This is a genomic window from Nostoc mirabile CHAB5784, assembly GCF_020829645.1.
GTDB classification, from domain to species: Bacteria; Cyanobacteriota; Cyanobacteriia; order Cyanobacteriales; family Nostocaceae; genus Nostoc; species Nostoc mirabile.
Window position 1 is genome coordinate 1 of sequence record NZ_JAIVFS010000043.1, and the last position, 57671, is coordinate 57671.

A 57671-nucleotide genomic window follows, 5' to 3' on the forward strand; every position below is an offset into this window, starting at 1 on the left:
AGATGAGGACAAGCGTTGGACACTTGCTTGCAACTATCCTTCGGCTTCGGTGCATTAGTAATGCTTTGGTAAATAACCTTATCCAGTCAGGATATTTGACTCATTACGTGCGCCATCGAATCGCACACGGAGATCAATATTATGACTTACGAAACACTAACACAGCAAGCAATTCCTAGTTCTTCTGTTGACGAACAAACCTTAGCCCAAGCAGAACTGTACAGCCACCTGGAAACCCAAGTCGAAGCTGTAGCACCAACCCAAGACCCTCTCACCAGCAGAGATCGCCGCATTATTGGCGAGATTATCGAAGTCCAACCCGAATCAGTCCGCACCATTTGGATCGAAGGCGGAATCACAGTATGGGTGCAGTTAGTCGGTGGCGGACGGCTACCCTTCGACCGCAACTGGTTCGCTACAAGAGTTGCAGAAGTCAAAGCAACGCTACCAGAAACACCACGGGAACGGAACGAACGCCTGAGCGATGAACTGGAAAAAGCCTGCACTGTTTTTGGTCTGTACCACGGGGAAATTGACTGGTTATCTTTCAGCACCAAACTCTACCAGGACGGGCGTTTAGTCGGCTTCGTCGGGTGCAATCAAGAAGAGTGGTACGCAAGACCAAGACAGTACGGGGTGAATCGTGTGGCTCCGAGTGCAGAACAAGTGATTGCCTCGTTAGGAGTCCGAACGGCAGTAGCGGCTTAGTTCTGGAAGTAAGAAAGGCGGTTGCACACCAAAAGAATTGCAATCGCCAACGAGTTTAGTCTCGAATAAACACAATCATGACACGAAGTACAGCAAGTAACCTCTCACTTCAAGATTCGGATTTCAATAACCATCAACTGAAAATTATGCGCCCTCCAGCAGATCCGAATGCACAGGTGTAAGAAATCCCTAGTTCTGGAAGTGAAAAAGGCGATTGCAGCCCAAGGGAAATGCTATCGCCTGGATAACAAATTTAAACAATCGAAATCATCATGGCATATTGCAATATGATTAGCCCATTTTCTCTTCAAACAGCCCAGTTGGATGAGCCAACAGAGAAAATACTCCTGCCTCCAACCGACCCCAACGCAGAGGTCATGGAAATCTCTGGTTACAAACTGGTTTACGTTGGCGGAGCTTGTCCCAGAAATTATCGAGTATACAAGGCTCATTCAATGATTGGGGTGATATTTCAGCATATCAACCACTGGTCTAACGGAGTAGATTCTCTTCGATATGCCAAGCCGGTTGATGCAGCAGTTGGGTTGGATGAATTTTTGAACGTGGCAAGGATAGTAACAACGGCTACAGAACAGCCACTTACAGAAGATGAATTACTCGATAAAGAATTTGATGCACTGACAAGTGACGAATGGGAGCGGTTAAAAAGGTACGTTCCACAAGCGAAACATTTGGTTGCAGTGTAATAAACGGGGTGGGCGTTCCTGCCCACTTCCTCAATAAGACTGTTTTACTTACATTCACAAATATAGCAATGGAAGCAATAGAAATCCTACAAGAATTCAACTCGTGTTACGTAAATATTCAGACGATCGCTCAAGATGAAAATTGGCTTTTGTTGATTGCGGATAAAAAGATTGACCCAGAGGCAGCGACTCACTTGGGCGATACATTGCATTATTTGGGCGAGGTAATGGGTTGTGTAGAACAAATCGTTGAAGTCAAGTTTAATCAGGAGGCAGAATAATGCAAGCAACAATATCAATTCCACACGGCTGGAAATACCCGCATTTTACATTAGGTCAACGTACACAACAAGGAATAATTATCGGCATCAAGTATTATCCAAGCGACAGTTTTTTAGCCCGTGAATCCGATGAAGGTTGGCATTATGTAGTCATGCCTGACATCAATTCTGAATCCGAAGAAAATCGATTAGAGAACGAGCTTGAACCACTGACACCATAGGAATTGAAAACACTTTTAGAAGCAGAGATAGCAAAACATTTACACCAAACTGAACTGCTCACTTATGAGTTAGAGGCAATTCCTGGCACTGTCATAAATAGCTAAGTCGAACACTATCCAGTATCAACGCAATTTTCAACAACAACAACGCAATTATGGAAACCATCAAAATCAACAACAGCGTCTTTTTCATTCCACCATCACAACCCAAACTGCAAGCAAACTGTGCGAAGGAATATGGACAATTCCTTCTCGATTGTCCTCCAAAACTCACGATTCTAGAAGCACAAGCAGGAGGATATCTCAAAGGTAATAAGGCTGACTTTGCAATCGCAATCTCTCGCCCTGACCGTGCATTGACTATCAACGAGAACTTCACCAACGAGCCATTTACTGAACTGTGGGTAATTCCAGTGGCAGGCGGACTCAAAGACCAGTTTAAGGGGCCAGCTTCGATGTTGCTTAGTTTTCTGATGCACCGTCGCAGTAAAGACAATTTTGCTGGATTGTACAATCACTTCGCCCATCGTGCCTTCCAGCAGTGGTGCGAAGAAGGGATGCCGGGAGATCCAAAAGAATTTTGCTATACGGCGATCGCTTCGGTACTGAAAAACTACATTTTCTGCTCCGAGTTTCAGAAAGTGGAAGGGACGCTTGGAACGTACTGGTTTATTCAGTGGAGCTATCGCAATCCCCAATCTGATTTTGAAAAAGATGCACTCGTTGCAGCAGAGATGATTCGCTCTGGTGCGGAATCTGGGGCAACACTTCATTGGGTAACGAATGATACTTACGAGCGCTGGGCTAGTAATGCTGTCACTGCACCAGCATTATCCCCGGTTTCGGAAACTGAGGCGAGGGCATCATTGCAAGGACAGAATCAGACAGCAATGCCGCAAGGTAACAAGCGGTAATTAGACATCACAACGGCGATTCACCTTTGAATCGCCACTACATAAATTAGCGGTTCAAACAAGTCAATGAAAATCAGTACTGTCTCAGTTAGTTATTCCAGAAAGTTCAATTTGGGTAATTACGAATCTCTTGAAGTAGGCTGTTCTTTATGGGCGCAAGTCGAGGATGAAGAAGATGCCGACGGTGTAGTTCAATTTCTTTATTATCAGGCAAAAACAGCAGTCAAAGAGGCTGCAATGCCTGTGATTAAAGCGAACGAATTCCAAATTAATAAAGCCAAATCTCAAAAGAAGGCAACAACTGATGAGGGTATTATGGAGGATTTATGAAACAGCTAACAGGTTTTATTCCCATCACAGCATTACCACCATCTACTGCGGCTTCTGCTAAACAACAACTGCTGGAAACAATTGAATGGCTACAATCTCAGGGAGCGGCAACTGAAACCAATCTCAATCTACTAACTGCAATTGTTGAGTCTATTCTTTGGTCTGAAGAATCATATACCCGATTTTTACAGTATGGGTTTGATGCAGCAATTGAGTTATTTGATATCAGTTCTCAGAACTGGGAGTTTGAAGAATCAACGTCATCACGTCATAATCCCAGGAATTGGGATGAGTACAAGCAGCTACAACATTAGTTGAGCCAGATTAAATCAACAAACTCATATCATAAAACTGTACGCAGTGAATTACAAAGCAGAGGAAATAAACAGATGAACCTTTGGTCAAGAATCGATTTAATTGCATTAACAAATGAACGCTTTTTAAGAGAGTATTACGATTTTATTTCTGATTACGATGGCGGATGGATGATTAAGTTCTTCTATCTGATTAAAGTAAATGTTGCCCTCTGGTTTGGATGGGAGTTACAGCCGGAATATGACGGTTGGCATTGGGGACTGGGGTATTTTGGAGAGGAATACCGATATGACTGGAATGCCCCAATAGGATCTTGTGATTGGCAGGAAATCTGTACTCCCGTCAGTTTTCTAAGATGGCAATATGGTATCGGAGAAAACTCTAATTACTAATCAAAAGGAATTTTTTTCAATTCTCATCATTTAAAAACCGTAGAGTCATAGCCAAGATTATGCCGAGAAAATCCACTCATCCCGCCCCTGCTGATCATTCCTCATTGTGCATACAATACCTCCGTCGTTGTCAGCACCCCGCACTGAAGTGACGGGGCTTCATGCCTCAACTTCAGTTAGCTGACCAGCCTTAGTTTCACTAACTACGTTTTTAAGGTTATGACACCGACGAATACTTTCCAGTTTGTCGCTCTGTCGTCAGTCGTTAAACAGCTTTACGAGGGGTAAGGCAGTGCGGCTGACCTAACAAGCCTTGAAAACATTGGCGAGGAACACGTTACCCGTTTTACGGAGATTTCCAATGTCCAACTTTGTCTTTGTTCTTGATACCGACAAACGACCGCTAAACCTAACTCATCCGGGTGCAGCGCGTCATCTGCTCAATACTGGAAAGGCTGCGGTATTTCGTCGTTATCCGTTTACCATCATCCTGAAAGAAGCCTGTCCCGACGTGCCCGTACAAGATTTAGAACTCAAACTAGATCCAGGCTCAAAGGTTACGGGCATCGCAATTAAGCAAGGCAACAAAGTCATCTTTGGAGCCGAACTGCAACATCGGGGACAACAAATTAAGAATGCGCTGCTATCTCGTCGCCAATTGCGACAAAGTAGACGGAATCGCAAAACTCGCTATCGGCAGGCGAGGTTTCTCAATCGCATCCGTCCTGATGGCTGGCTGGCTCCGAGTCTTCAGCATCGGGTTGATACCATTCTCACCTGGGTTAACCGACTCCGTAGGCTTGCACCAATTAGCAGTATTACTCAAGAGTTGGTGCGGTTTGACCCGCAACTGATGCAGAACCCTGAGATTTCAGGCGTTCAATATCAGCAGGGAGAGTTGCAAGGATACGAAGTGAGAGAGTACCTTCTGGAAAAATGGAATCGGAGATGTGCTTATTGCTCAATCGAGAACGTCCCTTTTGAGATTGAACATATTCAACCCAAATCAAGGGGCGGTTCTGATCGAGTTTCTAACCTTACGATTGCTTGCCATGCCTGCAATCAAAGCAAAGGGAATCAAGATATACGAGATTTTCTATCGGACAAACCTGATTTACTCAATCGTATTCTCAAGCAGGCAAAATCCCCACTCAAAGACGCTGCCGCCGTTAATTCAACCCGTTGGGCATTGTTTCACGCGTTGAAAGAAACAGGCTTGCTAGTCACAACTGGGACAGGCGGACAAACCAAGTTCAATCGCACTCGATTAGATATGCCTAAATCTCATTGGCTAGATGCGGCTTGTGTCGGTCAAGTCGAATCGCTTGAAGTGTTGACCTCAAATCCGTTGCTGATTACGGCAAAAGGACACGGAACGCGGCAGATGTGCGGCACTGACAAGTTTGGATTTCCCAATAGACATCGCACTAATCAGAAAAGCTGGTTTGGCTTTCAGACGGGCGACTTAGTACGTGCTGTTGTTGCGTCAGGTAAATTTGCAGGGCGATGGGTAGGGCGAATCAGTGTTCGTTCTCGACCGAGTTTTAAGCTAGCGTCCAGCAAGATTTTCGATGTTCATCCAAGATATCTACAGGTGATTCACCGTGCTGATGGTTATAGCTATACAGCTTAGGCGACTAAAGTCGCTGTTCGTTTTTCCTCCTTGCTCTAAAGAGACAAGGCTCCTAAACTTATCAGGAGTTTTATGCGGTGGCAGCGCTCGATTATGCACTATAAATTTTAGTCTGGGGGTGATTCAAACGTTAGTCAATCGCAAGCTGGTGAAAGTGACAAATACTGGTGCAGGTTTTTTTGTGGAGTTAGACGAAGCGAAATGAAAACCCAGAAAGTAACTCATCAATCATCCTTACCTTCAAACACCCGTAATAAATTAGTTCTTCGTCGGACTCGAAAAAGATTTAACCCCAGGATTTTTATCGACCGCACGATTGAAACAACTGCAATCGCCTCTCTGCTCTTGACTGGCTTTTCAGGAGTAGGGGCAATAGGGTCTTGGGGAATAGAGATTATCGAGACAAATGCTAACCCCAAGATAATCATCTCTGATTGGCAGCAACAGAAAAATATTTGCCTGGGTGGAATGCTGGTAAGTTTTTCCGCCTTCTTAGGCAGTTCTCTAGTCGGAGTAAGTTTCAGTATTCAACGAGATAAATTTTAGGTAGAGAAACAACGATGGAAATCAAATTAACCACATCACAGATCCGGACTATATTGCAAGGCTGCCAAAACAATTCGCAATTTTCAATTCGCAATTCGCAATTATGTCCCCACAACTAAAGGTACTTGCTTTAAATAATGATACTGGATGTTTTGATTTTTACATAATTAAAATTAGTTGCTCTGTCCTTAAAGGGATCAACTATTTAATTATGTCCTTCAAAAACGAATTGCGAATTGCGAATTGCGAATTGGAGATGATGTGGTGCTAAATGATGCGTTCAATGTTTTAGGGGAAGTAGTCAATGCAATTGATGACGTGGAACAAGCCACTCAACAGTAAACAGAAAGAATCTAAATTTAGAGGAGAAAAAAATGACATTAACTCTAGATAACCAGTCTCAAATCAGAGAATCTTCCTTAACTCAAGCATTACGGCAAATACAGGAGTTAAACTCCAAGATTCAGGAGCTAGAGCAGCACCATCAAGACTATGTGCGTTCGCAACAGAATTTGATTCGGGCGATCGCCGAAATCTGTATTTCTCCGATACAGGAAGTACAGGCGCTTCGTATTCTGATTTATAGGGGAGAAGCAGCTTGTCGGCAGTACTTGCGTTCACTGCTAATCAAACAGAGTCAGACTCCTGTTTAACGGCAGTGAACGCGGTTGTGAACAGATGGTGCAAAGTCCTTTTCCTGGAACTTTGCACCATTGAAGATATTTTGGAAAAAGAAATCAGAATTCATTCACAATTGTGAAAAAAGTTGTTCATCACTCTTAATTGTCGTGTTTTTCTCTGAGGGATTTGTTGATGAGGCGCTTGTTGCTACCTTCTGCATGAACAGCAAACCCTTTTTCCCAAAAAATCCGATGCAGTTCTGCTGGTTTCCATCCTTCAGCAGCAGCCATTGCTTCGGCTTCAGCTAGTAATGCAGTCGGAACCGCAAATTCAATCCGTGTCATTTTGGGCGCATTTGTTTCTGGCATTGTCTCAACAATCATAAATTTCTCCTCAATTATCAGGTTTCTTGTGGGATTATTAACCACTTGTCTTCAAAACTAGTTTATCATTAATAGAATTCTAATACCTTACTAGAGGGACAAGAAGCAAATAATGTCAATGGAGGGCATTCCGATCATGATCCGGCGCAAGTTAACAAAGATAGATAAATTTGCACAGACCCTGATAAATGAAAATGGTTGTTCAATTTGTCCAGGGGAATACGAGTATGTGTCCAGGGGATCTGTATTAATTAGACAGCATCTTGAAAGTTTTTTTGATGGCACTGGTGTACAACCACCATCACTCAAAACGGTAAAGAACTGGTTTTATAGCGATTGTCCTGATTGGGTAATCGCAGTTCTTTCTCGCGTCCTAGTTTCCCGAAATCAGGAAACTCCCCGATAATCCAAACTTCTATTGCTTACCTAGCGTGTGTACTTTACTCTTTAAACAGTTCAACAGTTCGACCCCAGAATGGAGCATTTAAGTGTTAAGCAATGCCGAACTTTATTAAGGATTCAATCAAAGGACACGATAAATAAATATCTGAAAACTCTGAACTTATTTGGACAAAAACGCTTGAGTTGGTCGGAGTTGCAACAAATTTTAGAACTCCAGATTTTCTTGGGACTAAAACATGGAAGAAATAGCAGGGAAAAATTCATCAAAATATCTCGTCAGGAGTTAGAACAGACATTTCAGACATACGGAGTTGATGTCAAGGCTAGATTAGCAGCATTACAAAAAATACATAGAGAGTCAGTACAGCAAAAACAGCATTGTGTCTCAATGTGATAAAAAAATGCCCTACTGACTTATTGTAGACTACAGGCTCCTACACCTGATTATATAAGTCTCTAAGTGCTTTTTGCCCTTGATGACACACTACACTCGTCTTGCCGAACTTGCCATAAATAACCTAAAAAAATCATTGCTGAAACCATAGATCAAAGTGTTACCTTAATACTACAAAGCTGAACTCCTTGTTATACATGGATTAAGCAGAACGTTAGCGAGTGAAGTGTACCTAATTCGATTCTGAAACCCCCGAAATTGGGTATATTTTTTTTAAAAAGCCGGGAGTTTAGTATTGCTGAAACAAGTACAAGTATCCATAAACACGGAGAAATCGGAATGTGTACAGAAAGGAAAAATATACAAAAACATCTCTTGATGGAGAGGTTGAGATAATAGAGAAAGAGTCAAGAAGTTCGTCAGGTTTGTTAGAATTTTGTGTAGCTATTCTGACGATTACTCTCTCGATTTTGACGGTGACTTTAATTTTGCAAAACTATGCCAGTAGTAATAGAGGATTGGATCGCCCAATCAACCAATTTGATCAGAGAATGTGAAAAGATTCGGGGAGCGAGAATCAGCTCACGCACATGGTATGAATGGGAGCGATTGGCGGGTGCAAGTTATGCACAAGGCAAGAAAGTAGCGAATAGGCAGTACACACAAGAGCAGACAGAATTGCTCTTGTGTTTGGCATGGTTACGTAGGCATTATCCAAAGAAAAAAGTGAGTTATCGGAGTTTGAGAGAGTTTTCTAAAAGTAATGAATGGAAATACGATGAAGTCTTGGAGAAATTCTGTAAACAAGAGCCATTTGTAGCAGATGAGGTCAAGGAGCCACCCCAAAAAATAGCCTTAAGTGAGGTGAAGAAATGCTGCGATCGGATTATGAACCGTGAGCTTTCCAGAAATTGTTGGGCGAGTTGGAAACAGTATTTGGGCATAGAGAAATACGAACGGTTCGTAGATGAAGGTATTGCCTCGTTGTTAACGTACATGGCGTGTTGGAGGCATGATTTTCCGACAAAAAAGTTTCCATTAGTGCGTCAATTGGTAGTGATGATGACAAGTTCATCACGTCGGGCGATGACGATGGAAACAGCCTCTAGTGCCAAGATGTGGCTGACTTGGCGGATGAGGGGGTGTAAAGGTAAAGACTTGCATAGGTATCTGGCAATGTGCGGATATAGAGTGTCGCTGCGTACTTTATATAAGTGGGGAGACTTTAGTCAGCGAAGGCATTACTCCCCATCCGAATTAGCAGAGTGGAAAAAAATAGCATCCAAAAAGAGGTGTGCATGATTCGATTACTGGACAAAATGAACAATGGTCTAGCCTTCACAATCAATTTTGTGTTGTGCGGAGAATATTGTAACTACTGTAACTAAGGAGAAAATATGGTACGCAAAGGTGAATTGACAGTACAAGGAGCAGAGGTAGAGACATCAATCGAACCGCAATCCAAAAAGATGGTCAAAGGCAGAGGGCAACAGATTGCGCCAGTGCCAAGTGCTTTTGCGCTGGTCATTGAACAGTTAGAAAATGCTTTTGACGACGACTTGCGCCTAGCAATTTTTGAGCGATTACTACGAGAGCAACAACAGATTGCTCAACAGGTGACAGAAGAAGAGAAGCTAACTAAAGCTGTGGAAATCGCTAGGTTAGAAGCAATTGAACAGGCAAGAGAAAAAGGGAAGCAATCAGCCAGAAAAGAGATAGCACAAAGAAAAAGAGAACAATTAGCAGGAGTGCAGAAACAGTTCATTGATGTAGACCTCGAAAAACTGATTGATAGTTGCGACTATTTACCCTATGAAACGATGAAACAAACTATTGATGGCTTTGCAGCCCGTGTCGGTGTGAAATTGGAATGGAAGGAACTATCCGATGGACAATTTGAATGCTTCGCTTGTGTCGCCTGAAGTACAGGACTTCATTGACACGGTAAAACAGGGGCGAGGGTTTAGCGATATCACCCAAATCGTCAGTGAAGAAGTACAACGACAAATTGAAACCCAATTGATGGAATTTCAAGCAGCGATCGCGGATTCCAATTTGGCTGCGATAGATGCAATGTCCCTTGAGTTGCAAAGGATTAAGGAAGAGTCGGCCACATTGAGCGGTGTGATGGAGAGATTAAGTGCTGCGGTTGCTCCTGACCTTCCACCAACAGAAGATGAGGTAGTGAGTTTTAGGCAGGCGATTGATAACCTCGAAAGATATGGCAGTATCATCCCCTCTCAATCAGACATTCTAGCTGCTCAATTGAGGATGCGGAATGGGCGTGCTTGGTCGCTGGTTTGGCAAGCTCTAGCCAAGATGTTGATTAAAAAATTGGAGAAAAAGTTTTGCAAACAGCCTACTTCCATAGAGCCTATTGGTGTTACGAAAAAAATCTCGGAATAGCCAAAATTCATTACGAGCCACTAGGGATTTTTGCGATTTTGTTTGAAGGTGGTGTGCCACAAGTTAATGTCAATTTCTTGGATAAGAATGAGTTCTCTTATTATTGGCAGAAATATAGAAAAGCCGGAGTGAACTTGCTTTTAGGAGTGCAGATTGACCGCGATGTTGAGTTAACCAGGGTGATTGAGCAGGATAACATTTTTAAGTTCCCTGAAATTAACTTAGAGGTCAAGTTAGAAAACAACGTCCGTTCTTTGCAAACTTTAGGGACAGCAGAATGGATTGAGTTTCAAGATGACGTGTTCGTAGAGTACCAGCCTTGTAAATCATTGATTCACGTTAGTTAAGCAAAAGCAAATGGCAAGAACAACACCGAAAACTGAACTGCCTAAAGATAGAGGATTAAATTTATCCGATTTAAACGGAGATATTAGCAATGCTTTAGTCTTTCCAGATTCTCATTTTGGCTTGGAGTCGGCTGTGTGGGAGAATGCCCAACGCATTGCCGATATGCTACCTGTGAATGTCAGAGCTTCTGGTGATCTCACAGATGAAGATATAGCCAATGCTGCGGAAAACGCTAAGGGCGCAGAAATTCAACTCAAAAATTGGACTGAGTACGATGCACTCACGTCTCGTTATTTGAAAGGTTTGATTAAAACCAGAGAGAAGCAAGCCTCTGTTGCTGAAAACGTTGGTGAGGCAAGGGTTACTCTTGCTGAATTAGAAAAGAATTTAGGAGTGTCTCTTGCCAATTTAGAATCCAAATTCCGGCAAATAGTTGGTGGTTCTCGTTCAGCCATAGCTGGTGTCCAGGATGATTTAGGAATCAGCTTGGGTAAAATTGCTGACCAATATTCAGAAAGTAAGACTAAGAAACAAGAAAAGCTCTACGCTGAAACCACCAAAAAAGAACCGACTCCCTACGAAGAACAAACCAGCAATTTAGTGACTCGGTTCCAGGAAATTAGAAATGCCCGATACTCTGGAACACCCGGCATTACACAACGAATTCAAAGGATAGCGAAATGACACCCAAGCAAATAACTATTTCATCAACACAGGAGAAAAATGTCACTTCTTTGTAGATTGTTAATTTGGATGTGTGGATTTATTATTGCCAGTGCAGTTGCTCAGTTAATTAGTCTACTCCCCTACAATACCTTGGTCGTAGGAGTAGGTGTAGTAATTACTTACTCTCAAGGGAAAAATAGTAACTCAATGTTGTTACAAATCATCGCTATTGGATTAGCTTTTGGGTGGGGTAAATGTTTCTTCCTTGGTTAAAAATTGGGGCGAGTGGGTTAGTTGCTCTGACGCTAACGTTAGGGGCCAACCCCAAAGATTTGAAATTATTCCTTCCCGGAAATATATTAGCGATCGCCCTAGCTAGTTATGCGGGTCTAGAATTACGAAAGTTACAAAAACATTACGAGGACAAGGAGCGAGAAGAAGATATGCTTGCCGCCATGAAGGATACCCAGGCTACTGAGCAGTTGCAGTATCTTTCATCAGCCTCCGAGCGCAAACGCTTAAATGTAGATGCAGACAAGGAGACAGAAAGACAACTGAAATTACTCCAACAAACAGCACCTTTGTTCAGTGAAGTGTTAACGGTAACTGGACAGAATGGAGCAGTTAGTCGTATGGCTTTGGGCATGATTCAGAATGGTGAAAGCCTGGGCAATGTACTGCTGGCGACATCAGAAGCAGAAATGCAACTAGAACAAGCGAAACTGCAAGCCCAAATTCATCACCGACAGTTGGAATTGCAGGCGCAGCAAGTACTCAAGAGTGCTAATGGTGAAGTGGTGACTGTAACGAATAGCGTCAAAGGAGTATCCGATGTTGCACCCCAATCACCCAAGATTCAGGGATTAACAAAAGCGGCGAAAGTTGTCGGACTTCAAACCCAATGTCTACGGGTTGATAAAGCACCAAGCTATGAAAGGTTAATTTTTTCAGTCAAAACAGAAGATTTCAACTCAATACCGAAATTTAAGGCTGCTTCTAAACTGGCACTGGGAATCGGTGATAAAGAGGATTTGCCCTTTTATATTTATGCCCCTGAACAAATGGCGGTAGAAGTTGCTCTGTTAGCAAAAGACCGCACTTACTACGACTTTCCCCAAAGGCAGTGGCAGCATGGCTCACGCTTAATAATTTTGGGTCAATCCCTTGATGGGGAAGTGATTATTGATTTGGCAAGTGAGGACACCCCACAAGTGTTGGTCGTTGGCACTACCGGCTCTGGTAAATCCAATTTCTTCCGTGCTGCTGCTTACTGTCTACTCATGCAAGGTGCAAGAGTCGATGTCTGCGGCGGCAAGGTCAGTGATTATGAGGATTTTGCTGATCGATTCCCCACTATTACCATGAACGATATGGCTAAAACATTTGAGTTTGTGGGCGAATATTATCTGGAGTGCGTGAGCCGGAACTCAATGACCAAAGCACAATTAGAGCAGCAGCAACCTTGGGTTTTGTTTATTGATGAATACAAAGGTACTGTCCCACTGGATGACAGTTTACGAAAAACTTATGATCAACAGTTGTGTGAAGTCGGTCGTCGGGGACGGGGGCTAAAAATTCATGTTGTTGTGGGCTTGCAACGTGAAGCCAAGCGCGGTAAAGAAGACCCCCAAGGTTTACCCCCTGATTTACGTGACAACTTACCTTGTCGAATTGCTTTTCGTTGTGTGGATGCTACTTCGGGTCGCATGATTTTGATGCGTCGGGGAGAGGCGGTCACATCCTTGCAAGGTCGTGGCGATGGCATTGTCCAGTCTGGTTTGTTGGATCAAAGGTTTCAAGCTTATCGATTTGATACAATCCCTTAATATGTTACCAAGTCAATTCATTGATGCTGCTGGTTTCCCGGAACGCTGGCAAGAGCGCGATTTGCAAGAATATCTTGCCAAACGTCTAACAGAACGTGGTTTTCATACCCAAACTGAAGCTCCTGCTAACGGAGGACGAGCCGATATTGTCACCAATTGGCAAGGTGGAGCGATCGTTGAGGTAAAAAAATACCTTGACCGCGACACCATTTATCAAGCTGTTGGTCAACTCAACCTTTACGGTCTGAACAACACGCATAAACTTGTGGTGATGGGTTTTCTCACACCTGATGCTTCGTCCCAACCATCAGCACTCAAGACGGCCTCAATGGTTGAACAAAATCCCCGCATACAAATCGTTTTCGTCAATACTGAAAAAGAATGGTTGCCGGGGAATAGAATTGCTCCCTCAAGGTTGGTGCAGTTCTTCTGGGAGCCAAAACTCTCATTACCAAACCTCGATTTGGGCAGTTTTATATGGTGGTTTCGAGTTGCCAAAGCTAATCCAATGCTTATGGTTATTGCAGCCACCTTGCTTTCTGTCATGGTATCCCAAATGAAGCGAGAGCTTAATTACTGTCAACAGACTAATCAGGTGTGGAGTTGTCTATTTTCTCCACCGATAAATTAATCCACTGAGAGGAAAAGTATGAATGGTACTGTTTTTAATATCGGAGTTACTACTTGTGGTTTTACAATGGCAACAATAGTAGAACATCATCCTCAAAATGTAATTGGAACATTTTGGTTGCCATCTACACAGAAGGATTACAACAAACTAACTTGTAAATGGGTAGATTATGTTCTAGAAGAGAATCAAGCACAAGCCCTTCTAGACGATATTGATATTTTAAGAAGTGAACCCCACTTGTACACTCACATGGTAATCCTTTTAACAGGAAATCCTCACCATCCAGGCGATTACTCTTTTATGGCTGGCATCACACGTTTTCTTGAGAGTACATCATTGCTTCAAGCGCTAGCCCTGCATAATATTCCAGCCCACACTGAAATCTCATATCCTGATTTATTTGACGATAAAAGTGCAGAAAATGCAGATTACAATATTTGGAGCAGACTCGAATGGCACTAAGAAAAGCTGAAATAGTTGCCTGATAAGAGGTTTAGAAAATTAATAGTTTTAAGGTCGGGAATCAGAATAATCTGGAACTCTCAGTTTGTGATCGCTGCTTCATTAGCCTACACTTTTCCAAAGTGATGAAACCTTTGTAAATAATACATTTGCGCTTTTCTTAGTGCCATTCGGAGCAGACTCAACCTAAATGACTGGAATGAATATATTCGCCTTTCTTTAGTTTCTGTTCATGGACAAGATATGTTGCAGCAATGGTGGAAACGATTAGCAAAATCTTCCTAATCATCCATAAGCTACTGCGCCGAAATGCCCAACTGTTGCAGCAATAGTTGGAGCTTGAAGCCGAACTATTAGAAGAGAATCCAGAATTAGCCCAAACTATTCACGCTCTCAATATGCGAGAGATTCAGAGTAATCAGCGAGGGCTAGAGAATGTTTTAGGTTCAGAAGAATCAGCGTCAAAGGAGCAAAGTATTTGGAGTTTTTTCCGGGATTGGGTGGGAGATAAATATAGCGGGACGCTAATATCTCTTTTTAAAAGCTGCTCTTAAAAGAGATAAGATATTAGTTAAAATCAATAACTTTCATAGTAATTTAAATGACTCGTTTTATTCACGATCAATTTGCTAAAGATTATTTGGAAGAGTTACTAAAACCTTATGGAGAAGTAAAAGCTTCTAGCCGTATAGCTGGTGAAGTTAGAGAGATTGATGTTTTATTTTCTCCTGTCCAAGAAGCTAATAATTTAGAGATGCTAGGACTTCTGGGAATATTTGCAGCTACACCTGCTATTTTTGAACCATTTCGGAATCCTGCCTCTGAAGAAGAAATCTGTGATTGTTTGCTGAAGTTATTGGAAGTAAGAGGTGCTTTACAACGCGAAGCTAACCGCAATAAAATCTCTATTAAAGAATTAGAAATTCCGAAATTGTGGATACTTTCTCCAACTGTATCTGTGAGAATACTTTCAGGTTTTAGTGCAATTCAGGCATCTAATTGGGTGTCTGGAGTATACTTGATGGGGGAGTATTTGCGAACAGCTATCGTTGTAATTCATCAACTGCCACGTACTCAAGAAACTTTGTGGCTAAGAATTCTCGGTCGAGGGAAAGTACAAAGGCAGGCTATTGATGAATTAGAAGCGCTATCATCTAATCACCCGTTTCGGAGAGCCACGCTAGAATTACTGTACAATTTACAGCAGAACTTGGTAATGTCTCAAACTGAAGAATCAGATGACAGGGAGTTAGTTATGCGATTAGCACCACTTTATCAGCAAGACCGAGAACAAGCTAGACAGGAAGGACAAGTAGAGGGAATTAAGCAAGGTGAAGAACGCTTAATTATACGTCAACTAAATCATCGTTTTGGTGAGATTGACTCTTCAGTACTTGAGCGAATTCGAGGTTTATCTACTGACCAGTTGGAGACTTTAGGAGAAGCATTTTTAGATTTTTCATCCCTCACTGATTTAGAAACTTGGTTAGACCAAAATCTCTAAATAGAAAATTTGTGCAATTATCCATGAAAGTAGCTGAAGAACCTTATTTTTTACCTGCTTGCAAACGCCCTTTTCTACCTTGTGTCACCTTCGGTTCTTCTTCCTTACTGGAGTTGACCATTTGTATCAAGTGCTGATTTAGATAACTTTGCGCCGAGATATACAAACTTTCCCAAATCTCTTGATTGCGGCTGATTTTTGTGCCAACTGTATTTCCTGCTGTTTTTTCCGACACCAAGTACTTACGGAAGTAGTTATTCCACAGGTGTTGGAGGAAATCTTCTGCGAATTCGTTAAACGGCAGAATCCATTTATAGTCTTTATCCAAAAATACCCGATAGGACGCAATTATCGGTAGTGCCAAGTCGGTTGGCGCACCAAACCCGAAAGAGTATTTGCTATCAGGCAATAACGTAGTTTTACGTATATCTATTGAAGCTAAATCGTTACTACCCTTCCTTCTGGGATTGCTGATATGGTCTTGAATTATTTCATAGAGTCTTTGCTCTATCCACAAAGCTTGAGAAAGCAGAGGCAGTAAAGCAGTTAATCTTTCCCTTTCTGCGTCTGTGATGTTACTTGGAAGACTCATCCCTGCTGGGTGTTTGGTTCGTTTATTGCCGTCGGGATTGTATTTATTTCTGTCGAGGCAGTAAAGCAGCTTCAGCAAATGGGTGACATTGCACTGAGCGTTTCTGGGAGCGCCGCTTTGGTTTTGGTAGTAGGCGATGCGGAATTTTCTATCTTCTTTCTGTTCTAAGTCAGCTAAATACTGCTTGAGAAATTTGTAATCACCTCTGGCGTTAACTTTGGAGCGAGAATCTACTGGCGTTGTGGTATTTGAAGCCAGGGCTATATCTTTGGCTGATTCTTCAGTTAGTCCAATGTGAATCGTAACTTTTACTCTGGCTTGGGTTAAATTGTAGTTGTAATTTTTTGCTTGCTCAAATGCTAAAACTGTATGCCCACCGTTGATAATTCCATCACTACCGCCCTCCGAGGCTTCTAAAATTTCCAGTTCGAGTTCAGTTTTGTTTTTGCTCTTGTTAGCTTTATTGGCTGACAGAACGATTCCACTGTGGCGAGAGAAGAATTTTGCAGGTTCGGTCGTCAGCGAGTCGAAGATTTGTCTGTAGGTTGCGCTTTTGCGGTTTGGTTCCCGAATGTTGGGTTCTAAGGGGAGGTCTATAGGGAAGCTGTCTACATGGGCTGTGGCGATAATGCAATTGGGATTGGCTTGAAAATAATTATCTATTTTTAGGTTCCAGGTCTTGGGCATACTTTGTTTGCAAGGAAAGGGGAATTTCTATGTTAACCAGAGGAAAATTTTTCGGGACACTTTTTGGAGCCGCACTGTCACTTATGACTGCGTTTCGGTTTCTGACCGGATTATTCGACGCAATTCTTCGATTGTCGTGGCTGTTTTTATCTGTTCTTTTATTGCCCGTAATTGTTCTATATCGTAAATCTGAGAAACTTCTTCCATGATAAACAGTTCAGAAGCACCAAACTTGAGTTCTAAACCTAATTCAATCCCTTCTAATAGTCCTAACCGGATACCACTGCGTTCAAAAGAAGTAACATACTGCATACGTTGCTCTGCCTCTATTTGTTCTACTTCAAAAAGAAACTCTCGCTCTAAATCTTGGGGGAGTGTCAACACCCAGTCTACAAAAGCCAACAAGTTTAGAACATCCTCACGTTCAAATCCCTGCTGGTACAATCTCCGCACTAAACTTAGTTTCTGCTGCTTACGTTGTAACCTGTCGCTCTTGGTTTGTACTGCTGCTAAATGTGCCATCACCACAGTCGCCAAAGGGTTACGGCTGGCTTCTAGCTCAGACTGTCTTTGTTGATAGTCTAACAATTTGACAACTGGAAACTGGAAATTTATCGTACAGCCAAAAAGACTGTAACCAAATTGATTCGGTCGCCAGTTAATACGCTCATCACCCAGGACTGCCAACGATGCAACAGATCGCTTATATCTATCGTAGATGCGGTAGTTGTAGATAAACATCCTTTCGCTAAAATCAGATTCTGACTGGGATTGGATTTCTAGATGTATCAGTATCCAGGATTCTTCGCCACCAGTGCGGTATATTTTTATCAGCTTATCTGCTAGTCGCTTCCCCAGTTCGGCATCGCGCACCACCTGCTCTAATTCTTTGTCCAAGAACTCAGGCTGTTGAGTCCAATCTATTTCCCCATGTGCTTGGGGAAAGAAAAACAGCATGAAGTCTTCAAAATACAGTTGTAGTATCTGTTTCCACGGCGAATCATATTCCGTTTGGGGGCTGGCATCGGTCATACTTGTTCCAGGGCGAACTCACGCCCTTGATTGTATTACTACTTGTGAGCCAGTGTATGATTTTAGGCTCTTGAATTAAACCCCTAAACGAAGAGTTAAACTATGATTTCAGACTCCAAAACACTCAATGTTTTCTCTTCCAAATCCGTCAAATAAGCCCGCTTCAGCTGACCCAGCGACTCCAAAAACTTCTGCACCGACTCCTCCAACGCACCCGAATACACCCGATTGATGCGTAGGCGTAGCCCGCCGTAGGCATCGCATATCTCCCGCGTCTGCTCACACTCGGCAGGGAGGTAATTGTAAGATTTGAGGTGCTGCAAGCCAACGGTGTACTCCCCATCCCAGGTTTTGACAGTGCAACTGAACTCATTTACTTGGCTGACAATCCCCCAACACCCACCCCTGCCTCTGAGTTCCGGGTTGTCTTTGACTATGATTTGGCAGACTTCGCCGATTTGGTAGGTGTTTGGTACTTTCGTCCTTTCCATTATGCGCTGCACCACATCTTTGACGATTCTACCAGTCGGTACTTTCCCGCCTGCAAGTTCTACTGCGGTTTGCCATACCTCCCACTGTTCTTGAGGTTCTAGCTTTGTTATGGGTCGGACTTGCCCTTCGCCATCGGTGACAGGTTAAGGTCATGAACAATTTGTCAATAAGCAATAGTGCTTAAAATTATGGGATAAATTGGGGTAGAAAACACAATTTTTAAGCTAGCGATCGCGTTAAATTTAAAAGCATCATTTATTCTTACCCTCAAAACCCAGTACAAAGCTTAATTTGTTACTTTATTAAGCGGCTGATTTATAGCGTAATTACTATTGACAAAACTAATTTTGCCTTAACCTGTCACCAATGGCCCTTCGCTAGTGGGCAAAATTTGTGATCCATTTGTTGTCAAATCTTCAGGCGGCGAATTTTGACAACAAATTGTTGTCAAATTTTCATAGACATCAGCTGCTGCAATCAAATAATTCGATTTTTGACGGCTATTGTCACTGGAACGATAACTTGGCAGAAAAGGACATCTTTTGCTTCCAATCAGCTATTGGACAAATTATGGTTCCAACAAAACAATTTTATAAATCAAAAAATTAATTTCTGCAAGATGGTTTTGTCCATCTCTAGTTTTTTGAGGACTTTTCCAAAGCTACTCTAGATGATAGCTTCCAGAAATCTTCAATAGTATGTTCTATATGGCTCATGCATTTATGTATTCGTTTTTGAGAAATTTGATGGTTTGATAATTCTAGGCTTGATAATTCTTTCAGTTGAAAATATGCAATAATTTGTCTGTAAAATCTTGTAGTTTCCGACTCAAATACTTTAGTGTTAAAAGCGATTAATGAACCAAGAATCTTAATTAGCTCTGATTGTAATGCGATTTCTGAGTGATATAATCCATCTGATTTGATATGATATTTCTCTAAATTTCCTAACCATTCTCCACAATGATTACAATATCCAGTCCGCGAGTTAGGAGCTATGATAGGTAATTTATGATTGCAATGAGGACATTGTGTAATTAGAGGATAATGATGTTGGGGGCATACTGCAACTGGCTCAAAAGACCAAAGTAATGGTTCGTATATAGGTAATTTATTTTGATGCCAATAGCTGTAGCATAAAGGGCACCAAGCTTTGCAATCACGAAGTAAATAAACATAAGTTATTAATTCATGCCAATGCATCATAGTTAGACAGGTTAAATCACTACGTAAAGTGAGAATTTCTAGAGATTCAACTAATTTAGATGTATACCAACCACTAAAGTTTAGTAACTTGATATGAGAACGATTTGTAAAAGTCCTACCAACAATTCCCTTACAAGATCCCGATAAGTCATCATGCCCCCAAAAAAATGGGTAGATTTTATGCTTGATTAATTTATCCGGGGTAACGCAATGAACCTCAGCTAAACGAATGAGATAACTAATTAAACTTTCACATTCAATAGCTCCAATATTAATTGGCTCTAAAAAATATAAAACACTACGTTCTGGGATATCTGGAGTATGCAAATCATAACTTCGATATAAGGTTAATTTGTCAAACTGCATTTTCGCTCCCTATTGAATCTCGTCTTGGCTTACGAATTTCCAGTAATTTTCTTCGTTTTTTCGGCTCAATATCTTGAGATTTTATTTCAGGTTGTGAGGTTGTTTGATGTTTGGATATAGGTGGACAGCGTAAACCTAAGTCTTGATATAACTCTTCTATCTTTCCTTCAATTTCTGCATATCTAGCTTCTCCTTGTTTAATATGTTTGAGAATATTTCGACATTGACCAACTGATAAAGCCCTTTTCTCTAAATGTTTGAGCGTAACAGTAGGAGCATCTTCATTTAATGCTTCTCCAAGGGCATTTCTTGACCAATTTTTGAGGATACCAACACATCCTAAGCTGCGTGAATACAAATATTCCCAATGCGATAGAAAATCTGGTGGCTCTTTTGTTGGTATTTGACACTGAAAATTCCAAATTACTGAGTGCCAAATTTCTCTATCTTCTATAAATTCGGCATTGTAACGAGGCAGATGAACATAAATACTACGTCTACTTAATTGGTCGCCTATATCATGAAGGGTTAGTAAATCATAAGTTCCAATTAATCCATGCAAAACTTGAGTGAGAGAAGCTAATGATTTAATTGCTTCAGGTACGTCTGTTAGTTTTCTTCCACTAGCTACAGCTAATAAATGATGCGCTTCATCAATAAAAAATATTTTCGGTCTTCTCTGTTTCAAAGCTTGCTCTAGTGCCCATCCTAATTCAGTCTCTAAAATTGCTGGTTTAATTATTAATTGACCATCAGAATTATGATATACGCCCGAAGTTCCATAATTTATCTTATTTTCAATTAGCTCTGGTGCTTCTGCCAGTGCATATAAGCAACGTTGTCGATTAAATTGGCCAAAAATAGTGGTGAATTTCCCAATAATTCTTCAGTTATAACTAGTAAGCCTCAGTCATAAATTAGACAATTAATTTTTGTTAAAGTTGCCCCATTATTTTGTTGATAATCTATTCTTAACCTTCACACTTAAAGCATTACTTGTTTGACGATTGTCGTTGAAGTAAGCACTACGTAAAATTGTTCGACTCTAATTGTTGAAAGTATTGATATATCTTGTTTTTATGCCCAACTATTATTAAGCATGAAAAGCTACACAAGTATTACTTAACTAAGAAAAAATATCTGCACTTACGGAACGGTTTATGCTTCCATTTTGCGTACTAGGACAAGTTATGCTTCCGTTAGTTTGGACTTGCTGACAATTAATTAACGCAACAATAAGGTTTCAGACCCTAAAATCCTCGCTTATGCTTCCAGACCCTGACAATTTTTGGGTCTGGTTACACTCTAACGCGACTTGTAATTGCGCGGCTAACACCTGTACGTGCGGCTTTTGCATCATGGTCATATGGTTCCCCAGAACAACATGAACATCTACAGTGCTAGAAATCTCCTTCCAACCCAAGGTCGGCTCTTTTAGCATCTCACTTTGAACTGCATCAGTATCCTCAACGACATCAACATCTTGGGCACGGAAAAGGGCAATACGAGTTGGAAGCACTCCCGAAGGCAAATAAGTACGATGGGCTTTCAGGGACGCCATGTATACTTGCACTAGCCCCCGAACTAATGTTATTCCTGCATCAGGTGGTAACAAGTTGACCCGTATTAACCGTTCTTTGAGATAGTGCCATCGCTCCTCAGTAGTCAAGTTAGCAAGAGTTTCTTTGGATACCTCTAAGTTCAAGGAGAACATGTATTCAATGTAGCTGGCAAAATCAAAGAGATTTGCTGCCTCCTCTTCATCGGAACAATTCGGCTTATTACTAACAATTGGCGCAAGAACATCGATAATCGCAACTAGAGCTACTTCATGTCCCATTTTTCGTAGCTGTTGTGCCATCTCAAAGGCAACTACACCTCCAAAGGAATGCCCTCCCAGCAGGTAGGGACCATTTGGCTGAAGAGTCTGCATTGCTTCAATATAGTAGGCGGCTATGTCTTCCACCCGTGTGAAAGGCTCTGATTCGCCATCCAGACCTTTTGCAGTGAAACCGTAGAAGGGTTGGTCAAGGCCAAGATGACGCGCTAGCTCATACAAGTAAATCACATTTCCACCAACTCCAGGCACGCAGAAAAATGGTCTTTTGTCACCCCTAGACTGAATCGCTACTAAGGGAGACCACGAGAAGGAATCTGCTGATGCTCGAAGACAACTCGCAAGCTGTTCGATAGTCGGGCTAGCCAAAAGTGTCGCTAAAGGAAGATTTAGACCAAAGTGCTGCGGAATCTGAGCCATTAGGCGTACAGCTAAAAGCGAATGACCGCCTAATTCAAAAAAGTTATCGTGAACTCCAATAGTGGAAAGCTGCAAAACTTCTGACCAAATGCGCTGTAGTTGCTGTTCAACTGTGTCGCGGGGAGGGATAAAGCTGGTTGAGTCAGAAGGTGAGCTATCTGGTGCTGGTAAGGCGCGACGGTCTACCTTGCCGTTGGGGGTTAGTGACAGGGCATCCAACATCACAAAAGTGTTTGGCATCATGTATTCGGGTAGCTTCTTTTGCAGGAAGCGGCGAACCTCGCTGAGTAATAAACTCGAACTGCTCCAAGTCGGTTTTACAGAATCACAGACTAACTTGCTACCACGCTCTTCTGGCAGGTACTGGTTTATGGATGGTCGTCTCGCATAGATATTATAGAGTCCAGTATCTTCCAGTAAAGTATCCTGCTCAATAGTTAGGTCGTATCCATGTTTTTTGAGCAGTGCTGCAATCTCCTCCAACCTGCCGTCGATGTTATGAACCTCTACAACTATCTGCTGGATCTTTTGCCAATCCTCTTGCTGGATGCCAGAAAGCACGTCCTGCTCACTTTTCTCCACGTCGATTTTCAGCAAATCGATCCTCTCAACGCCATGCTCACCAATCACATCAGAAATTGTCCTTAAGTGGCAAGTGAATTGCTGACTCTGCAATCGTTCTGCTAGCAGTTCATCAATTGCCTGACTTGATAGTGCTGTCTCATTTGCTACAATATTTTGTTGTTTGAGCAAAAAAGATTTGATCACCTCTCGCTCTTGATCAGCATCAGCAAAGCGTCCAGAAATTACGGAAACTTGGGGATAATACGTAAAAGTGTCACTCTTTGTCTCGTTGGAAAGACCAAGATTAAATAGCTTGACATTTAAGCCATAGCCTTCAGTATTTATGCGTAGTAGGTCAAAAACAGGCGGAATTGGCTCAAATGCGTAAATAGAAACATCTTTACAGATTTGACCCACGAAGAGTGTGAACAGACCGATATTGGCACCCACATCAAAAATACAATCCCCTTTATTGATAGTGATGCCATGTTTTAAATAAGCCTGTTCCTCCCAAAGTTCTTTGTAGACGAATTCTGTCTCGTTTTTATTCAGATGGGCAATCACCATGCCATTCGGCAACTCATGGAGTAATCTTTCATTAAGCAGACCTTTGTTTTTAAAACGAAGTAGTTGTAAAATTGGAAAAGCATAGTTTTGGTCAGGGACAATATATGCTACCAGACGCTTATTGTCAGGATCGTCCTCTCGGAGGATTACCACAGTTTCCCCCACAGCCAGATGTTGTGTTAGCGCTGCCTCAATTTCGCCAAGTTCAATACGGAAGCCGCGAATCTTGACCTGATTGTCAATGCGACCTAGAAATTCGATGTTACCATCGGGTAAATAACGGGCTAAGTCACTTGTTTTGTAGAGGCGAGAAGAGGGTTCATTGCTAAAGAGATTGGGGATAAATTTCTCAGTCGTCAAATCGCAACGGTTGAGGTAGCCTCGCGCCACGCCATCACCACCGATGTATAGTTCGCCAGCAACTCCCACAGGAACAGGTTGGAGATAGTGATCTAAAATGTAAATCTGCGTGTTGGCAATCGGGCGACCAATAGGCACCGTCCTTAAATTACTCTCTGGTTGGCATTGCCAGAAGGTGACATCGATTGCCGCTTCTGTTGGACCGTAGAGATTGTGCAATTCGCAGTTCAGGCGAGCAAAAAAGCGTTCAAGGAGTTTTTTTGGCAGTGCTTCGCCACTACAGAACGTTCGCTTTAAGCAACTGCACCTTTCCAGACCCTGTTCTTCTAAGAAAACCTGGAGCATGGAAGGGACAAAATGCAGTGTGGTAATCTGCTGCTCTAGCGTCAAGTTGACTAAGTAAGCACTATCAGTATGTCCACCCGGTTTTGCTACAACTAAACGCGCTCCAGTCAATAATGGCCAAAAGAATTCCCAAACTGACACATCGAAGCTGAAAGGAGTCTTCTGTAAAACGCAATCTGCCGCCGTTAATTGATAGGTTTGTTGCATCCAAAGCAGGCGATTGCAAACCCCTTGGTGGGTGTTCATCGCTCCTTTAGGCTTTCCGGTAGACCCGGAAGTGTAGATGACGTAAGCAAGGTTATCGGGTGTCACTCCGCTAATTGGGTTTGATTCGCTCAATAGAGCGATCGCTCGCTCCGAGGTGTCTAAGCAGACGACACGTGCGTTATTTTTGGGAAGAGACTCTACTAACTGAGCTTGAGTTAGCAGCACTTGCACACCGGAGTCTTCTAGCATATAGTGCAAGCGCTCAGTTGGATAAGTTGGGTCTAAGGGCACATAAGCACCACCAGCCTTGAGGATGCCAAGCAATCCCACTACCATCTCCAGCGATCGCTCTACACAAATTCCCACTAAAACTTCTGGTCCCACACCTAAAGTTTTCAAGTGATGTGCTATTCTGTTCGCCCGTTGGTTCAGCTCTCGGTAGGTCAACTGTTTATCTTCAAAGACCACAGCAATGGTATCAGGCGATCGCTCCACTTGTTCCTCAAACAACTGGTGGATACACTTATCTATGGGATACTCTCTTGTGGTGTTGTTCCACTCCCACAGTAGCTGGTGCCGCTCTTGCTCTGTGAGGAGAGGCAAAGAGGAAACCTTCTGTTGAGGATTAGCTACAATTCCCTCAAGTAAGATCTGGAAATGTCCGGCCATACGAGCGATCGTACTGGCATCAAACAGGTCAGTATTGTATTCCCATGTCCCGATTAGTCCAGAGGGAGTGTTCTCTAAATATAAAGTTAAATCAAACTTTGCCGTAGCGGTTTCTATTGGTAAAGGACTCACCGTTAAGCCTGCCATCTGTATCTGGGGCATCGGCACATTAAGTACCAACATCACCTGCACCAGTGGTGTGTAGCTTAAGTCACGTTCTAGCTTTAATTCCTCTACTAGCTTCTCAAAGGGTAAGTCTTGATGGGCATGGGCTAAAAGCGTTACGTCCCGGACTCTTGAGAGTACATCCTCAAAACTCGGGTTGCCCGACAAACCAGTGCGTAGCACTAAAATATTGACAAAAAATCCAATCAATGAACCAATTTCGGAGCGTGAGCGGTTAGCGTGCGGCGTGCCTACACAGATATCAGTCTGCCCTGTATAATGGTAAAGCAATGTTTGAAACGCTGCCAATAACGTCATAAACAAGGTGACTTTTTGCCGCTGACTTAAACTCACTAGCGCCAGAGTAAGCTCCGTAGAGAGTGCCATTCGTTGATGCGCCCCCCTATATGTTTGAATTGAAGGTCGCACTCGGTCAGTTGGCAGTTCTAATAAAGCTGGCGCACCCTCAAGTTGTTGCTTCCAATAAGCTAGTTGAGACGAAAGTACCTCTAGTGTTAACCACTGCCGCTGCCAAACCGCAAAGTCTTTGTACTGAATCGATAGCTCTGGTAGCTCTGGGGATAAATCATTGCACAAGGCTGAGTAAATAGTTGCCAACTCTCGTACAATTATGTCCCATGACCAACCATCGGATACAATGTGGTGTATTGTTAGCAGCAATACGTGTTCTATCTCTGTGAGTTTAAGCAAAGTAACTCGAATTAAAGGAACACTTGCGAGGTCAAAGGGTCGCTGAGCTTCTGCCGTTGCGAATCGTTGGACAGAGATTTCTCTTTCACTTGATGGTAGATATTGCAAATCTACTAATGGCATGATCAAGGTCAAGCTTTCAGCAATTACCTGAATGGGCTGTCCGTCAACTGTTGCGAAGTAGGTACGTAAAATTTCGTGGCGTTGGATAATCTTATTGAGGCTTTTTTCTAAAGCGACAACGTTCAGAGAACCATGAAGTCGCCGAGCTACTGCTTCGTTATAGAAGGGGTTAGTTGGCTCTAACTGGCTCAAGAACCATAGTCCTTCCTGGGCAAAAGAGAGAGGCAAGTTCCTCTGGAGCGAAACAGGCACCTGGGGTATAAAAGTATCAATTGCATTGCTCTTTTTTTGCAGCAACTTTACAAGCTCTGCCTTATCAATGAATTCAGCCAGTGCAGCAATGGTAAGGGCATTCAAGAAGCTATTGAGAGAAATTTTCTCCTGTAAAGTTTCGCTTAACTTGAAAGTCAGCTGAATCCCTAAGAGGGAGTCTCCACCTAACTCAAAGAAGTTATCATAAATTCCTATCAACTCAATCCCCAGAAAATCTTGCCAAATTTGAGCAATTGTTTGCTCCAATTCGTTTCTAGGAGCCACATAAGCATTTGTCAATGCTGGTCGTGGACTTCTTGATTGGGAGTCCACAGCAGACTCCTCTAAATCCTGACGTTGCTTAAGTTTGGTTTCCCCCTTGGCTTGCTTTATTGCAATCTCTAAATCCCGTGTTGAAACGAGAACCTGAGGTATTGAATTACACAAAATCCTGTGGAAAACCTCTACGCCCTCTGCGGGCAATAACCCATGCTCAAGGAGTTGTTCAAATAAGGGTGTTGGCGTGGTTGTCCCAGAAGACTTCTCCGAAAAAGAAACTGTTTTTTCTGTTAACCGAGTGGGGGAAAACTTTGTGCCAGAAGCCCAGAGCTTCGCTGCTTCTACTGCCATGCCCACTTCCTGCCAAGCATCCCAGTTTATAGAGACGGTGAATGTACCATCTCGGTTGGTCTTATAATGAGCAAAAGAGTCTAAAAAAGCGTTGGCTGCACAATAGTCTACTTGTCCAAATGCTCCCAGGACAGAGGTCAGTGATGAACACAGGACAAACCAATCCAACTCCATGTTCTTCAAGATACTATCGAGAACCAATGTGCCCTTGACTTTTGCGGCAAGAGTGCCTGACGCCATTTCGAGTGTTTTTAGCTGAATGACTCCACCAGCCGGAACACCAGCCGTGTGGATAACGCCATTGATTTTGCCGAAGCTATCTGTTGCTTTGGCAATCTCCTGTTGCATTTGTAACTGATCGGCTAAATCAGCGCAAACAATGAACACCTCGCTTCCTTTGGCTTCGAGTTCCTGTATTTTCCGAATTTTACGGTTGATTTCATCTTGCTCATCATGAGTAGCTAGCCATTGTTCCCAGTCGGAACGGTTAGGAAAAGCCGAACGCCCTGTTAGAATGAGTTTGGCTCTTACGGTATTAGCTAGATGTTCTGCCAGTACTAATCCAATACCTCCGAGTCCCCCTGTAATCAGATAGACCCCTCCTTCCCGCAAGCGCGATATTTCGTTGCCAGACTGTTTTAATCGTACTGGATCGTAGGTTTGCACAAAACGATGATTTCCCCGGTAGGCGATAACCGAATCCTCTGATTTTGCTTTTAGTTCATGCAGTAACTGGTCGAGCAGTACTTCTTGTTTCCAGGTTAATTGGGGAATAACAATATCAACGCTACGACAGGTTATATTAGAGTACTCTTGCGGAATTACCTTAACAGGTCCAATTAAGGTTACTTTTTCCGGGCATAGCCATTCTTCTCCCGCCACTTCCTGCATATTATTGGAAACGATGGTGAGTTGACATTCGTCAGTAAAGTTCTGTTTTCCTAGGGCTTGTGCAAGATACAGCAAACTGTAGAATCCACAGTCTTGAGCTTTGTCAACCGATTCCAAATTGAATTCGGCGCAATTGTTCTGAGTGACACTCCACAAATGAATGATGTTGTTTGGGAGCAAATTCAAGGCATGAAGTCCCGAAAGCAAGGTGTCGTAGTCATTGCTTTGTTCAGGATTTAGGATATAAAGGTAATCGCTTTGCTTAATAAACGATTCCCCAACTTTGACAACAACTACCGGATGACCTTCTTGTGCCAGTCGTTGCACAAGTTTTTCCCCTAACCCACACTCATCAGTAAACACCAGTACGTTGCCGAGAATTGATGTCTCGTCTAGTTGATGGGCTAGTAGCGGGGAGCGCTTCCACGATGGAATGTAAAACCAGTCAGCTATGTCTGGCTTTTTGCCTGGTGCAGACGCAACATCTAATTTCTCTTGCTCTACGCCGATAGAATCTACCTGTTTTTGGGGTGAAATCCAGTAACGCTGGCGCTCAAAGGGATATGTCGGCAAGGGGACGCGATAACGCTGCTCTTGGGCATAGAATCCCGACCAATCTATGTTGACGCCAGCCAACCACAGTTGTCCCAAGGTATTCAGCAAGAACGCTACATCTGAGCCGATTTGTTGCGGATGGCGCATTGAATTGAGCACCACCTGTGAGGCTACTTTACTGGGGTGTCGTTTGACCAGTGTACTCAACGTCTGTCCCGGACCAACTTCCAGGAGAATTTGGTCGGGTTCTTTCAACAACTCTTCCAGCGAGAGTGCAAATTGCACTGTATGGCGCAAGTGCTTTGCCCAGTAGTCGGGATCTGTTGCTTGAGCTTCCGTAATCCAATTTCCTGTGACATTGGACAGGTAAGGAATTTGTGGAGGATTTAAGTTGACTTGTTTGACTCGTTCTGCAAACGGCTTCAAGATAGGTTCCATCATCTGGGAATGGAAGGCACCAGATGTATGTAAACGGCGGCACTCTAAACCTTGTTGAGTTAATTGATTTTCTAAAACCTCAACTGCTTCTTTTAAGCCGGAAACCACGCAAAGGGATGGTCCGTTAATTGCAGCTATTGAGAGTTCTTTGCCTAAGAGGGGTTGTACCTCTTGTTCTGGAAGTGGAATGGCGAGCATGGCTCCACCAGATACTTGCTGCATCATTCGCCCTCGTGCTGCCACTAAGGATAGCCCATCCTCAAGGGAGAAGACGCCAGCTAAACAGGCGGCGACGTATTCGCCGATACTGTGACCAATGAAGCTTTGGGGACGAACTCCCCAGGATTCAATGAGTTTTGCCAGCGCGTACTCAATGGTAAACAGAGCCGGTTGAGCAATCGCTGTCTGTTGCAATTGTTGGGCAGCCTCGTCCGTGAAGTCAGAATCGGGGTAAAGAATATCGCGCAAATCCAGTCCTAATTCTGGTCGCAGTAGTTCTGCACAATAATCGACTTGTTCCCGAAAGACGGCTTCATTCTGGTAAATGTCTCGCGCCATGTTGACATATTGAGCACCTTGACCGGAAAACATGAATATGACCGGGCACTCTGAGGATGGGGCATAATCTGTGACAACCTGTTCGCCTGCTTGGGAACTCAGAGCCGTAACGGCTTCTCCCAATTGATCACACACCAAAATACGCCGATGAGCAAAAGCTCGACGACCAACACTGAGAGTGTATGCTACATCTGCCAAATCGAGGTTGGGATGTTGCGTGAGGTGTTCGATAAGATTGCTGGTTGCTGTTTCCAGAGCCGAACTTGTTTTAGCAGATAGCACTAATAACTGATATGGTCTTGTGCTGTGTGTTTCGTCAAATGTTCTCTTCTCTAAAACTGGAGCTTCTTCCAGCACAACATGAGCATTTGTACCTCCAATGCCAAAAGAACTAACTCCAGCCCGACGAGGAGTGCCATCAGTTTTCCATTCGGACAGCTTAGTGTTGACGTAAAAGGGACTGTTAGCGAAATCAATTTTTGGGTTGGGGGTTTCAAAGTGTAAACTTGGAGGAATTTGTTTGTGCTTAAGAGCCAAAACTGTCTTAATTAGACCCGCCATACCGGATGCCGTATCGAGGTGCCCTATATTTGTCTTCACCGAGCCAATAGCGCAGAAGTGTTTTTTCTGGGTACTGTTGTGGAAAGCTTTGGTGAGGGCAGCAATTTCAATCGGGTCGCCAAGTTCTGTTCCTGTACCGTGGGCTTCTATATAGGTGATTGTCTCAGGATCTATACCCGCGATCGCCTGTGCTTCTCCAATAACTGCTGCTTGGCCTTCAACACTGGGCGCTGTAAACCCTATCTTGTTCGTGCCATCGTTATTAATGGCGGAACCTTTAATGATGGTGTGGATATAGTCTCCGTCTGCGATCGCATCTGTGGCACGCTTGAGCATGACAATACCCACACCGTCGCCACCAATAGTTCCTTGTGCTTTGGCATCAAAGGCGCGACAGTGACCATCAGGGGATAAAATCATACCCTCTTGATATAAATAACCCTCCTTTTGGGGAATGGTGATAGTAACAGCGCCAGCTAGAGCCATGTCGCACTCGCCATTTAGCAAACTCTGACAAGCCATATGTACGGCGACTAAGGAAGTTGAACAAGCCGTTTGAATATTTACTGCTGGCCCGGTAAGATTTAGCTTGTAGGCTACCCTTGTCGGCAGAAAATCTTTTTCCGTCGCCAGCATTAATTGATATGTGCTGACTGTCCTGGAGACAGCCGGATTTAGATAAAGATTTTTGAGCTGATAATCACTTGCACTCACCCCTGCATAAACGCCGATTGAACGGGTGTAGGTTTGGGGGTTATAACCAGCTTGTTCCAAGGTTTCCCAAGCACATTCCAAAAAAAGGCGCTGTTGCGGGTCAAGTATCTCAGCTTCTTTGGGATTAAAGCCGAAGAAATTGGCATCGAACAATTCGATGTCATCCACACAGGCGCTAGCCTTGACATAGTTGGGGTTTTGCAGCCGTTCTGGATGAACTCCATTCATGAGAAGTTCTTCATCGGAGAACCAAGAAATCGACTCGACGCCTGAACACAAATTTTCCCAAAAGCAATCTATATTTTCCGCTCCAGGGAAACGCCCAGACATGGCAATAATGGCTATATCTGATTCTCTGATATCATTTTTGAAAAAATTCATCATCTCCATTGCTCCTGATTCACGGTTTTTTCGGCGACCGATACTGTTGCCTGATATTCCTTCGTTGGTTCATCGAACCTTGACTGTTGCTGCGGAGTTCTGCTCGTTCTGCCTCTGATTTGGGCGCGTCTGGTGTTTGGGATCTCTGTTCGCTTAAGAGTTGTCCCAACGCTCTGACAGTTGGGTGTTGAAACATCTCTACCATTGAGAGTTCTTTGGTAAAAATTATTTGCAGTTTCTGCAAAACTTGGATTAATCGTAAGGAATTTCCTCCCAGATCAAAGAAATTATCATCCCGCCCAACTTTTTCTAAGAGAAGGATTTTCTGCCAAACATCAGCAATGAGTTTCTCTACCTTGGTTTGCGGCATCTCCAAAGAAAGAGATCGCATGACTGGTTCGGGGGGTGGAAGGGCGCGACGATCTACTTTCCCGTTCGGTGTGAGTGGCAGAGCGCTCAGTCTCATCAGCGTTACTGGAACCATGTATTCCGGTAGTTGTTGCCTCAGATCTGTCTTAATTTTGTGGGTCAAATCTTCAATTGAATTCAATCTCTCTGTAGATACGATATAGGCAACCAATCGTTGGTTACTAGGTTGGTCTTCATGTACCACAACCACAGCTTGGTCCACCTCAGGATGCTGGGTTAGTACAGCTTCAATTTCCCCCAGTTCGATGCGGAAGCCGCGAATCTTGACCTGGTTGTCAAGACGACCCTTGAACTCGATGTTGCCGTCAGGTAGGTAACGGGCTTTATCGCCAGTTTTGTAGAGGCGTGACCCAGGTTCATTGCTAAAGGGGTTGGGAATGAATTTCGACTCGGTTAAATCCGGACGATTTAGGTAGCCACGGGCGAGGCCAGCACCGCCGATGTACAGTTCGCCCAATACGCCAATAGGGACGGGTTGGAGATATCGATCTAGGATATAAAGCTGGGTATTTGCGATCGGGCGACCAATTGGAATTCCACCAGATAACGAAGTTTGAGCGTTAACCTCATAAACACAGCATCCCACAACGGTCTCAGTTGGTCCGTACTCGTTTATTAGTTTGGTTGAAGGTGCTGATTCTCGCCAAAATGAAACGCTCTTTCCTGATAAGGCTTCGCCGCCAATAATAAATGCTCTTGTTTGATTGTTGGCTGACCAATTAGGTATTAAGAAGCTGAGTAAATCTAAATGAGCTGGGGTAATTTTGACAAGGCTGAACTGACTTTGAGAGCACAAAATGGCACCCAGGGCTTCTATTTCTTGCTTTTCGGGGAGGAGTACTACTTTTTTTCCTACTAATAAGGGAGAGAATAAGCTGGTAATAGTCGCATCAAAGCCAATCGAAGAGTGGACGGGAGCACCAGACCCATCTGCTACTGCATACGCTTTTGTACACCAGCTCAGATAATTGACAAGTCCTTGGTGGATGATCAGTGTCCCCTTCGGCTGACCAGTAGACCCGGAGGTGTAGATGACATAAGCCAAGTTCTGGGGCCCAACGGAGCTGACGGGATTTTCCTCACTTGAGTGAGAAATTATTTCCCAGTCTGTATCTAAACAGACCACACGCGCTTTATTCTCAGGTAGCCTTACCATCAACTTTGATGAAGTCAACAGTACTGGCACAGAGGAATCTGACAGCATGAAGGACAAGCGCTTGTGGGGGAGTTGCGGGTCTAAGGGTACATAGGCTCCACCAGCTTTGAGGATGCCAAGCAATCCTACCATCATCTTTAGGGAGCGCTCTACACAAATCCCCACTAAAACTTCTGATCCCACGCCCAGAGTTTTCAAGTGATGTGCCAGACAGTTCGCCCGTTGGTTAAGCTCTCGGTAGGTCAACTGTTTATCTTCAAAAACCACCGCAATGGCATCAGGATTTCGCTCTACCTGTTCCTCAAACAACTGGTGGATACACTTATCTTGAGGGTACTCTGTTTGAGTGTTGTTCCATTCCACTAGCAACTGGTGTCGCTCTCGAAGAGTTAGCAGGGACAATTCTGGAACCCGCTGTTGAGGATTAGCTACAATTCCCTTCAGTAAGGTTTGGAAATGTCCGGCCATACGAGCGATGGTGGTTTCATCAAAAAGGTCAGCATTGTATTCCCATACTCCTACCAATCCATCAGCCGTATTCTCCATTGATAGGGTCAAATCAAACTTGGCTGTGCCGATTTCCACTGCATACGAGCTTACCGTTAGCTCAGGCAGTTCAAAAGAAGGAACACTCTTCTCGTCGAGGGCAAACATCACCTGAAATAGCGGCGTATAGCTCAAGGAACGCGTTGGTTGCAATGCCTCTACCAACTGCTCGAAAGGCAGGTCTTGATGTGTGTAAGCCCCGAGCGCCACTTCCCTGACTCTTGAGAGTACATCCTCAAAACTGGGATCGCCGCCGAGGTGCGTTCGCAGCACTAAAGTATTGACAAAAAAGCCAATTAACCGTTCAATTTCCTGTCGGTTGCGACCGGCTACAGGCGTACCTACTACTATATCATCAGAACTTGTAATTCGGTACAGCAACGTCACAAACGCTGCCAATAGCGTCATAAACAGAGTGACTCCCGTTCGCTTACTCAAAGCAGAAAGTTTCCCGCTCAATTCAAGGGAAAGGGCTGCATAGTGATATCTTCCTCGGTAGGTTTGAACAGCCGGTCGCGGTCGGTCTGTCGGCAATTCTAATAAAGCCGGAGCGTTCTTAAGTTGTTGCTTCCAGTAGTCAAGCTGAGCTTCCAATTTTTCTCCTTGTAACCACTGGCGCTGCCAAAGGGCAAAGTCGGCATATTGTACTGGCAAGGAGGGTAAAACAGGAGTAATGCCTGTGCCGAAGGCTTTGTAAAGTTCTGTTAATTCATGAGTGAATACGCCCAGCGACCAACCATCTGAAATAATGTGGTGCATGGTGAATAACAAGACGTATTCTGTTTCACCTAGCTTTTGCACCATACTTCTCAGCAAAGGCTCTCGCTCCAGGTTAAAAGGTCGATTGGCTTCTTCAAAAGCCAATCGTTGCGCCTCGATTTGGAGCTCGCTTTCTCGAATGTGCAACAAGTTCACCACTTGTAGTTGACAATTGAGAGTTGCGGCAATAACAGCAACGGGTTGACCTTCTTGTGTGGTGAAGTTTGTACGTAAGGCTTCATGCCGTTGGATAATTTCGTTGATGCTGCTCTGTAGCGCCGCTATATTGAGCTGACCGCTCAAACGCAAAGCAAGCGGGATGTTGTAAAATGCACTGTTTGGCTGTAACTGGTCGAGGAACCACAACCTAGCTTGAGCAAAGGATAATGGGATGGACTCTGACCTTGGAATTGGTAGAAGCGGCAGAGCTTCCTGTGATTGTCCGTTCTTGAGCGAATTCTCAACCCGCGAAGCGAATTCGGCAATCGTGGGAGCTTCAAACAAACTGCGTAGCGGTAATTCGACGGCAAAGGTGTCCCGCACCCTTGAAATCACTTGAGTAGCTAATAAGGAATGTCCGCCCAGTTCAAAGAAATTGTGGTGAACGCCCACAAGTTCAATTCTTAGGACATCTGTCCAAATGCTGGCTAGCATTTCCTCAATTGGAGTGCGAGGGGCTACTGATGACCGTTGCAGTTCGGGTTGAAAGTCTGGTGCTGGTAGGGCGCGGCGATCTACCTTGCCGTTGGGGGTAAGTGGCAGGGCGGACAAGATAACGAACGCTCCCGGTATCATGTAATCAGGCAGTTTCTCTTTAAGAAAACCTCGCAAGTCGCTGCTAGCGAGAGCTTCTGAGTGGTTAGGGACAATGTAAGCTGCCAGATATTTTTGACCAGGAACATCTTCTCGCGCTATAACCGCAGTTTCTCGCACGCCTGGGTACTGCGCGATCGCTGTCTCAATTTCCCCCAGTTCGATGCGGAAGCCGCGAATCTTGACCTGGTTGTCAAGGCGACCCTTGAACTCGATGTTACCGTCAGTTAGATAGCGTGCCTTATCACCAGTTTTGTAGAGGCGAGAATTTGGTTGATTGCTAAAGGGATTGGAAATAAATTTTTCCTGAGTCAAATCGGGACGGTTGAGGTACCCCCGTGCCAGACCATCACCACCAATGTACAGCTCTCCTGGTACGCCGATGGGAACTGGCTGCAACTTTTTGTCGAGCAGATAAACTTGTGTATTGGCTATGGGACGACCGATAGTTACAAGGGTGTCCCCTTTCTTAATCAAGGCAAATGTGGAATAGGTCGTATCTTCAGACGGGCCGTAAAGGTTGAAGACCTGTTGGACATTGGGAAGCTGATAGATTTGCTGTACAAGTTGATTCTGGAGTGGTTCACCTGCAAGGTTGACTATCCGCACAGAAGCAGGTATCCCCTGTGAGCGCACTAACTCCGCCATCGCGGTGGGAACTGTATTGATTAATGTGACTTGTGCAGCAGCAGGCAAGGTGGGCAAATCGAGCGCGTTTTGAGCTAGAATGACCAAGCCACCCCAACTCAGGGGAACAAACAGCTCGAATACCGACAGATCGAAGCAGATAGAGGTTGAGGCTAGAACTCCAGCGAGGTCTTCGGTCGCAAAGACTTCTTTCGCCCAAGTCAATAGAGCAACTGTGCTGTGATGCTCGATCGCCACCCCCTTGGGTCTACCAGTAGAACCAGAGGTGTAAATCACATAGGCCAAGTTATCGCGTGTTACCCCATGAATGGGATTTGAATCGCTATGCAGAGCGATTTGCTCCCAGTTTGTGTCTAAGCAGACGACACGCGCCTGATGTTTGGGAAGAGACTTTACTAACTGAGATAAGGTTAGTAGCACTTGCACACCGGAGTCTTCTAGTATATGGTGCAAGCGCTCAGTTGGATAAGTTGGGTCCAAGGGCACATACGCTCCACCTGCTTTGAGAATTCCCAGTAATCCTACTACCATCTCCAGCGATCGCTCTACACAAATTCCCACTAAAACTTCTGGTCCCACACCTAAAGTTTTCAAGTGATGTGCCAGACAGTTTGCTCGTTGGTTCATCTCTCGGTAGGTCAACTGTTTATCTTCAAAAACCACAGCAATGGTATCAGGCGATCGCTCTACCTGTTCCTCAAACAACTGGTGGATACACTTATCGAAAGGATACTCTTTGGTGGTGTTGTTCCACTCTACTAATAGCTGGTGCCGCTCTCGCTCCTCAAGCAGGGGCAATTGTGAAACCCGCTGTTGAGGATTAGCTACAATTCCCTCCAGTAACGTCTGGAAATGTCGGGCCATGCGAGCGATTGTACTGGCATCAAACAGGTCAGTATTGTATTCCCAGTCCCCAATTAATCCAGAGGCAGTGTTCTCGAAAGATAAAGTCAGATCAAACTTTGCCGTAGCGGTTTCTATTGGTAAAGGACTCACCGTTAAGCCTGCCATCTGTATCTGGGGCATCGGCACATTAAGTACCAACATTACCTGCGCCAGTGGTGTGTAGCTTAAGTCACGCTCTAACTTTAATTCCTCTACTAGCTTCTCAAACGGTAAGTCTTGATGGGCATGGGCTAAAAGCGTTACGTCCCGGACTCTTGAAAGTACATCCTCAAAACTCGGATTCCCGGACAAACTTGTGCGTAGCACTAAGGTATTGACAAAAAAACCAATCAATGACTCAATTTCCGGGCGATCGCGGTTAGCGTGCGGCGTACCTACGCAGATATCGGTCTGTCCTGTATAACGGTAAAGTAATGTTTGAAATGCCGCCAACAGCGTTATAAATAGGGTGACTCCTGACCGTTGACTTAAACTCACGACGGCCAAAGTTAGCTCTTTTGAGAGTACAAATTTATGATGCGCCCCCCTATAGGTTTGAGTAGCAGGTCTTACTCGGTCAGTTGGCAGTTCCAATAAAGCTGGCGCACCCTCAAGTTGTTGCTTCCAATAAGCTAGTTGGGACTCAAGGACTTCTCGAAGCAACCACTGCCGCTGCCAAACCGCAAAGTCTTTGTACTGAATCGATAGCTCTGGCAGCTCTGGGGATAAATCATTGCAGAAAGCTGAGTAAAGGGTTGCTAACTCTCGTAAAAGTATGCCCCATGACCAACCATCCCAGACAATGTGGTGTATTGTTAGCAGTAAGACGTGTTCTACTTCCGTTAGCTTAAGTACACATGTTCTGATTAAAGGAGAGCTAGCAAGGTCAAAGGGTTGCTGGGCTTCTGCGATTGCTAATCGTTGGGCAGAGATTTCTCTTTCACTCTCAGGTATATCTCGCAGGTCTACTACTGGTATACTCAAGGTTAAGCTTTCAGCAATTACTTGAACGGGTTGTCCGTCAACCTTTACGAAGTTGGTACGTAAAGCTGAGTGGCGAGCAATAATTTTGTTGAGACTTTTCTCTAGCGCCACGAGGTTCAGAAAACCATGAAGTCGCAGAGCTTGTGGTTCGTTGTAGAAGGGGTTGTTTGGCTCTAACTGGCTCAAGAACCACATTCTTGCTTGAGCAAAAGACAGAGGTAAGTCGCGATCTCGCTCGACTTTTACAAGGGGTAGGTCAGCATCACGCCGATTTGCATTGCTTTGGTGCAGCAACTTTACAACTTCTGCCTTATGCAATGCCAGATCGTCACGTAGTTCTGGTGTTAGTACCCCTTTTGGAGCACGATAGCGCAACTGGCCATCCTCAACCCACAACTTTACACCCCGCTGGGCAAGTTCAGCTAAAAATTGATTAAGGTTCACAGAGAGCCTTCCTCCATATCGTCATCGAGTTCAGTAGATGGGGATGCTGATGTGATTATCTCCGCCAAGGCTAATTGCGAGAGCATTAGCTCTGCTAGTTGGGAAATGCTTGCACCCTCCATGATTTTGATTACAGGCAAGTTCACCCCCATCTCGTTATTGATCCGATTCCTCAGCTCGATTGCCGTTAAAGAGTCAAGTCCCAAATTGGTTAGCGACTCAAGCATATCCAGCTTGGCGGCAGAAAATCCCAGTAGCTTTGCTACTTGTTCTCTAAGGCGAGACTCCAATAACTGTTGACGTTCTACTGGCGGATAAGATACGAGGGTGTTGTGGAGGAAATCTCCTTCTCTCTCTTGCGTAAGGACTCTTGACTGGCCGTGCAATCCCTGAATTTCTATGCTCAAATCAGTGAAGAATGGCGAGATCGTCAATAGTCTTTCCAAGTAACGCGACCAGTTGATAGACACAACCCCAACCTGTACAGGTGCTTCTAAAAACAACTGCTTCAGTACCTGCAATCCTTGGTGAGGGGCTATAGTTCCCATTCCTATCTGATTGAGTCGCTCAATTACCTGTTGATTTCTCGCGGCGGCTCCTATCTCTGACCAAGCTCCCCAGTTAATACTAGAGCCAGGTAGTCCGAGTGAGCGACGATAAAATGCTAAGGCATCCAGAAAAGCATTGGCCGCAGAATGGTTGGCTTGACCCGCAGAACCTAATAGGGAGGCGGCGGAAGAGAACAGCACAAAAAAGTCTAAAGGCTGGTTTTGAGTTAATGCATGTAGATTCCATGCCCCTTGCACTTTCGGAGCCATCACTCGTGCAAACCGATCCCAGCTTTGGTGTTTCAGTACGCCGTCATCCAAAACGCCAACAGCGTGAATAATTCCTCGTAGCGGCGGTGAGGATTGCACAAGGGAAGCCAGCAACTGGGATACTTGCTCGTAATCAGACACATCTGCTTGAGCGACTACCACCCTTGCGCCGGAGAGTTCTAGCTGCTCCAACTGACTGCGGATAGCAGGCTTAACGGCACTGCGCCCTACCAGCACCAAATGTCGCGCACCACACTCGACCATCCAGCGAGCCATCAGTAAACCCAGATCGCCCATTCCACCAGTAATCAAATAACTGCTATCCTCACGGAAGCTGACACTATGGAAAGCGGCGTCACCTATTCTTTTTGGTTCCTCTTTTCGTAAGCAGCTTGCAGAGGGTTGACTACGCACCAGTCGCGCCACATAGCGCGTACCGTCACGAAAAGCCACTTGATCTTCTGAAGTCGCTGAAGTTATTTCTTCAAAGATTACCTGAGTTGCGTCTGTTTTGTCAGGGTCTAAGTCCACACACACGCAGTTCAGTTCCGGGTGTTCTTGGACAATGGCTTTCCTCATACCCCACAAGGAAGATTGAGCTAATCCCGGCACGTCAGACGCTACTCCTACCGCTTGCGCCCCTTGGGTTACTAACCACAACGAAGGTGGTTCAGAATAGTTCTCAACGAGTGCCTGGACTAAGTATAAAGTACTGCCACAGCTTAACTTTGAGGCAACCTCCAAGTTCGAGCCAGCTTGGGGTGGCGGTGCATCTAAACTCCAGCAGTGTACCACTCCTTGCACGCTAGGGACAGCTTTACATAGCTGCTGAAAGTGTGCGGCATTAGCTAAATCTATGCTGAATTCTTGGGCGGTTATCTGTTGGTATTCGGTTCCTGGGAATATAATAGTACAATTATGTCCAATTGATCGCAGTTGTTCTGCTAACTGCTGACCAATATTTTGACTATCAGCCAAAATCAGCCAGTTCTTCGTTATATCACAAGCGGACTTAGTTGCGGCAGCTTGTGCCACGAGCACCGCTTGTGGCATTAAAACTATTTCCTGAGTAGCACCGAGAGCTGGCTCAACGGTTACGATTTCTTTAAACCCTATCTCCTGTAAGAGTTTCTGCCACGAGCGAGTAGGTAGCAAGGGATAGTCCGGTCGCAACTGATGGTCTGCAAACTTCCACCAACCTTCAAGCAACCCAAATGTCAGATCCACCCAACCCACCGGAGCAGTTCCTTCCATTAACACTAACATCCCGCTGGGAGCTAACAACTGCTGTAGGTGTTGCAAAGTCTGACGTAAATCGCTTGTGGCGTGCAGCACGTTTGCCGCTACTATTAAATCATACTGATGGGGTTTAAATCCTTGAGACTGTGGGTCCTTTTCGATATCCAAAACTTCATAGCGCACAAACGGGTAATTTTTAAACTTCTCCTGAGCTTGCGCCACAAACAAAGCTCCAATATCGGTAAAGACATACTCTGTCTGCTTGGCTGGTAGATGCGGCAGGATGTAATTCGTTGTACTGCCAGTGCCTGCGCCAATTTCCAAAATTCGGCACCCGCGTCCAGTAGGCAAACGCTCCAGTGCTGATAAGACGGTTTTTTGCACTAGAACGTTCATTGTCCGCAACATGGGGGAGTGCTGATAGAGTTTGGCTAAAGTTGTTGTGTCTCCTGAAGGAAATAATAATTGTAGCGGAGCGTGCGTTCCTTGGAGTACCTGCGCTAGTTTGGAGCCGCACCGTCCAAGCAAGGTTAGCTCGGCTTCTGCTTCTGGGCAGGATAAGGAATTCATCACCTTGCGTGGGTCTTGAATTTCAGGAATTGAGTTGACTTGCCACTGTGAGCCAGTTTGTTTGAGGATTCCCTCGGAGGTTAGCATTTGGAGCAAACGACCCAACAATTGCCAATGTTGACTGACTACACCTAAGTGCTGGGCTATTTGCTTCGTGGAAAAGCGCTCACCAAGCTGAAACTTCCATCCCATTTCCTGGAAAGCCGTCAGAACATAAGCGACACTCAACGCTTCGAGTTGAGTAAATACTTCCCCATAAACTGCTATACTGGGGTGACTTAATAACTCAGCAAACTGGGGCTGGAGGCGATCGCTAATTTCTGAGGCAGTTGGCATATAATCTACTGGGAGTCCATATTGCACCTGGGGTATCCACTTCACCTCATAAAGCCAATTCTCCCAAGATTCCTGTGGAATGCCTAGCATGGCTTCACGGCAGACAGCCTTAAGTTGCACACCTTCTAAAACAGCAATTAGCTCCCCAGAAGCAGCGAATAGCTCTAAATCAGCGCTTAGGAGCTGTTGTTGTTGGCGATCGCGCTCTTCCTCTACCCGCACCCGACCATAACTCCACATGGAGACGCTTGGACGACCGCAAAGGATCAGGCGTTCTAAACCTACTGGCACATAGGTATTTTGTTGGCTTTCATCAGGGGAAATTGCTTCTAAAACTTGTAAGCAGGTGTTTAACAACACTGGGTGTAGCTGGTATTCCCCTACTTCTGAGACCAATTCTGACGGCAGCTTTATCTTGCCTAGAGCTTCTCGTTCATGCCACCAGATTTGTTCAAGTCCTTGAAAGTTGGAACCATAATCCATTCCCTGCTGTTGAAACCGTTGATACAAGCTTTCGGGTGGAATTTGTTGGGTGCATCGCTGTTGTAAGGCAGCCAAATCTACCTGCTGTGCTAACGATTCTTTTTCGTTAATAAGTAATTTGCCTGATGCATGGAGTATCCAAGATGTTTTTCCATTATTTTCATCTGCTGCGGATGCGAAACTATATATTTCAAAGGAATAGATACTAGATTCCTTGGGGATCAAAATTACGTGAATGGTTTTGACTTCATCCTTTGGTAGCATCAACGCCTTAACTATCACCACATCCTGCAAACAAAGATTCTTGGACTTCGTAACAATTGCTCCAGCAGCTAAAGCCATTTCTAAGTAAGCCGTTCCTGGCAAAATCGCTGTCTCATAGACGCGATGCTCTTTCATCCAAGCTGGGAAGTTCTGGCTAATCTGTGACTGGAACCGAATCTCAGCTGTTCCTGGCAAGTCTAACTGTTGACCCAGCAGGGGATTCTGGCTCTGGCTACTTAAACTCTTAAGATGGGAAATGGCTGTAAGCTTGTTTTCAAAAGCCGTCGCCTCTACCCAATAGCGCTGTCGCTGCCAAGGATAGGTGGGTAGTTGCAGGCGATGCCGAGTATAGTCCCGGTCAAAGCCCAACCAGTTTACTGAGACTCCACGCACATATAATTGTGCCAAAGTACACAACATCTGCTGCCAATCTTCTTGTCCTGAGCGCAGAGAAGGCAACCACAGTTGGTTGTTTTCGGGCAGGCAGGCGCGACCCATTCCCAACAAGGTGGGTTTCGGTCCAAGTTCTACGAACACCTCTACCCCCTGCTGCTGTAGGGTTTCCATACTGGCGGCAAATCGAACTGGCTCTCTCAGGTGACGACACCAATACTGGGGAGTAGCAATTTCAGAAGTTGCCAACTCCCCTGTGAGATTGGAAATCAGTTTTCCTTGGGGTGTAGCAAATTTTACTTGTCGAGCCACTTGCTCAAATTCTGCCACCATCGGCTCAATCAGTGGAGAATGGAAAGCATGGGAGACGTTTAATTTCTTGGTCTTGATTCCAGCCGCTTCCAAGGAGGCACAGAGGGTGTTAATTGCCTCGCACCTACCGGAAATTACTAGGCTTTGGGGTCCGTTAATGGCAGCAATTGATACCTCAGTAGCATAGGGTTGAATGGCTGCTAGTGCCTGCGCTTCATCAGTTAACAGCGCTACCATCTCCCCATCAGGGGGCAGGGCTTGCATTAAACGTCCCCGTGCGGCAATCAGCTTCAAGCCATCTTCCAAGCTGAAAACTCCTGCTACAGTTGCAGCTACATATTCCCCGACACTATGACCGATTACTACATCGGGTTCTATGCCCCAAGATTTCCACAACTGAAACAGAGCATATTCCAGGGCAAATAGAGCAGGTTGGGTATAGACGGTCTCGTCGATGGGGGATTTGGTCTGTGAAAGATTCTCTTCTTTTTGAGAGGGATAAAGTACCTCCAGCAGGGGTTTGTCCAGATAGGGACGCAAAATTTGAGCGCAATTGTCTAGAGCAGCGCGAAAGGTGGGTTGGGTTTCGTAGAGTTGTCTTCCCATGCCCACTTGTTGCGACCCCTGACCCGTGAACAAGAAAGCGATGCGCTCTTTTTGAGCCGTTGGTGCGATTGCGCCAAGCGCAGCGACTGACGAGATTACGTTTCCTGATACTGTTGGCAGGGGAGTTTTCGTTTGACTATTCGATATAGGAGTAGTCTGTTGCCCAAAAGTCCTTAGTTGCTCGCCAAGCTGCTCAAGAGATTCAGCCGTGACTGCCAAACGATGGTTAAAGTGCTTGCGTCCTGCGTTAGCTGTGAAACAAATATCTGCTAGCTTTGCATCTGGATGGGACTTCAAATAAACTTCATAATGCTGTACCAACTCCTCCAGAGCCTTCTGGGACTTTGCCGATAATGTCAAAATATGCAACGTTCGGTCATTTTTGACCCCTTCGGGGTTCGCCACTCGCTCATGGGGGAAACCCCCAAGACCGCGCTGGCTCACTTTTGACTTTTGACTTTTGACTTGTTCTGGGGCTTCTTCCAAAACTACATGACAATTGGTTCCCCCTATCCCAAAAGCACTCACTCCAGCACGTCTTGGAGTTCCATTCGGTTTCCATTTAGAAAGCGTCGTATTAACGTAAAAGGGGCTATTGGCAAAATCAATATTGGGATTGGGTTGACTAAAGTGCAGACTAGGTGGTATAATTTTATCTCTTAGTGCCAGTACGGTCTTAATCAAACCTGCTATACCTGCCGCTTCAGCGATATGTCCGATATTGGTTTTGACCGAGCCAATGGCACAAAAACCATTTTTCTCAGTACTCTGGCGAAAGGCTTGGGTTAGTGCTGTAATTTCAATGGGGTCTCCCAGACTGGTAGCAGTTCCGTGGGTTTCTACATAGGTGACTGTGCTTGGGTCAATTTGTGCGATCGCCATTGCCTCTGAAATTACGGCAGCTTGACCTTCTACACTCGGAGCTGTATAACCCACCTTCGCTGCACCATCGTTGTTAATCGCTGACCCTTTGATGACAGCATGGATGCAATCTCCATCGGCGATCGCAGCCTCTAGCAACTTCAAGACAACAATACCACCTCCGTTGCCGAACACAGTTCCCGTAGCTTTTGCATCAAAGGCACGACAGTGTCCGTCGTTCGACCAAATCATGTCCTCTTGGTACAGATACCCCACCTTTTGGGGAACGCCGACGGCAATGCCTCCTGCTAAAGCCATATCGCATTCACCGTTAAGCAAACTCTGGATCGCCATGTGAACCGCTACCAGTGCAGTTGAACAAGCCGTTTGAATATTAACACTTGGTCCAGTTAAATTCAGTTTGTAAGAAACCCGTGTGGACAGATAATCATTTCCATTGCTCAGCCTCACCTGTAAATCGCTGGCTGATACTAAGAAGGTGCGATTAGAAGAGAAGCCCTGGTTGGGATGAACGTTATTAATCAGGTAAGTATTCATACCTGAACCTGCGTAAACTCCTATCAACCCCTGATAAGTTTCTGGATTGTAGCCAGCACTCTCAAGGGCTTCCCAGGCACATTCCAAGAAAATCCGCTGTTGCGGGTCCATAATTTCGGCATCTTTGGTGCTGTAGCCGAAGAAAGAAGCGTCAAATTCTTCGATATTTGGCAAAACCGCACCAGCTTTCACGTAATTTAGATTAGAGAGCAAGGTTTGGTCGCTTTGCGACAATTCATCGTTAGAAAAAAATGAAATAGATTCCACCCCATCTCGCAGGTTGTGCCAAAATGCCTCGATATCCTTGGCTCCTGGAAAGCGGCCTGACATACCGATAATGGCGATATTTGATTCTCTAATATAGGAAGACTGACGACTAACTCTGGTGCTAGGTTTGTGGGTAGTGGTAGCTTCTGATTTTCTTACCGTCTGACTTAAGCGTTGAGCCAAACTATATATAGTAGGATATTGAAACAACTCTACAATTGACAGTTTTACTCCAAAGATTTCTGCTAATTTATTAGCACTCTGATTCAGGAGTAGAGAATTACCACCTAAGTCAAAAAAGTTGTCATGAATTCCTACATCCTCTAATTGCAGCAATTCTTGCCAAACCTTAGCAATCAGTTGCTCGGCATCGGATTGGGGCATAACCAGAACAGTTTCCAACTCAGGTCTAGACTTTTCTGGCGCTGGCAGGGCGCGGCGATCTACCTTCCCGCTGGGGGTTACAGGGAAACCCTCCAATACCACAAAGGCGCTGGGCACCATGTACTCGGGCAGACGTGCTTTCAGATAACTCCGCAGCGGCGGCACTAGCCCAGGAATCGGGTTTTGCTGTTGCGATACCTGTTCGGCTTGCACCTGTGCCTCAACACTATGCTCCTGGGGAGAACTTTCTTGGGAAGTCGGTACGACATAAGCTACCAAGCGCTTGTCACCTGGTACATCCTCCCTTGCCAAAACTACAGCTTGTCGAACTGCTAGATATGCCGCGATCGCAACCTCAATTTCTCCCAACTCGATGCGGAAGCCACGTATCTTTACTTGGTCGTCGCTCCGACCGAGAAACTCAATGTTCCCATCGCGATTGTAGCGGGCTAGGTCGCCAGTTTTATACAAACGTGCTTCTGATGAGTCGCTAAACGGGTTGGGAATAAACCGCTCGGTAGTTAAATGGGTTCGGTTAAGGTAGCCCCGTGCCAGAGCAATGCCACCAATGTACAGTTCCCCAGGAACGCCTTCGGGAACTCGCTGCATCTGGGAATCCAGCAGATAAATCTGTGTGTTAGCAATGGGGTAACCAATCGGAGGAAGCGCAGGCCAATCCTTAGGTGAACCAGTAAGGGTGAAAGCTGTAACTACATGGCTTTCGGATGGTCCATATTGATTGTGTAAAGTACAATTTTGTAGCTTTGTAAACCAACTAACAATCTGTCCGGTTATCTGCAACTGTTCCCCAGCAGTGATAATCTCACGCAGCGTCGGGACAACTGATCCCTGAGCATCCGCTACTGATGCCAGCTGTTGAAGGGCTACAAAAGGAAGGAAGAGTCTGTTGATTTCTTGATCTGTGAGAAAACGCAACAAAAAGAAAGCATCGACGCGCACTTGCTCTGAGATTAAAACCAGCGTTCCACCTGAACACCAAGTAGAGAAAATTTCTTGAAAGGAAACATCGAAACTCACAGGAGCAAATTGCAGAGTTTTTGCTCCTTTTGGCAGTGTTGAGCTTTCCAGTTGCCAAATAATTAAATTAGATAAGGAACGGTGACTCATGGCCACTCCCTTTGGTCTGCCTGTAGAACCGGAAGTGTAGATTACGTAGGCTAGGTTATCAGGCGTTACCGCACTGATTGAATTTTCCTCACTTTGTTTGGCAATCTCCTGCCATTGCGTGTCCAGGCAGACAACCTGCGCTTGGTGGGGAGGAAGAGACTCGACTAACCGGGCTTGGGTTAGCAGCACTGATATTTGAGTGTCTTCTAGCATGAAAGCCAAGCGTTCAATAGGATACGCTGGGTCGAGCGGAACGTAAGCACCACCGACTTTAAGGATACCAAGCAATCCCACTACCATCTCTAGCGATCGCTCTACACAAATCCCCACCAAAACTTCTGGCCCCACACCCAGCGATTGTAGGTACTGTGCTAACTGATTGGCCTTTGCGTTTAGTTCTCGGTAGGTCAGCTGTTTATCTTCAAATACTACCGCAATGGCATCAGGCGATCGCTCTACCTGTTCCTCAAACAGTCGGTGGATGCATTTATTCTGGGGATATTCTCTTGTAGTGTTATTCCATTCAACTAATAACTTATGCTGTTGAGCGTCTGTTAAACTTTCTTTGCCTCTAAGTTGCTGTTCTGGATTAGATGCGGGGATTTCTGGTTTACTCAAAGGATCTATCATCTGTGCTAATGGAATTATAGCCTTTCAGGTAGCGGGACTGCTGCACAATGGTGCAGCTGTTTCCGAACCTGTAAGCTAGGGGCGAGTTTGTGGAAGCTGGTTAAAGGAGCAACGCACCTTCAGCCTTACAATAACTTCTACTTGGGAAAACGTTTGGGCAATGGGTAAACGAAGTCAGTCTGCTTCAAACCGTCAAACCATTTAGGGTTTGGCGCACCATTATAGCTTTGGTTGTCTGGCTTTGAACCGGGAAACTGTAATCCAGACGTGCCCTGAATATTGATAGTAGCTCGGGCATGACAAGTAATACAAGATGAGGTCTGGACAAAACCTTCTTCAGTAACCGAATTACCCAACAGGGTGGGATTGCCAGCTGAATCAACAAAGTTGATCTGAGTGCCCTTAAGGCGATAGTTCTTCCACTCATCTGCCAGGGCAGACTCGCTAAAAAGCGTGTTCAGCTCCTTAGTGAAACTCCCCGGCTCATATCCTTTATTTATCGGCCACTTGGGCGGCACATCGTGCAGTTCGACACCAAAGCTATCGTGACAGCCTATAAAATCACAACGCCCAAGATTGTCTGAATTGTCACAGAAGGTGAATGTCGGATTGCAGCGTAGCTACTGCTAACGCTAAAACCAAAACCAATCAGAAGGCACCAGGCAAAGATGCAGCCAACTACTATGATTTTCTTCCCAAATTTCTTCATAGGTATTGCTCCTCGTCAAAGTTTTTTTTACATCGTTTTGAGTAATGGCTTTACCGTGGCATTCTTCCATGCCTTTTCAAATTCTGACTTGAGTTTCTGCGGAACCTCCTTGTGCGGAATCTTATTCTCGGGCTGCGCCTTTATACTTTCAATCAACCCAAAGAGTGATCGACCATTCATCTTGTGGATTTCCGGCTTTTCATCACCACAATTGGAGATTTGCAGATCTTTACAAAACACCTTTTCGGCTTCCGCATAGTTTTCCTGTCGATAATAGGCAGCACCCAGCGATTCCCGCACTGGGTAATACCAGTCTGGTGGCTCGTTGTAGTTCAAACCGTCTTCCAGAGCAACAGCCTCTGTCCAAATGTTGATAATTGGTTGATCGCGCTTAATATTTTCCGCAAAAAGACCAGAGTCTAGCTTCAAAGCTGAGTATTTCTCTACCCTATTTTTTACTTTCTCGATAAAATCATTACGTATATCTGAAGGAAGAGCCTCTAGTGTGCGCGCTATAAGAACTAAGTTAGCAATCCTAAATAGGTCGGAGGCATTGTTGTTACCGTATTGCAATTCTGGAGGAGCTTGACCAACTTTTTTCCAAAATTTCTCAAGCTTTGCTAAGGCTGACTCAATTGTAACGGGAGGAGTAGTAGCCAGATATTTCAAAACTTGCCCATACGACTGCATTGCGTTGGTAAAGTGCAAATCGCGCCGGGTGAAAAATTCAAATAAGGCTTCCTCACACCTGATCTTCGACAGAAAATCCCATGCGTTAAAGCGTATTGCAGTCCAGATAGGGACAGTAAAGAAATAATCGTCTTTAGTTTGAACCAGCTTCTGATTATAGAGTGGGTTGTAATCATCCACACTATATTTTTTTATGTTTTTAAACAATTCCTGCGCTGCCGCAAGAGCCTCACTTTCCCGTCCTTGAATTGAGAGCGAGTCAGTCAAAAAATGCAGATTATGACTTAAATAGTGCAGGGGATAGCGGGCTGTTTCCGGAGTTTGGCGGATATAAGCTCGGTCTACATATAGGGCTTTATAGTTTGCCTCTGTTGCCTTGGCGTACTCACCAATTCGTTGGTAGACATGGGAGGGCATATGTTGTATGTGACCTGCTGCTGGCGCAAGTTCTGAGATTCTATTGGCACTATACAAAGCCACTTCCGGACAGGGAGATTCCTCGGTTGCGTGAATAAAATAGTGATTTGCTCCTAAGTGATTTTCTCCTATATGTTTCGGCTTGCGAGTGAGAACCTCTTTTAAGACTGGGAGAGCCTTTTCAATTTCAGGAGTTGGTTGACCTTTTCTCCAACCTTGCCACGGACAGAGGTTCGTTCCCATATAATTCGAGTCGAGAGGGGGAGATTTTTCTAGTAGGTTATCGAAAAGCTCTTTAATTTTGGAAGTCAGATCACCTTGTGTCCACCATTTCCACGGATTAATATTCATTAGAGCCGCTGCATATAGTGTCGCCGCATCATTGTCCTTTGGTTGTGCTTCTTGAAGTTCTTTCATTGCGTCGGCATAGGCTTTCGCGTCAACACACACATATTTTCCTTTTTCATTTACATAAACTTCGTCTCCCTGTGCATCTATACACTTTAATTTAGACTTAGCATCGTAGTCTGGTCGATCCACTTTATCTTCTGCATTGGCAGGTACTGGCTCTTTACTAGTATGTTTGTAGCGCTTGGCAAGAGCCTCTACATAATTCTTTTCCAGTTGGTTCTGGGTGCGATTATCAGTAGTTGATTGAGAGAGAAAGTGTTTCTCTGGCTCATTGTTTCCTTGGAATCCCTCTACTGTGTTTGATAACTCCACCCGTTGATTCTCAGCCCTTTTCTTTGCCAATTTGACTGCTTCGTCAGCCAAATTCAAGCATTCATCTGTGGCACCCGTGTTAATATCCGGACCAGCAGCCATTGCAATTCCCCAATAGGGCATTGCTGCTTTGGGGTCGTCCTTTGCAGCCTGATTAAAGGAATGAATCGCTTCCGGGTGATTGAAAGCATAAAGCAGGGTCATGCCTTGATTGAGATAATCCTGTGCGTCTGGAACATTCGATCCTTGCATCATGATTGGGTACTTATGATTTCCCAGACCTGAAAAAAGCGGTTCGGTGTAGCCTGGTGGTAAAGGTTTGATGCAATCTTTAATGTAAATGTCGAGAGAAGAAGCTTGGGCATTCCCTGAGTGTATTGCTAAAACCAGCGCAATAACAAAACCCGCTATTAAATACTTTATAACGGAAAAACCCACAAGCTGAAATATCTTTATCATCTCTTTTGATGAATTGAAGTTGAAAATTTTGGTTCTTCGGTACATATTATGCTGTAATTTTGGGTCTTGTCCACTTTTGGTGATCTAGGGCGGGGATGCTCTCAGTTGAGCGATCGCAAAAGATGAATTTTTTTAGTCAATAGCGATAGAACGAACGCCTCAGTAGTTGAGAATGGTGTCAACAAATCAATAAAAGCTAGAATGGAGATGAAAAGCCTAAACTTCTTGTGTACTTTAGCTTTTAGGTAATAAAACGAGAAATAGTTGAGAATCACACACTCAGAGTCGAATATGGGTCAAAAGGCTATAGAAGTACTGTGTCGCCTATTACCCGATACAAAAAATCTTCAGCCCACATTCCGCAGATATTAAAGCGGATTAAATAAATATAAAATTGGAAAAATAAAAGCCTGAAACTATTGCTTGGCAACAGTTTCAGGCTTTTCTCAGCTCAAATAATCGAGAAAGGTAGAGAGGAGGAAAAATCATGTTTTAAAAGAATTTAGAGAGCAATGGACATTTGAGGGAATATGCGTAGCGGATAGTGCTTTATATACAGCAGAAAATCTCGTAGCAAGATATACTTCATACTTGAGACATGAGTTGTAAGAATGATAATCGTATAGTTGGGGGGAGACAGGGGTGAGCAAGGCTCACCCCTGTCTCCTTAATAAAGAGAATGGGAAGAAGCTGCCGACAGCAGCTTCTTCCCCCACCTGCATGATTATCATTATTATGTAAATAGGATAGCTATTACTCAATACATTCTGCACGCGATCGCCCTTTTTCCTCTGTTGAAACTGGAACTGGGGGGGGCGATCGCCCTACCCATTTAGCGCTGCTCCTCATCTACTGAAAAGCTTGGAACAGTTCTACTATTTTCGCTTTGAGTGCTGAAATTGCCTCTTCTAAAGTCTCACTTGGTTCCGTATCTACTAGATGAGCGTCCCCCACATCAGCACTTGACCATCATATTGCTAGGTTGCCCTATCGTTAAACATCCTTGCCACTTTTGCTCATAAGTATCAAGTGTAATAAAAAAACGCCGTGGCATTAGTTCTTCGGGGTTATTAACAAAATGTCCCCAAACAGAGAAGCCGAAATACTCCTCATTTTTTTCATTGTTGTATTCCCAATCAGTTAAGTTGGGAAAAGCAGCTTTAACTTGCTCTAAAACTTGTTGGATTTCAGATTCGGTTAGTATCATCTCATCCTCTAAGAATTTATTTTTTAGCTTTCGCTCTACGAATAAAAGCGATTATTTCCTCTAAACTAACCCCTTCATTTTGCATTGATTGAATCCCACATTCCGCACCCTAACTGCCACAAGTTCATTAGTACTTAACTAATTGTCGGCGAATAGTATTTATGAACTATAAAATGAAGGGAGATTTTAAAACTTAATGATAAATACTTCTATTAGGTAGGGACTGAGAGAAAATATCCAGGTATAGAAAATGATAATCATTATGAGGGGGAGGGAGAGGCTGCCGTCCGCAGCCTCTCCCTCCCCTTTTTGTAATTCAATGCTGTTAAATCTGTAAAAAGTTTAAATAAAAAATTAAAATATCATCAAATTGAGAATGTTAATTACTTGGAGAAAAAATCAAAGGATAATCAAGATATTTGTTATCAAGTAAATGCCACATTATGCGAAAATCGAAAAGCCATTAAAGTAGCTTATATAAGTGCTGGACGTTTTGTGCTGGCAACAAATATTTTGGATGAAAAGTCTCTCAGTAATGATGATATGATTTCTGAATATAAAGCACAGCAAAGCTGTGAAAGAGGGTTCGGTTTTTTAAAAGACCCTTTATTTTTTGCGGATAGTATTTTTCTTAAAGCAAGTGAAAGAATTGAAGCTATGGCTATGATAATGGGATTATGTCTATTAGTATATACTTTGGCTCAAAGACAAATCAGAGCCGCCTTATCAGCGTCTAAATCTACAATTAAAAACCAGCTTGGTAAATCTGTAAACAACCCAACCATGCGCTGGGTATTTCAATGTTTTCAATCTATACATTTAGTCAAGTTAAATAATCAGGAAATATTCATATCAAATATGACTTCATCCAGAAAATATATTTTGAGTTTTCTGCCTCCTCATTGTCGCTACTATTATAAATGTTGACAAATAGCCGCAATAAATTATTTATAAATGTATTGATAAGCGCTATTAATTACGTTTAATAGTTACAGATTTTTTGAACTTTTTCGTCAAAATCCATAATTTAAGTACAGAGATTTGCACAGTCATCATAAGTTTTTATCTATCAATTAAGTGCCAATCTTTATTGCACCTTATTGAGAATCTAAATCTCATCCAGAGTCGGTAAAAAATCTGACCTCATAACCCAAAACGTCTGATTTTACTCTTTTTATCGAGAAAAATACTCCGTAAAAACCCCTTTGTGACAGTTAGGGTGCGGAATGTGGGATCAATGCAACCCACAATCTCGATACCCAAGCACTGGGACTACCCGCGCTTTGCTTTGGAACAGCGCACGAACCAGGGCATTATTTTGGGGCTTCAATACTACCCATAAACTTCGTAGCTTAAATATCTACATTTAGTAAATTCATCAAGTCAAAACAGAGTATCTGAATAGCAAAAATACTTGGGCTGCATTTTCTCTTACCAAATCCTTATAATCGGCAGAAAGAGAAAATTGAAACTCTTCTTTATTTTTGAGATTGGTTGTAATATTCTCAAAATCAATATTGAGGCTATTAGATGCTGGTAGCAATTCATTATTTTTAACAACATATAGTTCTGCTTTAACGATCACAATCTCCTTATCCTTTCCTTGAGTAAAATAAGGAAAATAATCCTTTTTTACGATCGCTTTAAACTCTTCGGTTCCACTGGCAAAACGATACCATTCGGTAGGAAAGTCGTATTTGAGACTAAAAAGACGCACGAAGCTATTAGCAGATGCGATCGCTTCTTTAAATTCTAAGATAGCTTGACCTCCTAGCAGTCCTCCACCTTGTCTAGCTGTGTAGCGTAGATGAATAATTATATCGGAAATAGTATCGTAATCGAATTGACGAAATTCTGAGGGTAAATCCAATTTCCAAGTACTAATAGCACCAGCACCCTCAAAAGGTAAGAAACGTTCTTCACGCAGATTAGTTTCAAACATTCCGCTATCATTTTGGGCGTTACTGGTGACAATAGACTGAATCGTGCCAAAATAATCGATGAAACGAATGTCTTCGCCATCTGGACTACGACCGTATACACCATCGGATAATACTGAAGATTTACGCAAAGAGCTTTTCAATAAAGATAGGGTACAGTTAATGCTAGTATAGGGGCCTGTTACTGAAGGAATTGAGAGACTAACGGTTTTAATTCGCCGCATATAATGTCCGGCGCAATCTAAGTCGAAGATCCATTCAGGAAGGCTAATTTCACAAGTTCCCGTAGCTTTAAGCTTTAAAAGTGCAAATGGATCTAGTTGTCGGAGGGAGACGTGTTTGGTAAGTTCGTATTCGCGCTTGTTGTGGTCGTGATAAGCCATTTCCATGCGCTTGATGTCGAGATATAACGCTTCTCCAGATAATAATCCTTTGCGTCCTCCATCCCAGTAATTGAATTTTATGAAGTTAAGCTCATCTAATTCTGGGCGCATTAGTTCGTGTTTCATCGTTTGTTCGGCTTTACGGGCAGTATCGAAGGCAAACTTATAGTATTCGTAGTAGAGTTTGGAGAGTTCACCTTGCATCCAGCCGTAAAGTTCTTGGTTAGTGAATTTTGATTGTAAAAAGCGATCAATTTCTTGGGATTGTTCGATCAGCGTTTTCTGATTTTTATATTCGTGGTAAGTAAATTGTTCGCGGATGAGAGAAGAGATAATTTGCCGTCCGATCTGCATTAATTCTCGTGCAGCTAGGTTGTTTTGAAAAATCCAATCATCAGCACGACGTTCGTAGGAAGAGGTTTTGGAGGCGCTACTAGCCTTGTGATTTTCTAAATTAGCATTGAGATCGGCAATGTCAGCACCGATAATAGCAGCTTTTGAGAGTTGTTCTCCACCAAATTCAATTGTTCCCCCTATACCCCAAAAATGAATGTTTATAGGGAATTGAGGAATTAAGCCTAAAGCTGGTGCAGACTGCCTCAAACCGAAAGCAGCTAGTTGAAAATTTTTAGCACTAGGCATGTGTGTATTTAAGTCAGCATCTTCATTTGTATTTAGATACAATCTGCCTTCATCTTTAATATCTAGAGAAGAATAACTTTCTAGTTGTATTTCTCCTGCATATTTTCCTACCAATTCTTTATAAACTTCGTTAAAATTATCTTCAGTTAATTCTTTTCTTTCTATAGCAAGACTTTCTAAAGCCGATACTGCTTCTTCTGATTTTCCTAATAATCTTTGGTAATTGCGATACCTTTCGAGAGTCGTTAATCGGGTTTTAAATAAAGATTCGGTTGCTTCTTGAGATTCTTTCCACTGAAGATATTTAACATCCTGTACCATTTGCTGGATGTTAATTTCATGTTGTTGTCGCAACAGTGAAAGTTTTTCTCCGTCTTTCTTTTCTAGAGCGGACAATAAACTATTGCCCATCGCCTTGACTTCAGAACAGAGTTCTAAAGCTTTTTGAATCATCAAGGGCGATCGCACTGGGGATAAGGGTTGATTTAAACCACTGACTAAACTACTGATATCAATTCCCGCAGCAGCAGCCTTAACCAGCATCCCAGGATCGATGGGTGGTTCAAACAGGGGTAGCTGTCTAACTATTCCCTCAATGTTCATGCAATGGCGAATCTTAAAGAGGCGATCGCTCACTGTATCCCAATAGCTTAAGAGTTTGTCGTTACAAGGGATGCAGAAGTAGAGAGTTTTGCCTATACCAAACAGGGGGTTAACTTCATCGGTATTGACTTTTTCTGTAGTTGGAAAGTAAAGGTTGAAAGGAATTTTACCTTCTAGATCAACTAGCGCATTACCGAGAGGATCGAGTTTGTCTCGTAATTGAGCAAAGGTTTTTGGTTTTACTTTACCGCGATCGGGTATTTTTTGTGGTTTGGGACCCAAAATATTAGCAGCTAAGACATATATCTGGGTAGCTTCATTAATAGTTTCGATCGTATCCTGACGAAAAAGACTATCGCCCCAAGCAATGAGATTATCAAGATATTTCATTACCGTGCAGTATTGATATGCTAAAAAGCGAGTACGAGCAACTGCATGGGGTTGAAATGGTTTTTTACGGATAGCTTCGTATCCTTCTAATGTGTGCTTTTTTTGTTCTAATTCTTCAGGTGTACATTCATCATTTGGCTTGCTAACAATACGAAGCAGCTCATCAATTTGTTTGACATCTTTTTGCTGACGAAAAGCCAAAAATTTCCAATACCGTTTTTCTTTTAGCTCTTTTTCTGCACCAGTTTCAGGATTGATACCGAATTTATCGTTACAAGTAGGATCAAAGATGTAGTGAAACCATCGCTGTGCTTCGGCAAACCGTTGGTTCTTGCTCAGATGAACAGCAATAGTCAGAGGTACGTGAAATAACAGTTCCCAGTTATAAATTGAATAAGGCCCGTTTTCACTAACATCAATTTCCTTGGGAGAATATTCAACTTCTACTGTTTGATCGCTTTCATTAGGTTGATATAAAGCTTTAAAGAAATCTTGTCTTAGCTTGGCATGAAAATTGACATCTAAAAGACCGTCAACGGATTTTTTATTCAACTGCTCCAGCAACTCGCTGACAAATGGATGAAAGTAATTTTGGAAAGTATATGTAAGTTTAGTTTTTTCCTGCCAAATGCCTAATTGACTAGAGATTTTATCGCCTAAAGAGTTGTGAAATCCAGATACTTTATTAGTAAATCCTCTAGTAATAAACCCGCTCATGTTTTTCTCCTTGCTAATAATTTGTAAGGTTTTGCCTCTATTTCCTCTTGCTCAAGGTGTGATTTATCAAGCCCACATTACTAAAATGGATTTAAAACGATTGTCTTTCAATATTTAAAGAACCACTTAAACCAATGATTTTGTCTTTAAATAAAATCGTTTTATTCGTACTGATCACTTTGTTAATCAAAGGATTTTTATCTATAAGAGATTCAAGAATACTAGGATTTATTACACTTGGATTAAATGGCTTTGGTACAATGGTGATTGGATCTAAAGGATTGCCTGGTAATGGCACTGGCTCAAAAATGATTGGTGGTATGTCAATTTGTGGACGAGTTATGGGTGGTTTATATAGAACTCCATAACCAGAATAGTCGGGTACTAAAACTTTACTCTCTTCAGAACGTACAAAGAAAACATGACGAGAATCTTGAAAGAAAAAAGGAGCTTCCAATAGATCTTTAACAAAATGTTGAGGTTTAATAACTTGATATATTTGGGGGTGAGTAAGCACTTCTTTAGTAAGATATAGCTTAGTTAAAAACTGAGATGATTGTCGATACCATTCTCGATAAATATAAGAGATCGTGAATTTGTCATTATTAGAACTAAAATTTTGTTGCCATATCAGAAATGGGTAAAGTCTTTGGAAGGGTTCAAGGTTTATTATTGGCACAGGTAAACTGTGTGTATTGTAGAGTTTGAAGTAATTGAAAATAGCCGCATCTATATAATTAATTGGTGTCAAACCAGGATATTCAATGTGTATCCTACATTCCTGTTCAAAAGGAAATGGGGAACTTAATTCTAGCTTTGTGCGATCAAAATCACCTGGATTGAATTGACCAAGCAACAAAGGTTTATTGATATCAGAAGTTTTTGGTGGCTGCCATTTCTTGTTATAGTATTCGCTCCAGTACAAATTTACGCTAACTTCAACATTTGGAGTTGAAGTTAAACTTCTTAACTGCGATTGCTTCATCTGAGCGATTGATGGTTCTTTATCTAGCTCTTCTTGAGTTTTCTGTGGAGGTGTCTGTTGGTTATCTGGAGCTTTTTGGATAACACTTACCCAGAATAAGAATAATCTACCCTTCCATACTACTGGTAGTACAGGATTATCTTCTATCTCAACATCTACTTTTTCCCAAGGTGTCCAAGAGCCACCTTCTAAGCGACGGTAATAATATTTCCTTTTCGCCCCTGTGGTACGCCCAATAACGTGGATAATATCATCTGCTATTTTATCCATTTCGTTTTCTTCATAATGCATACCGCAGATTTCTAATTGGGCAACTTCATTTAGTTTATCGAGATAATGAACGAGGGCGGTAGCTGCACTATCTTCGGTAATATCTGATTGCAGAAGTTCGCTTTCTAAGTCTTTAAAGAAAGGTGATTTATTATCTCGCAGTTCCGGTTCGAGCCAATTTTCAGGAAAGAGAAATACTTTACGATTGGCTTCCCAAACTCGATAGCGTTTCATCCATTCCCATTGTTTAGAATTAATTGACGTGGGAGATACTCCTTTATTCTCATCGTTGAGATCTTTTTCTAAGTTCAGCAAGCAACGTTGAATGAATAATTGAACTGTGGAAATAGCTTGCTTGATGCGGGAAGTCTTCATACAAGCATCCATCTCGACATCAATTAGGAAATATTCAAAGAGTTTGTCTGGTGTGTTGATATGTTCGGTTTCTGATTTCTGTTGAAACTGATGCAAGATAAATGTCACCAATGCATCGCGCTGTAAGTTTCGTAATTTATCGTTAATTGGTTGAATTACTTGCAACCAAGCACTTTCGTCATAACGCGCTCTTAGCGCACTTTGGAAATTGCGAATAATATCTGCCGTAGGCTCGTTAGTAGTATTAGTAACTAATGTTGATACTTTAATTCCTATTTTTTTGACAAGATTAAAGGCTTCATTAATCCGAGTAAAAGATTCTAGATGTTTGAGAGTGTCTGATGTCAAACCAAAGTGTGTATAGAGAGCATTAATTGAGATTTTATCCCAATTGGTTACTCGCTCTAGTAAACTCTTTTTATCTTCAGTGATTGCATTAGGATTGACAAAAATCTTGATAAGGATATCGTCTTGAACTTTCAAAGCTTGTTTGAGTTCTTGGTAATGCAATAAGCCGGTAAAACGTTTTAAGAGTTCTGTCAATATTGCTGCATTATCGGCTAGTGAGCTAGTAGGTAAAGCATTTAGCCATCCTTCTCCATTAATCTGGTAGTCGCTGTAAGTACCAAAATAGTT

Annotated in this window: 38 protein-coding genes and 1 pseudogene (1 of these 39 running past the window's edge); 25 read left to right on the forward strand and 14 right to left on the reverse strand. The window is 43.5% G+C overall.

The annotated features are described in order from the left end of the window. Positions 1 to 141 precede the first annotated feature (141 nt). From LC653_RS24390 to LC653_RS24440, 11 genes are all read left to right on the forward strand, one after another. Positions 142 to 708, forward strand: a complete 567-nt coding sequence (locus LC653_RS24390; protein ID WP_229497303.1) for a hypothetical protein — start codon at positions 142 to 144, stop codon at positions 706 to 708. 272 nt (positions 709 to 980) lie between these two features. Beyond that, positions 981 to 1415 carry a hypothetical protein gene (locus LC653_RS24395; protein WP_229497304.1) on the forward strand — a complete coding sequence of 145 codons (435 nt, stop codon included), beginning with the start codon at positions 981 to 983 and terminating at the stop codon, positions 1413 to 1415. Positions 1416 to 1483: 68 nt separating this feature from the next. Next, positions 1484 to 1696 carry a hypothetical protein gene (locus LC653_RS24400; protein ID WP_229497305.1) on the forward strand — a complete coding sequence of 71 codons (213 nt, stop codon included), beginning with the start codon at positions 1484 to 1486 and terminating at the stop codon, positions 1694 to 1696. Then, positions 1696 to 1917: a hypothetical protein gene (locus LC653_RS24405; protein ID WP_229497306.1), complete on the forward strand. Its 222-nt coding sequence runs from the start codon at positions 1696 to 1698 to the stop codon at positions 1915 to 1917. The genes LC653_RS24400 and LC653_RS24405 overlap by 1 nt, the downstream gene beginning before the upstream one ends. A gap of 155 nt (positions 1918 to 2072) precedes the next feature. Then, a complete protein-coding gene (locus tag LC653_RS24410; protein WP_229497307.1) occupies positions 2073 to 2831 on the forward strand; it encodes a hypothetical protein in 759 nt (252 codons plus the stop codon). Positions 2832 to 2897: 66 nt separating this feature from the next. Continuing rightward, entirely contained in the window at positions 2898 to 3161 is a 264-nt protein-coding gene (locus LC653_RS24415; protein ID WP_229497308.1) for a hypothetical protein, read from the forward strand. Then, on the forward strand, positions 3158 to 3475 hold the full coding sequence (locus LC653_RS24420) for a hypothetical protein (RefSeq protein WP_229497309.1): 318 nt from the start codon (positions 3158 to 3160) through the stop codon (positions 3473 to 3475). Before LC653_RS24415 ends, LC653_RS24420 begins: the two co-directional genes overlap by 4 nt. Before the next feature lie 75 nt (positions 3476 to 3550). Next, positions 3551 to 3868, forward strand: a complete 318-nt coding sequence (locus LC653_RS24425) for a hypothetical protein (RefSeq protein ID WP_229497310.1) — start codon at positions 3551 to 3553, stop codon at positions 3866 to 3868. Between the two features lie 361 nt (positions 3869 to 4229). Then, entirely contained in the window at positions 4230 to 5501 is a 1272-nt protein-coding gene (gene iscB / locus LC653_RS24430; protein ID WP_229497311.1) for an RNA-guided endonuclease IscB, read from the forward strand. Between the two features lie 201 nt (positions 5502 to 5702). Further along, positions 5703 to 6047, forward strand: a complete 345-nt coding sequence (locus LC653_RS24435) for a hypothetical protein (protein ID WP_229497312.1) — start codon at positions 5703 to 5705, stop codon at positions 6045 to 6047. A gap of 374 nt (positions 6048 to 6421) precedes the next feature. Beyond that, a complete protein-coding gene (locus LC653_RS24440; RefSeq protein WP_229497313.1) occupies positions 6422 to 6700 on the forward strand; it encodes a hypothetical protein in 279 nt (92 codons plus the stop codon). Positions 6701 to 6826: 126 nt separating this feature from the next. Here LC653_RS24440 and LC653_RS24445 read toward each other — a convergent pair whose 3' ends face one another. Beyond that, on the reverse strand, positions 6827 to 7051 hold the full coding sequence (locus LC653_RS24445) for a hypothetical protein (RefSeq protein WP_229497314.1): 225 nt from the start codon (positions 7049 to 7051) through the stop codon (positions 6827 to 6829). A 136-nt stretch (positions 7052 to 7187) separates the two neighbouring features. On the opposite strand from LC653_RS24445, the gene LC653_RS24450 reads away from it, so the two are divergent. The 13 genes from LC653_RS24450 (at position 7188) to LC653_RS24510 (ending at position 15690) form a co-directional block, all read left to right on the forward strand. Then, a complete protein-coding gene (locus tag LC653_RS24450) occupies positions 7188 to 7457 on the forward strand; it encodes a hypothetical protein (RefSeq protein ID WP_229497315.1) in 270 nt (89 codons plus the stop codon). Between the two features lie 69 nt (positions 7458 to 7526). Further along, positions 7527 to 7847 (forward strand): hypothetical protein, encoded by a 321-nt coding sequence (locus LC653_RS24455; protein WP_229497316.1) that lies wholly within the window; start codon positions 7527 to 7529, stop codon positions 7845 to 7847. Positions 7848 to 8345: 498 nt separating this feature from the next. Then, entirely contained in the window at positions 8346 to 9149 is an 804-nt protein-coding gene (locus LC653_RS24460) for a hypothetical protein (RefSeq protein ID WP_229497317.1), read from the forward strand. A gap of 95 nt (positions 9150 to 9244) precedes the next feature. Then, on the forward strand, positions 9245 to 9769 hold the full coding sequence (locus LC653_RS24465) for a hypothetical protein (protein WP_229497318.1): 525 nt from the start codon (positions 9245 to 9247) through the stop codon (positions 9767 to 9769). Next, a complete protein-coding gene (locus LC653_RS24470; protein ID WP_100902284.1) occupies positions 9735 to 10253 on the forward strand; it encodes a hypothetical protein in 519 nt (172 codons plus the stop codon). The genes LC653_RS24465 and LC653_RS24470 overlap by 35 nt, the downstream gene beginning before the upstream one ends. Then, positions 10196 to 10600 carry a hypothetical protein gene (locus LC653_RS24475; protein ID WP_229497319.1) on the forward strand — a complete coding sequence of 135 codons (405 nt, stop codon included), beginning with the start codon at positions 10196 to 10198 and terminating at the stop codon, positions 10598 to 10600. The genes LC653_RS24470 and LC653_RS24475 overlap by 58 nt, the downstream gene beginning before the upstream one ends. Before the next feature lie 10 nt (positions 10601 to 10610). After that, a complete protein-coding gene (locus LC653_RS24480) occupies positions 10611 to 11285 on the forward strand; it encodes a hypothetical protein (protein ID WP_229497320.1) in 675 nt (224 codons plus the stop codon). 39 nt (positions 11286 to 11324) lie between these two features. Then, entirely contained in the window at positions 11325 to 11540 is a 216-nt protein-coding gene (locus LC653_RS24485) for a hypothetical protein (protein ID WP_229497321.1), read from the forward strand. Then, complete coding sequence (locus LC653_RS24490; protein ID WP_229497322.1) at positions 11522 to 13093, forward strand: P-loop NTPase family protein; 1572 nt, start codon at positions 11522 to 11524, stop codon at positions 13091 to 13093. Before LC653_RS24485 ends, LC653_RS24490 begins: the two co-directional genes overlap by 19 nt. Before the next feature lies 1 nt (position 13094). Then, complete coding sequence (locus LC653_RS24495; RefSeq protein WP_229497323.1) at positions 13095 to 13724, forward strand: PDDEXK family nuclease; 630 nt, start codon at positions 13095 to 13097, stop codon at positions 13722 to 13724. Between the two features lie 18 nt (positions 13725 to 13742). Continuing rightward, positions 13743 to 14186, forward strand: a complete 444-nt coding sequence (locus LC653_RS24500; RefSeq protein ID WP_229497324.1) for a hypothetical protein — start codon at positions 13743 to 13745, stop codon at positions 14184 to 14186. A 332-nt stretch (positions 14187 to 14518) separates the two neighbouring features. Next, positions 14519 to 14740 (forward strand): hypothetical protein, encoded by a 222-nt coding sequence (locus LC653_RS24505; RefSeq protein WP_229497325.1) that lies wholly within the window; start codon positions 14519 to 14521, stop codon positions 14738 to 14740. Positions 14741 to 14787: 47 nt separating this feature from the next. Next, positions 14788 to 15690 carry a DUF4351 domain-containing protein gene (locus tag LC653_RS24510; protein WP_229497326.1) on the forward strand — a complete coding sequence of 301 codons (903 nt, stop codon included), beginning with the start codon at positions 14788 to 14790 and terminating at the stop codon, positions 15688 to 15690. 43 nt (positions 15691 to 15733) lie between these two features. On the opposite strand, the gene LC653_RS24515 is transcribed toward LC653_RS24510, so the two are convergent. The 11 genes from LC653_RS24515 to LC653_RS24565 form a co-directional block, all read right to left on the reverse strand. Continuing rightward, entirely contained in the window at positions 15734 to 16969 is a 1236-nt protein-coding gene (locus tag LC653_RS24515) for an AIPR family protein (RefSeq protein WP_229497327.1), read from the reverse strand. A gap of 81 nt (positions 16970 to 17050) precedes the next feature. Continuing rightward, entirely contained in the window at positions 17051 to 18001 is a 951-nt protein-coding gene (locus LC653_RS24520) for an RpnC/YadD family protein (protein WP_229497328.1), read from the reverse strand. Between the two features lie 95 nt (positions 18002 to 18096). Next, a complete protein-coding gene (locus LC653_RS24525; RefSeq protein ID WP_229497329.1) occupies positions 18097 to 18492 on the reverse strand; it encodes a hypothetical protein in 396 nt (131 codons plus the stop codon). 636 nt (positions 18493 to 19128) lie between these two features. Beyond that, on the reverse strand, positions 19129 to 20064 hold the full coding sequence (locus tag LC653_RS24530; protein ID WP_229497330.1) for a TniQ family protein: 936 nt from the start codon (positions 20062 to 20064) through the stop codon (positions 19129 to 19131). Then, the gene (locus LC653_RS24535) at positions 20054 to 20752 is read right to left on the reverse strand and encodes a hypothetical protein (RefSeq protein ID WP_229497331.1); all 699 of its coding nucleotides are present in this window, start codon (positions 20750 to 20752) and stop codon (positions 20054 to 20056) included. The genes LC653_RS24530 and LC653_RS24535 overlap by 11 nt, the downstream gene beginning before the upstream one ends. A gap of 555 nt (positions 20753 to 21307) precedes the next feature. After that, positions 21308 to 31015 (reverse strand): non-ribosomal peptide synthetase/type I polyketide synthase, encoded by a 9708-nt coding sequence (locus LC653_RS24540; protein ID WP_308189135.1) that lies wholly within the window; start codon positions 31013 to 31015, stop codon positions 21308 to 21310. A gap of 16 nt (positions 31016 to 31031) precedes the next feature. Then, entirely contained in the window at positions 31032 to 37676 is a 6645-nt protein-coding gene (locus LC653_RS46935) for a non-ribosomal peptide synthetase (protein WP_229497333.1), read from the reverse strand. Beyond that, positions 37673 to 46525, reverse strand: coding sequence for a polyketide synthase (locus LC653_RS24550; protein WP_229497334.1), 8853 nt, complete (start codon positions 46523 to 46525; stop codon positions 37673 to 37675). Before LC653_RS24550 ends, LC653_RS46935 begins: the two co-directional genes overlap by 4 nt. 137 nt (positions 46526 to 46662) lie before the next feature. Next, positions 46663 to 47043 (reverse strand): hypothetical protein, encoded by a 381-nt coding sequence (locus LC653_RS24555; protein WP_229497335.1) that lies wholly within the window; start codon positions 47041 to 47043, stop codon positions 46663 to 46665. Positions 47044 to 47261: 218 nt separating this feature from the next. Then, the gene (locus LC653_RS24560) at positions 47262 to 49568 is read right to left on the reverse strand and encodes a hypothetical protein (protein WP_229497336.1); all 2307 of its coding nucleotides are present in this window, start codon (positions 49566 to 49568) and stop codon (positions 47262 to 47264) included. 910 nt (positions 49569 to 50478) lie between these two features. After that, positions 50479 to 50730, reverse strand: coding sequence for a hypothetical protein (locus tag LC653_RS24565; protein ID WP_229497337.1), 252 nt, complete (start codon positions 50728 to 50730; stop codon positions 50479 to 50481). Between the two features lie 318 nt (positions 50731 to 51048). On the opposite strand from LC653_RS24565, the pseudogene LC653_RS24570 reads away from it, so the two are divergent. After that, positions 51049 to 51657 (forward strand): annotated as a pseudogene (locus tag LC653_RS24570) (IS1634 family transposase); the annotation flags it as partial. A gap of 451 nt (positions 51658 to 52108) precedes the next feature. Here LC653_RS24570 and LC653_RS24575 read toward each other — a convergent pair. Beyond that, positions 52109 to 55405: a Tc toxin subunit A-related protein gene (locus LC653_RS24575; protein WP_229497338.1), complete on the reverse strand. Its 3297-nt coding sequence runs from the start codon at positions 55403 to 55405 to the stop codon at positions 52109 to 52111. 91 nt (positions 55406 to 55496) lie between these two features. Then, a protein-coding gene (locus LC653_RS24580; RefSeq protein WP_229497339.1) for a neuraminidase-like domain-containing protein crosses the window boundary here: on the reverse strand, positions 55497 to 57671 show its 3' portion. 5043 nt of this gene lie beyond the right edge of the window; only the last 2175 of its 7218 coding nucleotides appear in the window; its start codon lies beyond the right edge, outside the window; it ends in the stop codon at positions 55497 to 55499.

Coding starts and splice junctions, on each gene's coding strand:
- LC653_RS24390 (WP_229497303.1), top strand. CDS start 142: ATGACTTACGAAACACTAACACAGCAAGCAATTCCTAGTTCTTCTGTT.
- LC653_RS24395 (WP_229497304.1), top strand. CDS start 981: ATGGCATATTGCAATATGATTAGCCCATTTTCTCTTCAAACAGCCCAG.
- LC653_RS24400 (WP_229497305.1), top strand. CDS start 1,484: ATGGAAGCAATAGAAATCCTACAAGAATTCAACTCGTGTTACGTAAAT.
- LC653_RS24405 (WP_229497306.1), top strand. CDS start 1,696: ATGCAAGCAACAATATCAATTCCACACGGCTGGAAATACCCGCATTTT.
- LC653_RS24410 (WP_229497307.1), top strand. CDS start 2,073: ATGGAAACCATCAAAATCAACAACAGCGTCTTTTTCATTCCACCATCA.
- LC653_RS24415 (WP_229497308.1), top strand. CDS start 2,898: ATGAAAATCAGTACTGTCTCAGTTAGTTATTCCAGAAAGTTCAATTTG.
- LC653_RS24420 (WP_229497309.1), top strand. CDS start 3,158: ATGAAACAGCTAACAGGTTTTATTCCCATCACAGCATTACCACCATCT.
- LC653_RS24425 (WP_229497310.1), top strand. CDS start 3,551: ATGAACCTTTGGTCAAGAATCGATTTAATTGCATTAACAAATGAACGC.
- iscB (WP_229497311.1), top strand. CDS start 4,230: ATGTCCAACTTTGTCTTTGTTCTTGATACCGACAAACGACCGCTAAAC.
- LC653_RS24435 (WP_229497312.1), top strand. CDS start 5,703: ATGAAAACCCAGAAAGTAACTCATCAATCATCCTTACCTTCAAACACC.
- LC653_RS24440 (WP_229497313.1), top strand. CDS start 6,422: ATGACATTAACTCTAGATAACCAGTCTCAAATCAGAGAATCTTCCTTA.
- LC653_RS24445 (WP_229497314.1), bottom strand. CDS start 7,051: ATGATTGTTGAGACAATGCCAGAAACAAATGCGCCCAAAATGACACGG.
- LC653_RS24450 (WP_229497315.1), top strand. CDS start 7,188: ATGATCCGGCGCAAGTTAACAAAGATAGATAAATTTGCACAGACCCTG.
- LC653_RS24455 (WP_229497316.1), top strand. CDS start 7,527: ATGGAGCATTTAAGTGTTAAGCAATGCCGAACTTTATTAAGGATTCAA.
- LC653_RS24460 (WP_229497317.1), top strand. CDS start 8,346: ATGCCAGTAGTAATAGAGGATTGGATCGCCCAATCAACCAATTTGATC.
- LC653_RS24465 (WP_229497318.1), top strand. CDS start 9,245: ATGGTACGCAAAGGTGAATTGACAGTACAAGGAGCAGAGGTAGAGACA.
- LC653_RS24470 (WP_100902284.1), top strand. CDS start 9,735: ATGGACAATTTGAATGCTTCGCTTGTGTCGCCTGAAGTACAGGACTTC.
- LC653_RS24480 (WP_229497320.1), top strand. CDS start 10,611: ATGGCAAGAACAACACCGAAAACTGAACTGCCTAAAGATAGAGGATTA.
- LC653_RS24485 (WP_229497321.1), top strand. CDS start 11,325: ATGTCACTTCTTTGTAGATTGTTAATTTGGATGTGTGGATTTATTATT.
- LC653_RS24490 (WP_229497322.1), top strand. CDS start 11,522: ATGTTTCTTCCTTGGTTAAAAATTGGGGCGAGTGGGTTAGTTGCTCTG.
- LC653_RS24495 (WP_229497323.1), top strand. CDS start 13,095: ATGTTACCAAGTCAATTCATTGATGCTGCTGGTTTCCCGGAACGCTGG.
- LC653_RS24500 (WP_229497324.1), top strand. CDS start 13,743: ATGAATGGTACTGTTTTTAATATCGGAGTTACTACTTGTGGTTTTACA.
- LC653_RS24510 (WP_229497326.1), top strand. CDS start 14,788: ATGACTCGTTTTATTCACGATCAATTTGCTAAAGATTATTTGGAAGAG.
- LC653_RS24515 (WP_229497327.1), bottom strand. CDS start 16,969: ATGCCCAAGACCTGGAACCTAAAAATAGATAATTATTTTCAAGCCAAT.
- LC653_RS24520 (WP_229497328.1), bottom strand. CDS start 18,001: ATGACCGATGCCAGCCCCCAAACGGAATATGATTCGCCGTGGAAACAG.
- LC653_RS24525 (WP_229497329.1), bottom strand. CDS start 18,492: ATGGAAAGGACGAAAGTACCAAACACCTACCAAATCGGCGAAGTCTGC.
- LC653_RS24530 (WP_229497330.1), bottom strand. CDS start 20,064: ATGCAGTTTGACAAATTAACCTTATATCGAAGTTATGATTTGCATACT.
- LC653_RS24540 (WP_308189135.1), bottom strand. CDS start 31,015: ATGATGAATTTTTTCAAAAATGATATCAGAGAATCAGATATAGCCATT.
- LC653_RS24550 (WP_229497334.1), bottom strand. CDS start 46,525: ATGATAGATCCTTTGAGTAAACCAGAAATCCCCGCATCTAATCCAGAA.
- LC653_RS24560 (WP_229497336.1), bottom strand. CDS start 49,568: ATGTACCGAAGAACCAAAATTTTCAACTTCAATTCATCAAAAGAGATG.
- LC653_RS24565 (WP_229497337.1), bottom strand. CDS start 50,730: ATGATACTAACCGAATCTGAAATCCAACAAGTTTTAGAGCAAGTTAAA.
- LC653_RS24575 (WP_229497338.1), bottom strand. CDS start 55,405: ATGAGCGGGTTTATTACTAGAGGATTTACTAATAAAGTATCTGGATTT.